This is a genomic window from Streptomyces sp. NPDC087428 (assembly GCF_044744085.1).
In the GTDB taxonomy this organism is placed as follows: Bacteria; Actinomycetota; Actinomycetes; order Streptomycetales; family Streptomycetaceae; genus Streptomyces.
This window is the reverse complement of the sequence record NZ_JBIUXR010000008.1, coordinates 349,015-404,473: the sequence shown is the minus strand read 5'-3', so window position 1 is coordinate 404,473 and position 55,459 is coordinate 349,015. Positions and strand designations below refer to the sequence as shown.

The following is a 55,459-nucleotide window of genomic DNA, read 5'->3' as shown; positions in this document are numbered from 1 at the left end:
CGCGTACACCAGGGGTACGAGCATCACGAAGCTCACGTCGAACAGGTGCGGCATCCCGATGAGCAGCGCCGCCGCGGTGATGGCGGTCGGGATCCACTTGACCGGCCGGGCTCCGATGAAGACGGTGGCGATGCGGTCGGCCCCGCCGGAACCGAGCAGGATGCCGCCGAGGACGGTGCCCAGACCGATGGTGGGACCGGTGCTCTTCAGGGCGTCCCCGAAGCCGTTCTGGAAGTTCTCGACGGTCTGGCCCGGACCGATCCCGGCGGCGAGACCCAGTCCCAGCGCGGAGATGCTCAGCGCCAGGAAGGGGTGGAGTTTCGCCTTGGTGATCAGCAGGATCAGGATCGCGACCGCTGCCGCGCCCAGCAGCAGGTGCTGTATGTCCGTGTCCACTACCGCGCTCCCCCGGTGACGGTGGCGCGGGAGGACCGGCCCAGGGTCCAGGCCCGCAGCAGGTCCTCGTCCGCGTCGGCGAGGTCGGCCAGCACGATCAGCTCACCGGCCGCGACGGGACGGGCGAGGGTGCGGTGGGCGGCGAGGTAGAGGGGGGCGACGTCCGCCGGGGTGTCCTCGTCGCGCAGCAGCACGGCCTGGACACCGGTCACGTCGTGGTGGTGCCCGCCCATCGTGAGGACGGTCCCCGCGGGCAGGTCCTGCTGCGCGCGGCCGGCCAGGGCGGCGTGGGCGCGGGGGTCCGTGCCGCCGGAGGGGCGGTGGTGGAGGACGGCCGACAGGAGGGAGAGCGGGGTCTCGACGCCCATCAGGTGGTAGGGCAGGTAGATGGCGGCGTAGCGGCCGTCGCGGCTGACGACGTGGCCCTTGCCGCGCAGGGTCTCCCAGGTGACCGGGTCCGTCGTGCGGACGACGACGAACACGCCGCCGGCGAAGGATGCCTCGCCCGGCAGTCGCAGCGCGCTGAACACGTCGACCGCACCCGGGCGGTGGAGGAGTCCGCCGTCCTCGCGCAGCGCGTAGACGTCGGCGAGTTCGGCGATGCGGGCGACCGGGTAGTGCAGGCGCTCGACGTCGGGCCGGAAGCCGGTGTTGGTGGCGACGACGGCCATCTCGCAGTAGTCGGCGGTGGCGCCGACGGGCAGTGCCGCCACGGCGGCCGCGCGGGCGGCGAGGGTGGCACGGGGGTCGTCGCCGAGGGTGAGCAGACCGGTCAGTTCCGGGGCCGGGGCCGTGGTGTCGAGCTGGGTCACCGTGCCCGCGGCGGGGTCGAGTACGAGGTCGTACTCGCTCGACTTGCCGATGGCCACGATGTCCAGGCCCAGCATCTGCGCCCAGGTCACCAGGGCGATCAGGTTGGCGGGCTGGTCCCCGTCCGCCGTGGTGTAGACGACGCCGTTCTCCTTCGCCAGGTCGGCGAGGTGCAGTCCCGCGACGGAGTCGACCTCCTTGCTCACCATGGCCACGTGCCGGCCGAGGGTGAGGGCCTCGCGCGCCATCGTGTATCCGTCGGCGGGGCTGCCGGTGGCCTCGACCAGGATGTCCCAGGGGGCTGCGGGCAGCAGGGCGCCGTCCGCGACGAGGGCGACGCGCCCCTCGCCGGCCGCGGCTGCCACCTCGTCCGCCGTGCCGCAGACACGCAGCTCCGAGGCATCGTGGCCGAGGTCCAGGAGCATCGTCCGGAGGCGGTCCACATCACGGTCGCAGAGCACGGCGGGCACCAGCCGGCCGAGCCGGCGGGTCTGGGCGAGCAGGGTCCGGGCGAAGCCGCCCCCGGCTCCGGACAGTGCGTAGCGCACGGTCCGGTCGCCTGTGTCGGCGAACAGGTGGTGCAGGTTCATGGGCCCTCCTGGATGGCGCGAGCAAGGTGGTGACGTGCTCCCGGCACGGGCGGACTCGTCAGGGAAGCGAGAGCCACGAGGAGCGTGTTAACAAGATGTATCAGCAGATCCCATTCACGTAAAGTCTGTTAACATTTTTTCACAAACGCCTGGTCGATGACGGATCCGGCCAGCAGGACAACGCACCGCACCCAACGCAAGGAGGCCTGATGCCGACCCTCGGGGCCATCGCCGACGACTTCACCGGAGCAACGGACCTCGCGACGATGCTCGTCGCCCGCGGGTACCGCACGGTGGTGACCGTCGGCCCCGACGCCGTCGCCGGCGACCACGCCGTGGCGGCGGCGGACGCCGTCGTGGTCGCGCTCAAATCGCGCACCGCACCGGTCTCCGAGGCGGTGGCGTCCTCACTCGCGGCACTCCGCGCCCTGCGCGCGGCCGGCTGCGAACGTTTCTACTTCAAATACTGCTCCACCTTCGACTCGACCCCGGAAGGCAACATCGGTCCGGTGACGGACGCGTTGCTGAACGCGGTCGACGAGCGACGCGCCGTGGTCGTACCCGCGTTCCCCGACACGGGCCGCACCGTCCGCGACGGACGTCTCCTCGTCCACGGCGAGCCCCTCGACGAGAGCCCGATGCGTCACCATCCGCTCACGCCGATGCGCGATTCCGACGTGGGCCGGCTGCTGGCCCCGCAGACCACGCACCCGGTACGGCACGTCGACCTGGAGACGGTGCGGTCCGGGGCCGCGGCGCTGAGGGCCGCGCTGGACGACCCCGCACTGTCGGACGCCCTCGTTGTCGTGGACGCCACCGAGAACGAGGACCTGCGCACCATCTCCGCGGCCACCCTGCACCACCGCCTGGTCACCGGCGCCGCCGGCCTCGCGCTCGGACTGACCGGCCCCCACCCCGGGGCGTCGCGCGCACGGGCCGCCTCGCGTCCCGGCGATCCCGCGGTCGTCCTCTCGGGCAGCGCCTCCGCGGCCACCCGCGCCCAGGTGGCCCACGGCCGCGCGCACCTCCCCCACCGCAAGCTCGACATCGCCGCCCTGCGGGCGGACCTCGACGCCTCGGTGGAGGAACTGGTCGGCTTCGCCCGCGACTGCTGGCAGGCCGACCCCCGGCGGCCACCCCTCATCTACGCCGTCGACGACCTGCGCGACCTGGACCGGGCCGCGCAGGGCGCCACGCCCGCGGCCTCCGTCCTCGTCGAGCGGGCGCTGGCCGCCTGCGCCGTACGGCTGGTCGGAGCCGGCGCACGGCGGCTCCTCGTCGCGGGCGGTGAGACCTCGGGGTCGGTGATCACCGCACTCGGCGTACGCACGCTCACCATCGGGTCCCCCATCGCCCCCGGTGTCACCTGGGCCACGGCCGCCCGGGGCACCGGACAGACAGACGGGGCGGTCGACGTGGCCCTCAAGTCCGGCAACTTCGGCGACACGGACATCTTCACCGAGGCGTGGAGCGTCCTCGCATGAGCGATCCCCGGTCCGAACTCGCCGCCGCGGGCGCCCATCTCGCCGCGCTCGGCCTCAGCCCCGGCTCCTCGGGCAACCTCAGCGTGCGGGAGGGCCCGTACGTCTACGTCACCCCCACCGGCACGGACCTGTCCCGGATCGACCCCGCCGGGCTCAGCGTGCTCGATCCGGCCGGGGCTCATCTCGACGGACCGAAGCCCTCCAAGGAATTCCCGCTGCACACGGCGCTCTACCGCCGCGATCCGGCCGCCCGCGCCGTGGTCCACCTGCACTCCCGGCACGCCACCGCGGTCTCCTGCCTGCCGGCCTGGAGCGAGCACAGCGCGATACCGCCGCTGACCCCGTACTTCGTCATGCGGGTGGGCCAGACGCCGCTCCTGCCCTACGCCGCGCCGGGCGACAGCGGGCAGGCGGAGCGGATGGAGGCCCTCCCGTTCCCCTTCCGGGCGGCTCTGCTGCAGAACCACGGGCCCGTCGTCGCCGGCCACTCCGTCTCCGCGGCCGTCGACGCCGCCGTGGAGCTGGAAGAGGTCTCCGCGCTGCTCCTGGCACTCGGCGACCGCACTCCGCGGCTCCTCACACCCGAGGAGATCGCCCCGCTGGCCGCGAAATACGCCTCGCCCTGGACGGGCGGCACACCGGCCTGACCCACGACGCCCCGCCTGGCTCGCCGACGCTGCGTCAGGTCCGGTCCCCGCCGTCGAACGGCCATGCCTCGATGTCGCGGTAGCGGACCGGTCCCGGGCCACCGCCGGTCGTGCCGCCGACCAGGTGCAGGCGTTCGGCCGGCCACGGGAGGCCGGTGAACCCGGCGAACACCGCGGCGATCTCCGCCACCGAGGACAGATCGCCCCGGCGGGCACGGGCCAGGGTCAGATGGGGTCGCAGGGGCCGGTCCTCCAGGGCCACGCCACAGCTCCTGACGACGGCACGCACGTCGGCGGCGAGTGCGTGCACCGCGTCGAGTTCTCCGTCGACGCGGCTCCACAGCACCCGGTCGTCGAAGTTCCCGCCCTCGCCCAGGGCCAGCCGCATCGGCCTGCGGGCCGCCGCGAGGGCGGCGAGCCGCGGAATCAGCGGAGGGACGGCCGCGGCGGGAAGCTCACCGAGGAACGCCAGGGTGATGTGCCAGTCCTCGATGCGGTTCCACCGCATGTCCGGGTGCGTGGCGTACGCGGGGCGCAGCTCCCGGGCGAGTTCCTCCTTCGCACGGTCGGGCGGGGCGAGCGCGATGAACAGGCGAAGGGTGGCGGGCCGGATCTGTTCGTTCACCCGGAATTCGTACACCATCCGGGCGGACGGGCGACGAGCGGGTGCCGGGGAACAGCGTCCGCCGATGGCGCGCCCCACATGACAAGCAAGTGAGCACTTGCCTATCATGTGGGGGTGGCCGACGACCTCTTCAAAGCCCTGGCCGACCCCACCCGTCGCACCATCCTCGACGAGCTCACGGAGAAGTCCGGACAGACCCTGTTCGAGATCTGTTCGCGGCTGAGCATGAGACACGGGCTCGGCATCTCGCGTCAGGGGGTCTCGCAGCACCTCGCCGTGCTGGAAGCCGCCGGGCTCGTGGAGACCAGGCGGGAGGGCCGTTACAAGTTCCACGACCTGCGCACGGCGCCGCTGCGGCAGATCACCGAGCGTTGGCTCGTGGCCGATACACCCGGACCGGAGAAGAGCACCTCATGAAGATCCATCTGACCAGCGTCTTCGTCGACGACCAGGACAAGGCCGAGCGCTTCTACACCGAGATCCTCGGCTTCGTGAAGAAGCACGACGTCCCGGTGGGCGAGACCGACCGGTGGCTGACCGTCGTCTCGCCCGAAGAGCCCGGCGGTACGGAACTCCTCCTGGAGCCCCTCGGCCACCCGGCCGCCAGGACCTACCGCGACGCGCTCGTCGAGGACGGGATCCCGCTCGCCCAGTTCACCGTGGACGACGTGAAGGCGGAGTACGAACGGCTGAGCGGTCTCGGCGTCCGCTTCGTCCAGGAGCCGCTGGAGACGGGCCCCGTCACCACCGCCGTCCTCGACGACACCTGCGGCAATCTGATCCAGCTCGCGACACGGCCGGAGTAGCGGCGGGGCCGGGCCGGCGGCCGGACCCGCGGCGTCGTCACCGCATGTCGGCGGTGATCGCCCAGCGCTCGTGGTCGCGCCAGCCCCCGTCGATGAAGAGGAAGTCCGGCGAGAAGCCCTCCAGCCGGAAGCCGGCCCGGCGCACCAGTGCGAGCGAGGCCTTGTTGCCCGGCTGGATGTTGGCTTCGAGGCGGTGCAGGCCGAGGGGCCCGAAGGCGTACCGCAGAACCAGGGCGAGCCCCTCTGCCATCAGCCCGCGCCCGGCCGCGTGGGCGAAGGCGCCGTATCCGAGGGCGCCGCAGCGGAAGCCGCCGATGACGATGTTGTTGATGTTGATGAAGCCGGCGACGGCACCGTCGGCCGCGCCCTCGCCGCCGTGCCGCTCGCACACCAGGAAGCCGGCTTTTGCCGGGTCCTCGATCAGTACGGTCGCGTACGCGGCGTACGTGTCCGGATCGGCGGGCGGAAAGAGCCAGGGCCGGTGCAGTTCGCGGCTCTCCCGGGACCGTGCGGTGAACTCGTCGGCATCCGCGAGGGTGAAGGGGCGGATCGCCGTGCGCGGCCCCTCGGCCAGGTAGGTGGTGTCGGGCATCGGCCCAGCGTAAGTGCTGTGTCCCGGACGGCGGGGCCGGTGCGGTCCGGCGCCCGAGGGGGCCGCCGGTGCTACTTGGGCCGCCTGCGGAAGACGTAGGCGCCGCAGGCCATACCGGCCACGAACATCACGATCAGCGCCACGTAGAGCGGCATGGTCACCAGCGGGATCAGGAGGCGGACCGTCACGTCGCCGGTGTTCTCCGCGATGAACACCACCGACAGGACCGCGATGACGAGGACCAGAATGCGGGCCGGGGTGAACGGCCCGGTGCCCCTCGTCCCGCCGCTCGACACATCTTTCGGGCTCATGAACCGGCCCCTTCCCTGCTCCTGGCGCGCCTCGCCCCCGGAGCACCAGGATGGCTCCGTCCGGGTGCCGGGGGGCGGTCCTGTACGCCCATCCGGGTGGCGGGGGTGCGGCAGGCGCTCGCCTCATCGGTTCGCCGTGCCGCCCCCGGCGCGGGCCCGGAGCCCGCCCGCACCGCTCAGACCAGCGCCGGCACCTCGACCGTGAGGGTGGCGGGCCCGCCGTCCGCGGGCGCGTCCAGCACGGCCGGCACCCCGAGCGGGATCGTCAGCCCGGTGGGGCCGTGGCCGAAACCGAGCTCCTCGACGACGGGGACACCGAGGCCGCCGAGCCGGTCGGCGAGCACCGCCCGCACCTTCGCGTACGGCCCGCAGCCCGCCCAGGAGCCGCAGGCCACCCCGGCGACGCCGTCGAGCGCCCCGGCCCGCAGCAACTGGGTGAGGATGCGGTCGATGCCGTACGGGTCCTCGGTGGTGTCCTCGATGACCAGCAGCCCGCCGCGGGCCGACCGGCGGGCGTGCGGGGTGCCCAGATCGGCGGCCAGCAGGCTCACGCAGCCGCCGTAGGTGATCCCCCGGGCCCGGCCCGGCACGAGGGCCGCCGCTCCGTCGAGCCCCAGCGTCCGTACCGTCCCGGGCTCGAACAGGGTGGCCCGCAGGGACTCCTGGGTGCGCGGGTCCTTGAGGAAGGTCTCGGTGCCGACCATGGGGCCGTGCAGGGTGGCGAGCCCGGCCCGCAGGGCGAACGCCTCGTGGAGCACGGTGATGTCGCTGTATCCGACGAACACCTTGGGCCCGGCGGCCCGCATCGCCGCCCAGTCGAGCAGGTCGACCATGCGGTGTGCCCCGTACCCGCCCCGGGCGCAGATCACCGCGTCGACCGACGGGTCGCACCAGGCGTCCTGGAGATCCCGGGCACGCGCCCCGTCCGTACCGCCGAGGTGGTCCAGCTCGGGGTGCACGTCCAGGACGTGCGGCATCGCCACGGGGTCGAGGCCCCAGCCCCGCAGGACGTCGAGGCCGGGCTCCAGGCGGTCGGCGGGCACCGGTCCGCTCGGGGAGACGACGGCGACCCTGGCACCCGCGCGCAGCCGGGCCGGGCGGGTCAGCGGTGCGAGGGGCGCCGAGGCCGCGTGGGTCACTTCCGCAGCTCCAGCCGGGGCACGTCGGGCCGCTCGATGCCGAAGGTCTGGGCGTAGAGGGAGAGTTCGGCCTCCAGCGCACTGATCATGGTGTCGGCGCGGCGGAAGCCGTGGCCCTCGCCCGGGTAGGTGAGGTAGGCGTGCGGGATGCCGCGCCCCGCCACGGCGGCGAGGAAGCGTTCGCACTGCACGGGCGGGCAGATCGGGTCGTCCTCCCCCTGGAGCAGCAGGAACGGCGTGGTGAGCCGGTCGGTGCGGGTGATCGGCGACCGTTCGCGGTAGCGGTCGGGGACCTCGGCGAGCGGGCCCACCAGCGACTCCAGGTACTGCGACTCGAAGTCGTGGGTCTCCCCGGTGCCCCAGCCGGTCAGGTCGAGGATGGGATAGATGATGGTCCCGCAGGCGTAGACGTCGGTGCCCGTCAGTGAGGCGGCGGTGGTCCACCCGCCGGCGCTGCCGCCGCGGACGGCGAGCCGGTGCGGGTCCGCGGTGCCCTCGGCGGCGAGTGCCCCGGCGACGGCCGCGCAGTCCTCCACGTCGACGACGCCCCACTGTTCGCGCAGGCGGTTGCGGTAGGCCCGTCCGTAACCGGTCGAGCCGCCGTAGTTGACCTCGGCCACGCCGATGCCGCGCGAGGTGAAGTAGGCGATCTCGAGGTCGAGGACGAGCGGGGCGTGGCTGGTGGGGCCGCCGTGCGCCCACACGACGTAGGGCGGCAGCTCGTCGGCCGGTCCGGTCCGGTCGGGGCTGTGCGGCGGGTAGATGTGCGCGTGGATCTCCCGGCCGCCCGGACCGGTGAAGGTGCGGTCGGCGGGCCGGGGGTAGTACGCGGGGTCGACGGCGTCCTCGTGGGGTGCCCCGATGATCCGGGTGTGCCCGGTCGAGGTGTCCAGCTCGACGATCTCGTACGCGCTGTGCGGGCTCGCGGCGATTCCGATGACCCGGCTGCCCTGCACGGCGAGCGTCCCCGACCAGTCGGTCCAGGGTCCGGCGATGTCGACGAGGCTGCCGGTCTCCGGGTCGAGGATGCCGAGCGTGGTGGACCCCTTGCCGTGCAGGGTGGCGATCAGCCCGTTCTCCAGCGGCCGGAACCAGCTGAGGCCGATCTTCCACAGCGGTCCGGCGAACTCCTCCGCCCTGGGGCAGAGTTCCACCGCGTTGCCGTCCGGACCCGCGCGGTACAGGTTCCACCACCCGCTGCGGTCACTGGCGAGGAGCAGCGTTCCGTCCGCGGCCCACTGGATCTGGGGTACCGATTCCTCCGGACCGCCCAGAAGGGTCCGGGGGGCGTGGAACGTACCGTCGTCGCCGAGGTCCGCGACGATCACCTCGGTGCCGTCCCACGGCATCCGCGGGTGGTCCCAGGCGATCCAGGCCGCCTGCCGACCGTCGGGCGAGAGCTCGGGCCCGGTGACGAACCGGTGCCGGGCGTCGGAGAGTTCGCGTACCGCCGACCTGTCGTCGGCCGCCGAGCCGTCGAGCGGCACGGCGGCGATCAGCCTGCGCAGTTCGCCCGGCCCCTCGCCGGTGAACTCCTCCAGGACGCACCAGACCTCGCCCGAGGCGCCCCGGTCCGGGTGCAGTCGCGGATCGACCCAGCGCAGTCCGCCGCCGACCGGCGAGACGGGGGTGAGCGGCCTGGGTTCGCCGGGCCCGTCCGGCTCGTAGGCGTACAGCCGCTGGTCGTCGAAGTGGACGAAGACGATCAGCGGGCCGCCCTCGGCGCGTTCCGTGCCGGTCCAGGGCCGTCCGCCGTACTCGATGACGCGGCTGCGGACGTTCCAGGGGGCGGGCAGCTCCGCGGTGGTCCCGTCGGCCAGGCGTCGCACGAGGGCGCGCCGGCCGGCCTGGGCCGGGCGCGGCTCCGTCCACCACAGTTCGTCGCCGACCGCTTCGACGTACTCCGGCCGGCCGTCCCGCGAGGCGGCCGTCGCGGCGTCGATCGGTGACGGCCAGCTTCCGTAGGCCCCTGTGGTTGCCATGTTCGATTCCCCCGAGTGGGTCAGGCGGTGCGGAGATAGTGGTCCAGGACCCGGACGCCGAAGTGCAGCGCCTCGACGGGGACACGTTCGTCCACGCCGTGGAAGAGGGCCTGGTAGTCGAAGCCGACGGGCAGCTTCAGCGGTGAGAAGCCGTAGCCGGTGATGCCGAGCCGGGAGAACTGCTTGGCGTCGGTACCGCCGGACATGGAGTACGGCACCACGTGGCCGTCCGGGTCGAACCGCTCGACGGCGGCCCGGAGCTTGGCGTACGTGGGTGAATCGACCGGGGCTTCCAGGGCGATCTCGCGGTGGTGGAACTCCCAGTCGACCGAGGGGCCGGTCAGCCGGTCCATGGTGGCGTGGAACTCGTCCTCGCCGCCGGGCACCATCCGGCCGTCGATGAACGCGGTGGCGTGGCCGGGGATCACGTTGACCTTGTAACCGGCGTCCAGCATCGTCGGGTTGGCGCTGTTGCGGACGGTCGGCTCGACGAGGGCCGCGGCCGGTCCGATCTTGCCGAGGAGTTCGTCCACGTCGAAGCCGGGGGCGTCGAGGTCGGGGTGGATGCCGTGCAGGGCGGCGATCTCGGTGAGCGCGGCGCGGACCGTCGGGGTGAGGCGTACCGGCCATTCGTGTGCGCCGATACGGGCGACGGCGGCGGCCAGTGCGCTGACCGCGTTGGCCTTGTTGACCTTGGAGCCGTGCCCCGCTTTGCCGTGTGAGGTGAGCTTGAGCCATCCGGTGCCGCGCTCGCCCGCCGCGATCGGGTAGAGCGGCATGTTCGGTCCGGCGTGGAAGGTGAAGGCGCCCGATTCGCTGATGCCCTCCGTACAGCCCTCGAAGAGTCCGGCGTGCTGATCGGCCAGGAAGCCCGAGCCGTCGTCGGCGCTGGCCTCCTCGTCGGCGGTGTACGCGATCACGATGTCGCGGCGGGGCCGGATGCCGGCCCTGGCCCAGGACCGGACGACGGCGAGGACCATCGCGTCCATGTTCTTCATGTCGATGGCGCCGCGGCCCCAGACGACCCCGTCGCGGATCTCGCCGGAGAAGGGGTGCACGGTCCAGTCGTCGGCCTCCGCGGGCACCACGTCCAGGTGACCGTGGACCAGGAGCGCTTCGGCGGACGGGTCGGTGCCCGCGATCCTGGCGACCACGTTGGTGCGGCCGGGGGTGCGCTCCAGGAGCACGGGGTCGAGTCCGGCACCGGCGAGCCGCTCCGCGACGTACTCGGCCGCCGGGCGTTCGCGGCAGTCGCCGCCGCCCCGGTTGGTGGTGTCGATCCGGATGAGTTCGGAGGTGAACGTCACCGATTCGTCGAGCGCGAGGTCATCGACGCCGTTCTTGGGGTTGGTCACCTCAGCCATACTGTTCCTCCACGGCGGAAGACACGATGGTCGTCACCGCCTTGAACGTGCGGATACCTTCGTACATCGTCTCGCTCGTGTAGGCGACACGCCTCTCGCCGGAGGCCGCCACGCCGGGGACGACCGTGGCCGCCGCGGCCAGGTGCTCGGCGTCGAACTCCAGCTCCACGGTGAACGGCCCGCCGTCGACCGCCGGGTACCGCCCGGCGAGAGCCGTCGCCTCCTTGGCCGCCGCACGGATGTCGGCGGCGGTACGGGCGGGGGTGCGGCAGACCGCGGCGTACCGCGAGACGTAGTCCTTGACCGCGACCGTACGGGCGTCGGGGGCGTACCCCCGCGCGTCCACACAGGTCAGGTCGTCCCCGGTGACGAGGACGACGGGGACGCCGTACTCGGCGGCGACGTGCGCGTTGAGCAGCCCCTCGCTGGCCCTGACCCCGTTCAGCCACACCCCGGTGATGGAGTTGGCCAGATAGGTGTGGGCCAGGACCCCTTCCGTACCGGCACCCGTGTGGTAGCCGACGAAGGCGACCGCGTCGACGTCCCCGTGCTGGATGCCCTCCACCATGCTGAGCGACTTGTGCTTGCCGGTGAGCATCTGGACCCGGTCGTCGAGCCGCTCCAGCAGCAGGTTGCGCATGGTCCAGTGGGCCTCGTTGACGAGCACCTCGTCGGCGCCCCCGTCGTAGAACCCGAGGGCAGCGGCGTTGACGTCGGAGGTGAACAGGGAACGGCACCGTTCCCACTGCGGGGAGCCTGGCAGGACATCGGCCGGCCACGTCACACCGGTGGCGCCTTCCATGTCGGCGCTGACGAGGATCTTCATGCGGCCACACGGTACGCGTCGCGGAACGGGCAGGCCAGGGCTGCCCGGACCTCCAGTGGTCCACTCCACTGAAGGAGGTCCGGCGGAAGGCCCAGGAGCGGGCCTCAGCGGCGCTTGGCGCCCTTCAGGAGCTTCTCGATCCGGCTGAGTTCCTTGTCGCTGAACTCCAGGTTACGGACCGCCTGGACGCTGTTCTCCAGCTGGGCGACGCTGCTCGCGCCGACGACGGCGGAGGTCACCCGGCCGCCGCGGAGCACCCAGGCCAGCGCCATCTGGGCCAGCGACTGACCTCGCTCGGAGGCCAGTTGGTCCAGCTCGCGGAGCGAGCCGACCAGCTCCGGGGTGACCGAGTCGGCCGACAGGAACGGGCTGCTGCCCGCCGCCCGTGACCCCTCCGGGATGCCGCGGAGGTAACGGTCGGAGAGGATGCCCTGCTCCAGCGGGGAGTACGCGATGGAGCCGGTGCCCAGCTCGTCGAGGGCGGTGAGCAGGCCGTCCTCGACCCAGCGGTCCAGCATCGAGTAGCGCGGCTGGTGGATGAGCAGCGGGGTGCCGAGGTCCTTCAGGATCCGGGCGGCCTCGCGGGTCTGCTCGGCCGAGTAGTTGGAGACACCCACGTAGAGCGCCTTGCCCTGCTGGACCGCCGAGTGGAGGGCTCCCAGCGTCTCTTCGAGCGGGGTCTCGGGGTCGGGCCGGTGGGAGTAGAAGATGTCGACGTAGTCGAGCCCGAGGCGGCCGAGGCTCCGGTCGAGCGAGGAGAGCAGGTTCTTGCGCGAACCCCACTCCCCGTAGGGGCCGTCCCACATCAGGTAGCCGGCCTTGGTGGAGACGATGATCTCGTCCCGGTGGCGGGCGAAGTCCGTCCTCAGCGCGCGGCCCATCGCGCTCTCCGCGGAGCCGGGCGGCGGGCCGTAGTTGTTCGCCAGGTCGAAGTGGGTGATGCCGAGGTCGAACGCCCTGCGGAGGATCTGCCCCTGGGTCTCCGGCGTCCGGTCCCCGCCGAAGTTGTGCCACAGGCCGAGCGAGAGGGCCGGCAGCTTCAGTCCGCTGCGCCCGGTGCGCCGGTAGGGCATGTCCTGGTAGCGGTCGGCGGACGGGATGTACATGCGGGGCTCCACGGGAGAGATCGTTCCGGTCCGCCGGGGACGGGCTGCTGTTCGGCTCCGCCCCGGCGAGATTGCAGGGTCCAGGCTCGCCCACATCGATCCAGCAGTCCAACAGGAGATTCCGCTTGGATTCAGCGTCTATATTTCTCAATCATGGAGTTGCGGCAGCTGGAACACTTCGTCGCGGTCGCAGAGGAGCAGCACTTCACCCGGGCCGCCGAGCGCCTCGCGGTGTCGCAGTCCGGCCTCTCCGCCTCCGTCCGGGCGCTGGAGCAGGAGCTGCGGACCCCGCTGTTCAGCCGGACCACCCGCAGTGTGCGGCTGACCGAGGCGGGGCGCGCCCTGCTGGTGGAGGCCGAGCGCACGCTGGCGGGCGCGCGGGCGGCGAAGGATGCCGTCGACGCCGTACGGGGGCTGCTGCGCGGCACCCTGTCGGTGGGCGTCGAGCAGTGCGTGGCCGGGGTGAGCCTGCCGCGGCTGCTCGCCGCCTTCCACCGTGCGCACCCGCACATGGAGATCCGGCTCCGCCAGGAGGGGACGACGAGCCTGGTGGACGGGGTGGCCGGCGGGCGGCTCGACATCGCGTTCGCCGCCACGGTGAGCTCCGTGGAGTGGCGCGGCGAGCTGGTCCCGCTGGCCCGTGAGCCCATGGTCCTGCTGTGCGCCCCCGGCCACCGGCTGGCCGCGACGGAGCGCGTCGGGTGGGACGAGCTGCCGGGTGAGCCGTTCATCGACTTCCATCCGGACTGGGGTCCGCGCCGGGCGGCCGACGAGGCGTTCGCGACGGCGCGGGTGCGCCGCACGGTGGCGCTGGAGGTCAACGACGTGCACAGCCTGCTGGAGCTGGTGCAGGAGGGGCTCGGCATCGCGGTGGTGCCGCACCACTTCTCCCGCAAGCCCGAGGCACGGGGCCTGGTGGCGGTCCGGCTCGACGGGGCGGTCCAGCCGTACTACGAGAGCGTCGTGGTGCTTCCGGACGCGCGGTCCATGAGCCCCGGAGCGCGGGCGCTCATGACGCTGGTGCGGGAGGAGACGGGGCGCTGAGGGTTTCCGGGACGCGGCGGCCCGGAGGCCGCCCGAGTGGCCGGGCCGGCCTGCACCGCGCCGGAGACAGGTCCGCGGACTCCTCGTCTCCGGACAACGGACCCGGCTCGTCCCGGATCGCCAGGCTCCCCTCCGGGAGGGCGTCCCGGGCCACCCGCGCCCTCTGCCCGGGCCCCGTTCGGCCGCGTCGACATCCACACCCACCGCGCACGACAACATCGGCCTTCAAGACCACACCCGGGTCCCGGAGGCCGACGTCGCGCGAGGCCCCGAATCCGACAGCGTCCCGGATACCCGGTGGGGGCCGACGCGGTCTCCTCTCGGGCCCCGGATCAGCCGCCGGCGAGCACGAACCACCTGGCCGGCAGGTCGATCCGGGTCCCGTCGGGCAGCTGCTCGGTCTGCGGCAGGGCCGTGTCACCGCTGTCCAGCGTGGTCAGCCCGGCCGCCCTCAGGAGTGCGGGCACCTCCTCCTCGGTGGCGTCGGCCGGCTTGAGCCCGTGGTCGTAGACCCGGCGCAGCTTCTTGGGCGGACCGTCCGGCCCCTGCGCCGCCTGCCGGAGCACGTCCTTGGAGGCCGGGGTCAGCTCGGCGACGAAGGCCCGGCCGCGCGCCCCCAGCAGCGTCGCCACGGCCGCGGCGACCGCGGGCCTGTCCCCGGCCTCGCTCTGGTGGATCACCGCTCGCATGTAGACATTGGCGTCCCCGATCCGCTCGTGCAGGGCGCGCACCGCGTCGCCGTCGGTCAGGTCGAGCTGGGCGAACTCGGCGACGCCCTCGGTGTCCGCGCGGCGGGCATGGCCGATCGCGGCGTGCGAGAGGTCCACGCCGATGGCGCGGGCGAACCGGGTGGCGAGGTAGCGGGTCTGGGTGCCGTTGCCGCAGCCGAGGTCGACGACGGGCAGCGCGGCGTCCGCGTACGGCAGGAGCAGCTCGCTGTGCGGTGCGGCGCTCAGTGAGGGGTCGGAGTCCCAGATCGCCTCGCCGGGCGCGTCCGAGGTGGCGGCCCAGAAGCCTTCCCACGCCTCGCTGTACCGCTGTGAAACATCCATGCGCACTCCCGAAGTCCCGTCGCACTGAAGCACCTTGCACCACAAGGGACTACCGCTCCCCGCCGGTCGGGGCAAGGGTGCGTACAGGACCGGGGGCCGGGGCCGCCGCGTTCACCAGCCGGTGCGCGGGAGACGGGGCAGCCGGGAGAGAGCGAGCTCGAACCAGACGGTCTTGCCGCGGGCCGTGGTGCTGCTGCCCCACTCCCGGGCGAGGCCGCTCACCAGGACGAGCCCGCGGCCGAACTCGTCGTCGGCGGTGGCTTCGAGGAGCGTGGCGGGGGCGGGCTCGTCGTCGCTGACCTCGCAGAGCAGGGCGCCGGTGCGGACCAGCCTGAGCCCGATGTGATGGGTGCGCCCGTGCTTCACGGCATTGGTGACGAGCTCGCTGACCATCAGCTCGGCCGCCTCCACCGCGTCCGGCAGCTCCCAGTCGAGCAGTTTGCCGCGGACCATCCGGCGGGCGCGGGCCACCTCGCGCGGATCCAGGGCGAGTTGCCACTCGGCGACGTCGCCGTCGGGGATGCCGTTGAGCCTGGCCATCAGCAGCGCGACGTCGTCGTTGCGGCCGCCCCTGGGGTTGAGCGCGCGGATGATCGTGTCGCAGGCGTCGTCCATCGACGCGGCGGGGTGCGCGGCGGAGGCGCAGAGCGCGGCGAGACCGGCACCGATGTCCTGGCCGCGCACCTCGACCAGGCCGTCGGTGCAGAGCACCAGACGGTCGCCCGGCCGGACCTGTACGGTCGCGGTCGCGAAGGCCACCCCGCCGACCCCGATCGGGGCGCCGGTCGGCAGGTCGAGCAGTTCGGCCCGGCCGTCCTCGGCCCGGACCAGCACCGGCGGGATGTGCCCGGCGTTGGCGATCTGGAGCTCGGAACGGATCGGGTCGTACACGGCGTAGAGACAGGTCGCCAGATACTGCTCGCCGAGGCGCTGGGCCAGGTCGTCCAGGTTGCGCAGCAGCTGCGCCGGCGGCATCTCCATGGTGGCCATCGTCAGTACCGCGGTACGCAACTGACCCATCATCGCCGCCGAGTTGAGTCCGTGCCCCATCACGTCACCGACGACCAGCGCGGTCCGGGAGCCGGGGAGTTTCACCGAGTCGAACCAGTCGCCGCCGACCCTGCCGAGCCGGGCGCCGGGCAGATAACGGGTGGCGATGTCGCAGCCGGCCATGCGCGGCTCGACCTGGGGCAGCATGCTGTCCTGGAGGGTCTCCGCGACGTTCTCCTGGTAGGTGTACATGCGGGCGTTGTCGAGGACGAGCCCGGCCCTGGCGGCGAGTTCGGCGCCGGTGGTGCGGTCCATGTCGTCGAAGGGCTCCCGGCCGGGGCGCCGCATCAGGACCATGAAGCCGAGCACCACGTCGCGGGCCTTGAGCGGCACGATGAGCAGGGAGCGGTGGGTGATCAGCGGACGCAGGTCGCGCTTCTCGAACTCGCCCGAGATCCGGTTGCTCAACTCCTCGCTGACGTAAGGGATGATGACCGGCTCGCCGGTGACCATGCACTGGAAGAACGGGGTGTGTTCCGGGAAGGCGATGGACTCGCCGACCGGCACGGTGTCGTCCCAGCGGCCCGGTTCGTCGTTGTGCTCGACCCAGACCCGGTGCCAGATCGTCGTGACGTCGGGCGGGCCGTCCGGGAAGCCCTCGCCGGCGAGGACCGCGGCGCGCAGATGGGTGCCCGCGAAGTCCGTGAAGCGGGGCACCGCGGCGCTGGTGACCTCGCGGATGGTGCGCTCCAGATCGAGGGAGGAACCGATGCGGCCGCTGACCTCGTTGAGGAATTCCAGCCGTTCACGGACCGCCGCGTATTCGAGGTCCAGCTCGGGGCGGGGCGCCGCACGGGGCGTGAGCCGGTCGTCGGCGCCGTGGTGCGAGTCCCGCGAGCCCCGGTGTCCGGCGCGCTGCGGCACTCCCCAGTCAGGGGTCACCGGGATCCGGTCGTGGCGGCTGAAGTCCAGTACGGGATAGCCGAGTTCGAGTACCTGGGAGACGATCCGGGTGGCCTCGTGGACGCTCATGCTGGGCAGGATCTCGGGCAGCCGCCCGGACAGCTCCCGGTAGCCGGGGAAGTCGGTGTGCAGGGCGAATCCGGGTGCGATCGTCTCGGCGTCCCGACCCTCGCCCGCCTCCGCTCCGCGTACCTGCGCGGAGTCCGCGGCGAGCACGAGCAGCCGCTCGGGGCCGGGGCCGACGAGCGGATAGGCCCACCACAGGACCTCGATCCGGCCGCGGTCCGGTTCGTCCACCCGGGCCCGGCCCGCGGCCGGGTAGCCGACGGTGCCGCTGAGGGAGCTGTCGAGCTCGGGGCCGTACTCGGCGTACATCCCGCCCCGGGACGGTTCGCCGTGGTCCCCTAACGCCCCGGCGACCGGGAGCAGTTCGCCGGCCGGGCAGCCGACCGCGTCGTCCCTGGCGACACCGAAGAGCCTTCTGGCCCCGGTCGACCAATGCGACACGAGTCCGTCCGCGTCGACGACGACCACGGCGAGCGGCACGCGGCCCGCCGCGGCGTCACGCGGTGGCGGTGGTGGTGTCCTCTGCGACGGCACACCGAGGTCCATGGGTGGAAGGCTCCTTCCCCACCGCAAGGTTCTGCGGTACGTGGCTCCACCGTACGGGGCCGCGACCGGCGCTCGCCGGGCATCGACCGAATCACCCACGAAGGTGGTGCGCCCCGCGCACTCGGGGGCGCATCACCTTCATCACCTGTCTCGGGCTCAGTCCTCGTGGCCCAGTTGGAGGTCCCTTTCCGTGCGCCCGCCGCCCGCGACCTGGAGGACCGTGGCCACCGGCGGGTAGCCGGCGGCGATCACGGTGTACTCGCCGGTGGACAGGTCGACGAACCGGAAGGCCCCGTCGGGCCCGGTGGTCAGGGTGTCGACCACATTGCCCGCCGCGTCCAGGAGCGTGACCCTGGCGTCCTCGACGAGCCGCCCGCCACTGGCGCGTACGACGCCGCGCAGCACGGCGCCGCCGGCCAGTTCGATGTCCTGCCGGGTCTCACGGGCCGCCTGCACACTGACCGGGAGCGCGGCGGGCCGGAACGCGGGGGCGCTGGCCGCGAGGGTGTACTCCCCCGCCACCAGTTCCGAGATCACATAGCCGCCCTCGCGGCCGCTGCGGGTGGAGGAGACCACCTCGCCGCGTACGTCGGTCAGGGTGACCGCCGCGTCGCGCACCGGAACGCCGTCCGCCGTCATCACGGTCCCCGCCAGCCGGCCCGCACCGCCGAGCACCACGTCGAGTTCCACGGGCCGCTCGCCCACGGTGACGCTGACGGCCTGCGGCTGGTGGCCCCCGGCCGCAGCGATGAGGACGTAGGAACCGGCGCCGGGGACGCTGAGCGCGTACCGCCCCTCGTCGCCGCTGGCGCCCCTGCCGACCTGCTGCCCCTGGACGTCGATGAGGGTGAGGGCGGCGTGCGGGACCTTCGTGCCGTCGGGGTGCTGGACACTGCCGCGGACGGGCACCCCCGAGAGCGGTGCGGCGGGCTGGGTGCCCGGGTCGGTGCGGGCGGAGGGGATCGTCGCGGGCTCGGCTGCGGTTTCTGGGCTGTGGTGGGACACCAGCGGTTTCTCCTTGAGGAAGAAGGCGAAGAACAGGCCGAGCACGAGGACCGGCACAAGGTAGAGGAAGATCCGGGGCATCGCGTCGGCGTATGCCTGGATATAGCTGTCACGCAGCACCGGGTCCATGGCGTGGACCAGTTGCGGCGTGATCGACTCGGGGTCGGGCAGACCGGCTCCGGACGGCAGCCGCACCGCGAGCGCGTCGGCGAGCCGCCCGGCGAAGAGCGTGCCGAACACGGCCGCGCCGACGCTGCCGCCGATCTGCCGGAAGTAGTTGTTGGCGCTGGTGGCGGTGCCGAGGTCGGCGGGCCGTACGGAGTTCTGCACGGCGAGCACCAGCACCGGCATGATCAGCCCGATCCCGAGACCGAGCACCGCCTGCGCGATGCTGTACTCCAGCCGCGGGGTGTCCGTTTCGAGCCGGGACAGCAGCCACATGCCCACCGCCGCGAGAGCACTGCCGGCGATCGGGTAGACGCGGTATTTGCCGGTACGGGAGATCAGCTGGCCCGAGACGACGGACGCGGCGACGATGCCGCCCATCATCGGGAGCATCAGCAGCCCGGACTCGGTCGCGGTGGCCCCGTCGACCATCTGGAGGAAGGTCGGCAGATAGCTGGCGGCGCCGAACAGGGCGACCCCGACGACCGCGCCGACGAGGGCGCTGACGTTGAAGATCGAGTCACGGAACAGCCGCAGCGGAATGATCGGTTCGGGTGCGCGGTGCTCGACGACGACGAAGAGCAGAGTCGTTCCGGCGGCTCCCGCGGCCAGTCCCAGGATGGTGCCCGAGCCCCAGGCGTACTCCGTACCGCCCCAGCTGGTCAGCAGCACCAGACAGGTGGAGGCGACGGCCAGCAGCAGGGCGCCGAGGATGTCGAGCCGCGGCCGGACGGCGGGCTTCGGGAGCTTCAGTACGACGGTGATGACCGCGAAGGTGACCAGGCCGAACGGGATGTTGATGTAGAAGCACCAGCGCCAGGAGGCGTGGTCGGTGAAGAAGCCGCCGAGCAACGGGCCCGCCACGGAGGCGAGTCCGAAGGCCGCGCCGATGAGTCCCATGAACCGGCCGCGCTCCCGGGGCGGCACGACGTCCGCGATGATCGCCTGGACGCCGATCATCAGCCCGCCGCCGCCGACGCCCTGGAGGGCGCGGAAGGCGATCAGTTCGTCCATGGTGCGCGACCAGCCGGCCAGCGCGGAGCCGATGACGAAGACGACGATCGCGAACTGGAAGACGCCCTTGCGGCCGAAGAGGTCGCCGAGCTTGCCGTAGACCGGGAGCCCGATGGTGGAGGCGAGGAGATAGGCGGTGACCGCCCAGGACATCTTCTCCAGGCCGTGCAGCTCACCGACGATCTTCGGGAGCGCGGTGGCGACGATCATCTGGTCGAGCGCCGCGAGCAGGAGCGTGAGCATCAGCCCGATGAAGATCAGGCGGATGCGGCGGGGATCCGTCTCGTATGCCGGGGGCAGGAGCGGAGCGGCCGATTCCGTCGCGGCCGGTGGCGGGCGCGGTTCGGACGTCTGCACCGTTCCGGTGTCGCCCGTACCGTCGGGCTCGTCCTTGACCAGAGTGATCCCACCCACCACGTGCCGCTCCCCTCGTCGCATTCTGCGCCGCCCATTTGTCGCATTGCGATATAAGGGAGGGCAAACGCGGCGAGGGGCGCTGACGGCGCACCCGGAAGGCTTAGCCGCCGGTGGGGGCCACTACGGCGCACAACCGGCCGGATGGAAAGACCACCCGAACCGGTGAGGCCGGAAAGCGGGACCGGGGGCTACTTCTCCACCTCGGTGGCGAGATTCTGCAGGAGCTCGTCATAGATGCGGCCAAGCCCCTTGGGCGCGAAGGTCTTCTCGAAGAATCCGCCGATGCCGCCGGCGCCGTTCCACACGGTCGAGACGACCGCCTTGGACTTCCCCTCGCCGGCCGGGGTGACGGTCCAGGTCGTGACCATCGAGGAGTTGCGGTCCTTCTCCACGAGCCGGCCCTCGGTGGGCTCGCTGACCTCCAGCAGGCAGTCGCGCACCCGCTTGCTGGTGGCCTGGAGCTTCCAGTGGACGAGGGTGCCCTCGCCGTCACCGCCCTCACGCACCTCGTACTCGCTGAAGTGGCCGGGCAGCACCTTGCCGCGGACGTCCTTGTAGTCGGCCAGCGCGTCGAACACCGCTTCCGGGTCCGCCGCGATGATCCGCTCTGTCGTGGCCTCGACCTGCGCCATGGCTGTTCCTCCAGCACTCGGTTGTTCGGGGTGTGCTGAGCCAACCACCTCCGGCACCCGGCTCAAAATCCGCTCGGGGACGAAGGGGAGGAAACGATCAAGGGAACAAGTGTTCTATTCTCGGGTCAGTGCTACCTAGGAGGCGTCCATGCGCTGGGACAATCTGGCCGATAACCCCGCCAAGACCGCCACGAGCGGAGAGGCCGCGCTCTTCGCCGCGGACGCGGTGACGACGCGTACCTTCGACACCCCTGAGTTCCGGGGCATCACCTTCCACGAAGTCCGCGCCCGCTCGATCGTGAACCGGGTGCCGGGCGCGTCCCGGATGCCGTTCGAGTGGACGGTGAACCCCTACCGCGGCTGTTCGCACGCCTGCGTCTACTGCTTCGCCCGCAAGACGCACAGCTATCTGGACCTCGACACCGGGCTCGGCTTCGACTCGCAGATCGTCGTCAAGATCAACGCCCCGGAGCTGGTGCGCCGCGAACTCGCCGCCGGCCGCTGGCACGGCGCGCACATCGCGATGGGGACCAACGTCGACTGCTACCAGCGCGCCGAGGGCCGCTACCGGCTGATGCCCGGCATCCTCGCGGCCCTGCGCGACCACGCGAACCCCTTCTCCATCCTGACGAAGGGCACGCTGATCCTGCGCGACCTGGAGGTCCTGCGGCAGGCGGCCGAGGTCACCGAGGTGGGCGTCTCGGTCTCCGTGGGCTTCGTCGACCCCGAGCTGTGGCGCACCGTGGAGCCCGGCACCCCCTCCCCCGAGCGCCGCCTGGACGTCGTGCGCACCCTCAGCGAGCACGGCATCGGCTGCGGGGTGCTGATGGCGCCCGTCATCCCGTTCCTCGGCGACCGGCCGGACCAGCTGCGGGCGACGGTCCGCGCGATCGCCGCCGCCGGCGCGACCTCGGTGACCCCGCTCGTCCTCCATCTGCGCCCCGGCGCCCGGGAGTGGTTCATGGAGTGGCTCGGCCGCCACCACCCCGAGCTGGTGGGGCGGTACGAGCGCCTGTACGCGGACGGGGCGTACGCGCCCACGTGGTACCAGCGCCGCATCACCCGCCAGGTGCACGAGCTGGCGGCCGAGTACGGCATCGGGCCCGCGCACCGCGGGACCCCCCGCGCACTCCCCGGGCGCGACGAGCCGCAGCCCCCGCTCGACGGCGCGGAGCCCACCCAGCTGACCCTGCTCTGACCGGACCCCGGCGGATCCGGGACACCGGACGCCCGGCAGGGGCAAACGGGTCATCTCTCACCGGAACAGGTCCTCCGGCTCCGAATGCGGGGAGCATCCGGCGGGGGCTGCCGTCACGCGCAGCCGTGTTCCCCCACCACGGGAGGCCATATGACGAAACGTCCAGGGATTCTGTTCGCCGTCGGGGCGACGGTCGCGGGTCTGGTGACCGCCGCCCCGTCCCCGGCGACCGCCGACACCGGTGCGCAGCGCGCCGTATCGCTCAAGTGGGCCGACTGCGCCACCAAGTCGTCCCCGACGCTCCAGTGCTCCTCGGTGAGTGCCCCGCTCGACCATGACGACCCGTCGGGCCGGAAGGTCACGCTCGCCCTGACCCGGGTCCCGCACACCTCGAAGACCTTCCAGGGCCCGCTGCTGGTCAATCCGGGCGGCCCCGGCGGCAGCGGACTGTCGATGGCCGGTTTCGTCGCCGCCTCGCTGCCGAAGGCGGTGGCCGCCCAGTACGACGTGATCGGTTTCGACCCGCGCGGCGTCGGCAAGAGCCGGCCGGCCCTGGACTGCGTGCCGAAGTACTCGGATCCGGTACGGCCCGACTCGGTGCCCCGCACCCTGCGGGACGAGCAGGTCAACCGGGACCGCGCCCGGTCCTTCGCGGCCGCCTGCGGCAAGAAGTACCCGGACCTGCTGCCTTACATGGACACGGTCAGCGCGGCCAAGGACCTCGACGTGATCCGCCGGGCGACCGGCGCGGCCAGGCTCAACTACCTCGGGTACTCCTACGGCACCTACCTGGGCTCGGTGTACGCGAAGCTGTTCCCGGACCGCGTCCGGCGCCTCGTCCTCGACTCGAACGTCGACCCGACCGGCATCTGGTACGACGACAACCTCAGCCAGGACTACGCGTTCGACAACCGCCACAAGGCGTTCATGGCCTGGGTGGCGAAGTATCGGAGCACCTACCGGCTGGGCAGTGACCCGGCGAAGGTCGAGGCGGCCTGGTACCGGATGCGGGACGCGGTCAGGAAGCATCCCGCGGGCAAGAAGGTCGGCGCGAGCGAGCTGGACGACACGTTCCTGCCGGGCGGCTACTACAACGGCTACTGGCCCGCGCTGGCCGAGGCGTTCGCCGGTTACGTGAACCACAAGGACGAGAAGACGCTGGTCAAGGCGTACGAGCGATTCGGCGCGGTCGACGCGCAGGGCGACAACGGATACTCGGTCTACACCGCAGTGCAGTGCCGGGACGCCCAGTGGCCGCGCGACTGGAACGTCTGGCGCAACGACGCCTGGAGGGTGCACACCAAGGCGCCCTTCATGGCCTGGAGCAACACCTGGTACAACGCGCCGTGCGCCGACTGGCCGGTGGAGCCGCTGAATCCGGTCCGGGTCTCCAACCACGACCTGCCGCCCGCGCTGCTCTTCCAGGCCACCGACGACGCGGCCACACCGTACGAGGGCGCAGTCACCCTGCACCGCAAGCTCCGCGGGTCCAGCCTGGTCGTCGAGCAGGGCGGCGGCAACCACGGCGTCACACTGGGCGGCAACGACTGCCTGGACGCGTATCTGGCGGACTATCTCGCCAAGGGCACCGTGCCACGCGGCAAGGGCGGCGACGTGGACGCGGTCTGCGCGAAGACGCCCGACCCGAAGCCCGCGACCGGCAAGGCCGCGAAGACGGCGCCCCGTACGGGCGCCGAGGGCCGGGGCAGCGCGCTGCACGGAGTGCTCGGCTTCCGGGGCTGACGGGGCCGGGATTCACGTTCCCTGCGGGGGCGTGCGCGAGGATGGGCGGGTGACCACACGCCCCGCTTCCGCGCACGCCCCCGAACTGCTGGTCCGGGACATGACCGTCGAGGACTGCGGGGCCGTGGCGACGGTCCGGGTGCGCGGCTGGCAGAGCGCCTACGCGGGGCTGATGCCGCAGGCGCATCTGGACGCGATGAGCATCGCCGAGGACGCGGAGCGGCGCCGCGGGTTCCTGGCCGAGGGCAACGAGGTCGTCAACGTGGTGGCGGAGCGGGCGGACCTCGGCGTCATCGGCTGGGCGGCGTACGGGCCGTACCGCGAGAACGGCAGACGGCTCGCACGCGGTGAGCTGTACGCGCTCTACGTGCTGCCGGAGCGGACGGGGACGGGGGTGGGCCGGGCCCTGATGGCCGAGGTGCTGGCGCGCGCCGCCGCGGCCGGCCACCCCGAGCTCGCGCTCTGGGTGCTCAGGGAGAACGCGCCGGCCCGCCGCTTCTACGCCCGCGCGGGCTTCCGCCCGGACGGCGCGGAGGAGCCCTTCGAGGTGGACGGTGTGCCGGTGCCCGAGGTGCGTTACGTGCGCTCGCTCGGCGCGTCCGAGGGGCGCTGACCACACACCGCCGCGCCCCTCAGCACGTCGGCAGCCTGCTGAGCGCCTCGCCGGCCGCGCCGCCCAGCCGGGGGTGCGGCAGGGCCGCCTCCAGCACCGGGCGGGCCTGTGCGTCGCCGAGCCGCCCCAGCCCCTCGACGCAGGCCAGCGCCACCCGCCAGTGCGGTTCGTCCGGCCCGAGCAGCCTGCGCAGGGTACTCACCAGGGCCGGTACGGACTCCGGGGCGCGCAGTTCGCTGAGCAGCCGGACCGGGTACAGCGCGTAGGCGGTGCGCAGGGAGTTGGTGGCGAGTGCGGCGGCGGCGCGCGGGGTGCGCGGGTCGCCGAGGCGGGCCAGGGCGTGGGCGGCGCCGGCGCAGCGCTCCGGGTCGCGGTGGTTGAGCAGCAGCACCAGGGTCTCGAAGGCCCGCCGGTCGCCGCCGCAGCCCAGCCGGAACGCCGCGATCTCGCGGGCCCACAACGGGCGTTCGCGCTCGATGAGGACCTGCGCCAGCTCCTCGTCGTCCTCGGTGACGAGCAGTCGGCGGTAGGCCGCCGACTCCCCCGCCTCTTCGGCCAGCCGGTGGGTCAGCGACCGCAGCTCCTCGTCCATGACCGTCAGCGTATCGGTGCACACGCAGCGTGCCGAAGAGGGCGTCGAATGTGAGCGGGCGCACAACGACCCGGGGCTGGCGCGCTCGTTACTCGCCGGTTAACCTCATGTGAGCGGGACACTCCCCCGCCGGCTCCGGTGGCCTGGTGACGCAGCCACCCGGAGTGGATGTCGGTTCGGCAGCTGTGCGAGGCGTGACTCCGGGACAGAGTCCGCCGCCCCTTCCCGGTCCCGGCGTGCCCCGTGCGCCCGGACGTGAGCACCACGACAGACAACTCCCGCGCGCCGCGCACCCTCGGCCCCTCTCATCGGCCGCGTGCCGCGCGTCCCTCAGTCGTCACTCATCCCTGGAGTCCCGTGATGGACACCCCGCTCAGCACCATCGCCGTCGTCGGCCTCGGCACGATGGGCACCGGCATCGCCGAGGTCCTCGCCCGCTCCGGCCGCGAGGTCATCGGAATCGACATCAATGACGCGGCCGCCCGCCAGGCCGTCGCCGCCCTGGAGGCCTCCACCGCCCGCGCCGTGCGGCGTGAGCGGATCACCGAGGAGGAGCGGCGCGACGTCCTCGCCCGGTTCCGTACCTTCTCCGACCTCCAGGCCGCCGCGGACGCGGAACTGGTCATCGAGGTGGTGCCAGAGACGTACGAGATCAAGCAGCAGGTGTTCCGGGATCTCGACGCGGTCGTCTCCCCCACCGCGATCCTCGCGACGGGCACCAACGCCCTGTCGGTGACCCGGCTCGCCGCCGAGTCCCGGCACCCGGAGCGCGTGCTCGGCCTGCACTTCTTCAATCCGGCGCCCGCGATGAAGCTGGTCGAGGTGGTCTCGTCCGTGCTCACCGCGCCGCCCGCCGTCGCGGCGGTCACCGACCTCGCCCGCCGGCTGGGCAAGGAGCCGGTCGCGGTCGGGGACCGCCCGGGGTTCGTGGCCGACGGGCTGCTGTTCGGCTACCTCAACCAGGCCGCGGCGATGTACGAGGCGCGCTACGCCTCCCGCGAGGACATCGACGCGGCGATGCGGCTGGGCTGCGGTCTGCCGATGGGCCCGCTCGCCCTGCTGGACCTGATCGGCGTCGACACCGCCCGTACCGTCCTGGAGGCGATGTACTCCGCCTCGCACGACCGGCTGCACGCCCCCGCGCCGATCCTCGGCCAGCTCAGCGAGGCCGGGCTGACCGGCCGCAAGACGGGCCGCGGTTTCTACACCTACGCGGGTCCGGGCAGCCCGGACGTGGTCCCGGACGCGCTGACCCCCGCGCGGGACAGCGCGGCGGGCGCGGGGCGCACCGTGCGCTCCGTGGGGGTCGCGGGCTCCGGGACGATGGCTTCGGGGATCGCCGAGGTCTTCGCGAAGGCCGGGTACGACGTGGTGCTCGCCGCGCGCGGCCAGGAGAAGGCGGAGGCCGCCAGGGGCCGGATCGCGAAGTCGCTGGAGCGTTCGGTCGCCAAGGGGCGGCTGACGGCCGGGGCCCGGGACGAGACCCTGGCCCGGATCACGGCGGCCGGTTCGCTGGACTCCTTCGCCGAGGTCGACCTCGCCGTCGAGGCCGTGGCCGAGGACCTGCTGGTCAAGCAGCAGCTGTTCGCCGCCCTGGACAAGGTGTGCAGGCCGGGCGCGGTGCTCGCCACCACCACGTCCTCGCTGCCGGTGGTGTCGATCGCCCGTGCCACCGCCCGGCCGGAGGACGTCGTCGGGATGCACTTCTTCAACCCGGCGCCCGCGATGAAGCTGGTCGAGGTGGTCCGCACGGTCCTCACCGCCGACGACGTGCACGCCACGGTCCGCGAGGTCTGCGCGAAGGTGCGCAAGCACCCGGTGGACTGCGGGGACCGGGCCGGGTTCATCGTGAACGCGCTGCTGTTCCCGTACCTCAACAACGCGATCAAGATGGTCGAGGAGCACTACGCGACCCTCGACGACATCGACGCCGCGATGAAGCTGGGCGGCGGCTACCCGATGGGGCCCTTCGAGCTCCTGGACGTCGTCGGCCTCGATGTCTCGCTCGCCATCGAGAAGGTGCTGCACAACGAGTTCCGCGACCCGGGCCTCGCCCCGGCGCCGCTGCTGGAGCACCTGGTGGCGGCCGGTTGCCTCGGCCGCAAGACGGGGCGCGGCTTCCGCGAGTATGCCCGCCGCTGAGAGGGCCCGGCCCGGCGGTCCCGGAGCCGGCTGGGGCGGGCTGCTCGGTCCTCCGGGCAGCCCGCCCCCACAGGCGCGCTCCCCTGCGCCGATGCAGTACGTTCACACCATGTCCCAGCCCGCCAGGTCCCCCCGTGTGTCCGCCGCGCCCGACGCCCCGGAAAGTGCCGCGGGCACGCGTGCCGCCGCCCAACGGCTCAAAATGCGCCGTGAACTGGCCGCCGCGGCGATGGAGCTCTTCGCCACGAAGGGGTACGAGGCGACGACGGTCGACGAGATCGCGGGCGCCGCGGGCGTCGCCCGGCGGACGTTCTTCCGGCACTTCCGCTCCAAGGAAGAGGCGATCTTCCCGGACCACGACGACACTCTCGTACGCGCCGAGGCGGTCCTGAACGCCGCTCCGGCGCACGAGCACCCGCTCGACACGGTCTGCCGGGGCATCAAGGAAGTCATGAAGATGTACGCGGCGAAGCCCGCGGTCTCCGTGGCCCGCTACAAGCTGACCCGCGAGGTGCCCACCCTGCGGGAGGCCGAGATCGCCTCTGTGGCCCGCTACGAGCGGCTCTTCACGCGCTATCTGCTGGGCCACTTCGACGAGCGCGACCACCATGTCGGCAATGACGACCCGCTGCTGGCGGAGGTCGCGGCGTCCGCCGTGGTCACCGCGCACAACCATGTGCTGCGCCGGTGGCTGCGGGTGGGCGGCCAGGGCGATGTGGAGGCGCAGCTGGACCACGCGTTCGCCATCGTCCGCGACACCTTCGGCACCGGGATCGGGGCGGGCCGGACCGCCGGGAGCGAGCCGGCGAAGGCGCAGGCCGCCTCGGTGAGCGCCGAGGGCGAGGTCCTGGTCGCCGTGGCGCGCACGGACGCGCCGCTGGACGAAGTGATGCGCACGATCCAGCAGGCGCTCAAGGAGCGCTGAGCGGGGGCGCACGGCTCCCGGCGGCCTCAGAGCCACGGCGGCGGTGCGGTCCCTTCGTTCCAGGCCACGAGCGCCTCGCCGTCCACACAGAGGATCGCGCACTGCTCCGCGTACTCCAGGGCCGGAGTGGTGTAGGCGCTGGTGGTGACGCAGACGGCGATCTCGGCCTCGTGCACGGCGTAGCAGGTTCCGCCGAATCGCTGGAGGTCCTGTGAGCCGACCTTGTTGTCCGGCCCGTAGTACTTGCACTGGACGACCAGTCGCCGTCCGTCGGGGGCGGTCGCGATCACGTCGGCCCCCAGGTCGCCCGCTCCGCCGACAACCTGCACGTCGGAGCAGCCGTCCCGCTCGCAGAGCGCGGCGATCGCGTCCTCGAACCCGTCGGCGTCCAGGGCCTCGTGGCCCTGCGCCTCCTCCTCGGGCTCGGCCGGCTCCCACTCCTGTTCCAGCACCGGTTCCGGCAGCAGTTCCGGCAGAGGTTCCGGCCCCGGCAGGACGGCCGTGCGCCCCGTGCCGTCGTCATGGAGGGCCCGGAACTCCGGGCCCGGGGAGCTTCCGGGCTCCTCGGGCGGCTCGAAGAGCTCCTGCACGGCCTCGGAGAGCGGGCCGGGGCCGCCGCGCGGGCGGCGACGCGTCCGGCGGAGGTACAGGAGGAGGGCGCCCGCAGAGGCGAGCGCGGCGGCCGGCACGACGGCGGCCGGATGCCTGAGCGCCCCCTCCCAGGCGATGCGCACCATCAGTCCTCCACCGCAGATCAGCAGGGCCACGGCCCCGAATCCGCCGGCGGTCGTGCGCACGCTGAAAGCCTTCGGGGAGCCGCCGGAGCCCCGCCCTCGCACCGGTACCGTCATGCGCGCCGCCCCGATATGCGTCTTCCAAGATCATTCATGTCTGCCGTCTGCCCCGCTCGGACCGATCCAACGGCGGCAAATCCGGTTGCCGGTGTACCGGCCCGGTGCTGTGGTGTGCGGATGAGCGATCAGACAACCGCACACCGCGAAGAACTGCTGGCCGTCTTCGACCGGGAGATGCGCGAGCACGCCCGCTCCGACGGCCCCGGCGTCCGCGTCGAGCGCACCGGCGACGTCGTACGCCAGGCCGGCGCGGCCCATGACTGGAACGGGGTCGTCTGGTCGTCCCCGGACCTGGACGCCGCACGGGCCGACGCGGCGATCGCCGCCCAGGTGGCCCACTGCGTGGAGCGCGGGTACGACGAGTTCGAGTGGAAGCTGTACGCGCACGACCGCCCCGCCGATCTGGGGGCCCGGCTGCTGGCGGCCGGTTTCGAGGCGGAGGAGCCGGAGACCCTGCTGGTCGCGCCGGTCGCGGACCTGCCCACGGAGGTCGTGCTCCCCGACGGCGTCCGGCTGCGCACCGTACGTGACGAGGCCGATGTGGAGCTGATGGCCCGCGCCCACGAGCAGGCGTTCGGCTCGGACCGGACCCGGCTGCGGCAGCAGGTGCTGGCCCGGCTGACGGAGGACCCGGACCACTTCGTGGGGGTGCTGGCCATGGCGGGCGAGGAGCCGGTGAGTTCGGCCCGGATGGAGCTGTACCCCGGCACCGGCTTCGCCGGGCTGTGGGGCGGCGGCACGGTGGAGGCGTGGCGCGGCCGGGGCGTCTACCGGGCACTGATCGCCTTCCGGGCCCGGATCGCCGCGGAGCGCGGCTTCCGGTACCTCCAGGTCGACGCGACCGAGGACAGCCGCCCGATCCTCCAGCGCCTCGGGTTCACGGCCCTGACCACGACGACCCCGTACATCCACCGCCCCGCCTCCTGAGCTCCCGCCACGGGGCACAACACACCAGAACGCCCTTCGTGTTGCTCATGCGTGGCACCCGGACGACAATTGAGGGAAATTGCTGGCACCCAGTGCCTTGCCAGCTGTCACGGAGTGCCATACGTTGAAGTCGTCCGGGCGGCCGGCGTGCTGAGACCTCACGTACGCCGGCTGTCCCCGCAAGCCAGGTGCCTGCGTGCCCGGACGCCTGCGTCACAGGCGAACCCTTCTGCTCCACAGAGCAAACAGCCGAAGCACCACCAGCCGAACCGACGGCACACCTCCACGCACCACCGCTCCCCCTGCTTCGCAGGACCCTCAAGCGTTCCCTCAAACGCAGCTCCATCGGAGGCACACCGTGAAGGAAATCCTGGACGCGATCCAATCGCAGGACAGCACGGCCGCGGACTTCGCGGCGCTGACCGTCCCCGAGTCGTACCGCGCGGTGACCGTGCACAAGGACGAGGCCGAGATGTTCTCCGGCGTCGACAGTCGCGACAAGGACCCCCGCAAGTCCCTCCACATCGAGGACGTGCCGGTGCCCGAGCTGGGGCCGGGCGAGGCGCTGGTGGCGGTCATGGCCAGCTCGGTCAACTACAACTCCGTGTGGACGTCGATCTTCGAGCCCGTCTCGACCTTCGGCTTCCTGGAGCGGTACGGAAAGCTCAGCGAGCTCAGCAAGCGCCACGACCTGCCGTACCACGTCATCGGTTCCGACCTGGCGGGCGTCGTCCTGCGCACAGGGCCCGGCGTCAACGCCTGGAAGCCCGGTGACGAGGTCGTCGCGCACTGCCTGTCGGTCGAACTGGAGTCCTCTGACGGCCACAACGACACGATGCTCGACCCCGAGCAGCGCATCTGGGGCTTCGAGACCAACTTCGGCGGGCTGGCCGAGGTCGCCCTCGTGAAGTCGAACCAGCTGATGCCGAAGCCGGACCACCTCAGCTGGGAGGAGGCCGCGGCCCCCGGGCTGGTCAACTCCACCGCGTACCGCCAGCTCGTCTCGCGCAACGGCGCGGGCATGAAGCAGGGTGACAACGTGCTGATCTGGGGCGCGAGCGGCGGACTGGGCTCCTACGCGACGCAGTTCGCGCTGGCCGGCGGCGCCAACCCGATCTGCGTCGTCTCCAGCGACCAGAAGGCCGAGCTCTGCCGGAAGATGGGCGCCGAGGCGATCATCGACCGCAACGCCGAGGGCTACAAGTTCTGGAAGGACGAGCACAACCAGGACCCGCGCGAGTGGAAGCGGTTCGGCAAGCGCATCCGCGAACTGACCGGCGGCGAGGACGTCGACATCGTCTTCGAGCACCCGGGCCGCGAGACCTTCGGCGCGAGTGTGTACGTGACCCGCAAGGGTGGCACCATCGTCACCTGCGCCTCGACCTCCGGCTACACCCACGAGTACGACAACCGCTACCTGTGGATGTCGCTGAAGAAGATCGTGGGCTCGCACTTCGCCAACTACCGCGAGGCGTGGGAGGCCAACCGCCTGGTCGCCAAGGGGAAGATCCACCCGACGCTGTCGAAGGTCTACTCCCTGGAGGACACCGGCCAGGCCGCGTACGACGTGCACCGCAACCTCCACCAGGGCAAGGTCGGCATCCTGGCGCTGGCACCGCGCGAGGGTATGGGCGTGCGCGACGAGGAGCTGCGCGAACAGCACATCGACGCCATCAACCGCTTCCGGAACGTCTGACATGGCGGGCCGCCGCAAGGACCGCCCCTGGCTCATGCGGACGTACGCGGGCCACTCGACCGCCGAGGCGTCCAACGAGCTCTACCGGCGCAACCTCGCCAAGGGCCAGACGGGTCTGTCGGTCGCCTTCGACCTGCCGACCCAGACGGGTTACGACCCCGACCACATCCTCGCCCGCGGCGAGGTCGGCCGGGTCGGCGTGCCCGTCTCGCACCTCGGCGACATGCGCCGGCTGTTCCAGGACATCCCGCTGGAGCAGATGAACACCTCGATGACGATCAACGCCACCGCGATGTGGCTGCTGGCGCTCTACCAGGTGGTCGCGGAGGAGCAGGGCGCGGACGCCGACAAGCTCCAGGGCACCACCCAGAACGACATCGTCAAGGAGTACCTCTCGCGCGGCACGCACGTCTTCCCGCCCGGCCCCTCCCTGCGGCTGACCACCGACATGATCACGTACACGGTCAACCGCATCCCCAGGTGGAACCCGATCAACATCTGCAGCTACCACCTCCAGGAGGCGGGGGCCACCCCGGTCCAGGAGATCGCGTACGCCATGTCGACGGCCGTCGCGGTGCTCGACGCGGTGCGCGACTCCGGGCAGGTGCCGGAGGAGAAGTTCGGCGCCGTGGTCGCCCGGATCTCCTTCTTCGTGAACGCGGGCGTCCGGTTCATCGAGGAGATGTGCAAGATGCGCGCCTTCGGCCGCATCTGGGACCGGATCACCCGGGAGCGCTACGGCATCACCGATGCCAAGCAGCGCCGCTTCCGCTACGGCGTCCAGGTCAACTCGCTCGGCCTGACCGAGGCCCAGCCGGAGAACAACGTCCAGCGCATCGTGCTGGAGATGCTGGCCGTCACCCTCTCCAAGGACGCCCGCGCCCGCGCGGTGCAACTGCCCGCCTGGAACGAGGCGCTGGGGCTGCCGCGCCCCTGGGACCAGCAGTGGTCGCTCCGTATCCAGCAGGTGCTCGCGCACGAGAGCGATCTGCTGGAGTACGAGGACATCTTCGCCGGGTCCCATGTCATCGAGGCCAAGGTGGACGAGCTGGTCACCGACTCGCTCGCGGAGATCGACCGGATCCAGCAGATGGGCGGCGCCATGGCGGCCGTCGAGTCCGGCTACCTCAAGTCCGAGCTGGTCTCCTCGCACGCCGCCCGGCGGGCCAGGATCGAGGGCGGCGACGAGAAGATCGTCGGCGTCAACATCTACGAGACGACCGAGCCCAATCCGCTCACCGCCGACCTCGACGCCGCGATCATGACGGTCGACCCCTCGATCGAGGCCGAGGTCGTCGCCGCGCTCCACGAGTGGCGCGACAACCGCGACGAGGCCCGCGCCACCGAGGCGCTGGCCGCCCTGAAGAAGGCCGCCGCGGGCACCGAGAACATGATGGAGGCCACCGTCGAGTGCGCCCGCGCGGGTGTCACCACGGGCGAGTGGTCCTGGGCGCTGCGCGACGTCTTCGGCGAGTTCCGGGCACCGACCGGGGTGTCGTCCGCCCCGGTCGCGGTGACGGCTCAGGAGGGCACCCCACTGGCCCTGGTACGCGAGAAGGCCGCCCTGACCGCCGCGGACCTGGGCGTGGGCCGGCTGCGGCTGCTCGTCGGCAAGCCCGGCCTGGACGGGCACTCCAACGGCGCCGAGCAGATCGCGGTACGCGCGCGGGACGCCGGTTTCGAGGTCGTCTACCAGGGCATCCGCCTCACGCCCGAACAGATCGTCTCTGCCGCCGTCGCCGAGGACGTGCACTGCGTCGGCCTGTCGATCCTCTCCGGCTCACACGCCGAGCTGGTGCCGGACGTGCTGAACCGGCTCCGCCGGACCGGCGCGGGCGACATCCCGGTGATCGTCGGCGGGATCATCCCCCCCGCCGACGCCGAGGCTCTGATCAGGGCCGGCGTCGCCGCCGTCTTCACCCCGAAGGACTTCGGCATCACGGAGATCATCGGCCGTATCGTCGACGAGATCCGGAAAGCGAACAAGCTCGACCCTCTGGAGGTCCCCGCATGACTGCCGTCAACCGCCCGTCCGTCTCCCGCCTGCGCCCCCGCCGCTCCTGCCTCGCGGTGCCGGGAAGCAACCCCCGCTTCCTGGAGAAGGCCCAGGGCCTCCCGGCCGACCAGGTCTTCCTGGACCTTGAGGACGCCTGCGCGCCGCTGGCGAAGGAGGGCGCCCGGCACACCATCGTCGACGCGCTGAACAACGGTGACTGGACGGGCAAGACCCGGGTCGTGCGGGTCAACGACTGGACGACGCAGTGGACGTACCGCGACGTCATCACGGTCGTCGAGGGCGCGGGCCCCAACCTCGACTGCATCATGCTGCCCAAGGTCCAGGACGCCCAGCAGGTCGTCGCCCTGGACCTGCTGCTCACCCAGATCGAGAAGACGATGGGCTTCGAGGTCGGGAGGATCGGCATCGAGGCGCAGATCGAGAACGCCAAGGGCCTGGTGAACATCGACGACATCGCCGGCGCCTCGCCCCGTCTGGAGACCCTGATCTTCGGCCCGGCCGACTTCATGGCGTCGATCAACATGAAGACCCTGGTCGTCGGCCAGCAGCCGCCCGGGTACGGCGCGGACGCGTACCACTACATCCTGATGCGCATTCTGATGGCGGCCCGCACGCACGACCTCCAGGCGATCGACGGCCCGTTCCTGCAGATCCGCGACGTGGACGCGTACCGCGAGGTCGCGGGCCGGGCAGCGGCCCTCGGCTTCGACGGCAAGTGGGTGCTGCACCCCGGCCAGGTCGACGCGGCGAACGAGGTGTTCTCGCCCTCGCAGGAGGACTACGACCACGCCGAGCTGATCCTCGACGCCTACGACTGGTGCACCTCGGAGGAGGGCGGCAAGAAGGGCTCGGCGATGCTCGGCGACGAGATGATCGACGAGGCCAGCCGCAAGATGGCCCTGGTCATCGCGGGCAAGGGCCGCGCGGCGGGCATGGAGCGCACCTCCACGTTCGAAGCTCCGGAGGCCTGACATGCGGTTCGGACGCACCTACGAGGAATTCGAGATCGGTGCTGTTTACAAGCACTGGCCCGGAAAGACCGTCACCGAATACGACGACCACCTCTTCTGCCTGTTGACCATGAATCATCACCCGCTGCACATGGACAGCAACTACGCGGAGAAGACGACCGATTTCGGTAAGAACGTTGTCGTCGGCAACTACATCTACTCGCTGCTGCTCGGCATGTCGGTTCCTGACGTCTCCGGAAAGGCGATCGCGAACCTGGAGGTCGAGTCGCTGAAGCATGTCGCGCCGACCTTCCACGGCGACACGCTCTACGGCGAGACGACGGTCCTGGACAAGACTCCTTCGAGGTCCAGGAGCGACCGCGGAATCGTTTATGTGGAGACCAGGGGGTACAAGCAGGACGGCACGGTGGTCTGTGTGTTCCGCCGCAAGGTGATGGTTCCCACAGAGACCTACATCAAGGAACGGGGCGGAGAACAGCCCGGCCGCCCGGAGCCGAAGCAGACTTCGCAGAAGAACGTGGAGAAGTAGCCATGGCCCGACTCGCCCAGACCGCCGGCCTCAACGACGTCCAGCAGGAAATCCTCTCCACGGTCCGGAATTTCGTCGACAAGGAGATCATTCCGGTCGCGACCCAGCTGGAGCACCGCGACGAGTACCCGACCGAAATCGTCGAGGGCCTCAAGGAACTCGGACTCTTCGGGCTGATGATTCCCGAGGAATACGGCGGGCTGGGCGAGTCCCTGCTGACCTACGCCCTGTGCGTCGAGGAGATCGCCCGCGGCTGGATGAGCGTGTCCGGGATCATCAACACGCACTTCATCGTGGCGTACATGCTCAAGCAGCACGGCACGCAGGAGCAGAAGGACACCTTCCTCCCCCGGATGGCACTGGGCGAGGTGCGCGGCGCGTTCTCGATGTCCGAGCCGGCCCTGGGCTCCGATGTCGCGGCCATCACCTCCAAGGGCGTCAGGGAGGGCGACGAGTACGTCCTGAACGGCCAGAAGATGTGGCTGACGAACGGCGGCACGTCCCATCTCGTCGCCGTCCTGTGCCGGAGTGACGAAGGCCACCCCGAGGGCACACCGCCGCACAAGTCGATGACGACGTTCCTGGTGGAGAAGGAGCCCGGATTCGGCGAGGTCCGGCCCGGCCTCACCATCCCCGGGAAGATCGACAAAATGGGTTACAAGGGCGTCGACACGACCGAACTCATCATGGACGGCCTACACATTCCGGCCAATCGTGTACTGGGCGGCACCACCGGCCGAGGGTTTTACCAAATGATGGACGGAGTGGAGGTGGGCCGGGTAAATGTCGCTGCCCGTGGCTGCGGCGTCGCACAGCGTGCATTCGAGCTGGGCGTTTCCTACGCACAGCAGCGCCATACCTTCGGAAAGCCGATCGCCCAGCACCAGGCGATCCAGTTCAAGCTGGCCGAAATGGCCACCAAGGTAGAGGCCGCTCATGCGATGATGGTAAATGCAGCGCGCAAAAAGGACTCCGGGGAACGAAACGACCTGGAGGCAGGGATGGCGAAGTACCTCGCCTCCGAGTACTGCAAGGAAGTCGTCGAGGACGCCTTCCGGATCCACGGCGGTTACGGCTTCTCCAAGGAGTACGAGATCGAGCGCCTCTACCGGGAGGCCCCGATGCTGCTGATCGGTGAAGGTACCGCCGAGATCCAGAAAATGATCATCGGGCGCCGACTCCTCGAGGAGTACCGGTTCCAGGGTTGATTGCCCCATTCGCGGTGATTTTACCGCGAAGAAGATCACACCCTGTCATCCTCACCTGGTGCCTTCCAGACGTCCGACTCGGCTGCTGGCTTGCCCAGTTGCGGTCCGCAACCGATAACATCGCCGGAAAAGCCGCCGTCCCCCGTTGCCAGCGCGGCATCATCCGCTACGAAGGTCATCCATGCCCGACAGCCATACCTCTGCACCACGCGGCGGGGTCCGCCTTGCACGCGGAGCTTCGCCGTGGCTCCTCCCGACCGTCGCCACCGCCGCACTCAGCCTGTCCCGGGCCCGCAGGTCCGGGCGCTGGGCGGCCGTGGCCGTGCCCACCACCGCGCTCGCGGCGGGCATGCTGTGGTTCTTCCGCGACCCCGAGCGCGAGATCACCCAGGGGCGCGTCATCTCACCGGCCGACGGCGTGGTGCAGAGCATCATGCCGTGGAAGGACGGGCGCACCCGCGTCGCGATCTTCATGAGCCCGCTGAACGTCCACGTCAACCGCGCGCCACTGGCCGGCACGGTGACATCGGTCGAGCACATCCCCGGTGGCTTCGTTCCGGCGTTCAACAAGGAGAGCGAGAACAACGAGCGCGTTGTCTGGCACTTCGACACCGAACTCGGCGACATCGAGATGGTGCAGATCGCGGGTGCCGTTGCCCGCCGCATCGTCCCGTACGTCCCACAGGGCACGAAGGTGGACCAGGGCGAGCGGATCGGCCTGATCCGGTTCGGCTCCCGAGTCGACATCTACCTTCCGGAAGGTATCGATGTCGCGGTCGAGGTCGGCCAGGCCACCACCGCGGGGGTGACTCGAATTGACCGTGATTGATCCCGAGACACAGGCGGGCTGGGTGCCCGAGGCGGATGCCGAGGACGACACCGAGGACATGCCGCTCTCCATGCGGCTGTCGATAGCGGACACCCTCACTCTCGGTAACGCCACGTGCGGTTTCATGGCGGTGTACTTCACCACCACGGGCATCCTCATCCCGCACCTCACGGGCAGCGACGAGAGCGGCATGGCCCGGCACTCCGCGGCCACCGCCGTCATCCTGATGCTGATGGCCGCGATCTTCGACCTGTTCGACGGACTCGTGGCCCGCAAGCTGCGCTCCTCGCCGATGGGTGCCGAGCTGGACAACCTCTCGGACCTCGTCAGCTTCGGGCTCGCCCCGGCGTACTTCGTCCTCGTCTACGGCATGGTCGCGGACGACGCACACCAGCGGGTCTCGGCCCTCGCCGCGATCGTCGTGCTGCTGGCGGTGGTGCTCAGGCTTGCGAGATTCTCCTGTGTGACCTTGAAGGACGGCATGTTCCAGGGCATGCCGAGCCCCTTCGGAGCGCTCACGGTCATCTCGATCGTGCTCCTGGAGCTGCCCTTCGTGCCGACGCTGCTCGCGATCGTCGGAGTGGCGTGGCTGATGGTCAGCCGGGTCGAGTACCCCAAACCGCGAGGTGTCCTCGCGGTGGCGATGCTCGGCTGGATCGTGGCCGCGATGGGGCTGCTGGCCGCATGGGCGTTCGACGCCCCCGGCGGTCAGCTCCTGCTCCAGACCGGCTGTGCGCTCCAGGTGGTCCTGGGAGCGGTCATCCCGCTCTTCGCGACCGCCCGCCGGGTGAACACCTTCCGCGACAACCGGCGCGAGGCACGGGCGGCGCAGCTGCCGTAACGGCTCACGCACGTGATGGCGAGAGGGCCCGGATGCTCCCCAGCATCCGGGCCCTCTCGCATGCTCCGGACACCTACCGAACGGGCACCCGGTGCATCTGCCGCCTGGGCTGTACCTGGATGACCGAGTGGATCCAGGCGAGTTGCCGGGCGATCTCGCCCGCCCCTGCGGTCTTCTCCCGGTCGGAGCCGTCGAAGACGCCGAGGAGGACTTCGGCGCCGTGCGGGGCGATGCTCATCACCGGGCCCCCGGAGTCGCCGCCGGCGGGAATCCCGGACACCTTCGCCATGCAGAAGTCCGAGCCGCCCGGCACGGTGTAGCCCTCGCACCGGCGGGCGTCCGGCGGCAGGACCCGCAGGACCGACTGCTTGAGCACCGGGGACTGACAGCGGTTCTCGTCCCCGGTGCAGGTCGCGCCCCACCCGTACTGCCGGACGGTCCGGCCGGGGCGGACCCGGGCTGTGGCAAGCCGGGCCGTGCGGACCTTCATCGGCGGGACCTTGACGAGCATCATGTCGGCCTTCGCGCTTCCCACCCGGCCGCGGGGCACCGGGTGAACCGTGGCGCCCTTGCGCATGTCGAGGCTGCCGACCCGGAACGAGATCCGCTTGTCGGCGATCGGATTCCCCTGCTCGAAGAAGCAGTGCGAGGCGGTGATGATCCACCGGCGGCTGATCGCCGTCCCGGTGCACGCCGGAGTTCCGTCGATGAGCATGCGCACGGCCCACGGGGCGTACGTACTCCTCGATCCCCCGATAACGGCCGAGGCAGGGGCGGACGACATCACCGAACCCGTCACCACCAGTAAGACGGTCAACAGCAATACACGAACGCGACGCACCATTCGGAACAGCTCCTCCGGTCAGGGAACGGGCCGTACTGGTGGTCAGATACCCCACCGGTCCGGAAGGTTCCGAAGGGCTCGAATGACCCCAAAGGGCAGGGGCTATTGAGCGGACATGCCTTGAGCGCGGGCGCTGTTTACCCAAGAGCACCTGTCCAGGGCCCTCGCAGATGTTCTCCGTTCAATCACCGGGCGTCGTCTCCACTGTTGTCCGCTTCTGGCGTTCCGGGCACTCGGCCGGCAATTTCCCGTGGTGCGGAAGCGCCTCACTCATCCATGCCACGGGCACGTCCCTCATACGGAAACTTCTCCGCTTTCCCGCCGGGCCCGGCGGTACGGTGCCGGCACGGAGGCACCGCCCGTGACGTGGCGGGACCAGAAGAGGGGGATTCAGCGGATGTCGGACTGGCCACTGGCGATCGGCGTGCTCGGCACATTGACGATGCTGTTCTTCTTCTGCGCCGGTGACCGGTTCACCGGCGTCATGGGCGGACGCACTCCCTGGGGCATCTTCGGGTTCGTCGTGTCGCAGATGGTGGAGAAGGGGATCTGGATCTTCCCCGGCTCCACCCCCGCCTGGTACGGACCGTCGACCTACGTCTCGGCGATGGTGGCCGGCTTCGCGGGCTTCGCCCGCCTCCAGCTGACCACGCCGGAGCAGCGCGCCAACCCGGAGAACGACCCGTTCTCGGCGAACGAGCACGCGGCCACCGCCGAGGAGCGGCTGCGGAGCTACGCCGTGTCGGACGATCTGGCCGTCCTGGACCGGGCCGTGGACGACTTCCGCACCGCCACCCGCCGGAGCGTGGGACACGGCTCCCACCTCGTCCATGTCTGCTCCCTCATCCGGGCCGTACGGATGCGCTACGAGCGGCTCGGGCGGCTCCAGGATCTCGACGAGGCCATCGAGGCCGGTGAGCGGGCCGACCGGGCCCGGGGCGCAGGCCAGGCCCGCGGCCGTATGCTCTGCCAGCTCAGTACCGCGTTACGGCTGCGCTACGACCACCTCGGCGCGGCGGACGATCTGGCGCGGGCCGTCGCCGCCGGGCGCGAGGCCGTACGGCTCGTCCCGTCCCGCAGCCCCCACTTCCCCGGTACGTGCGGCCAGCTCGGCGCCGCACTGCACAGCGCGTTCCTGCGCACCGACGACATGGCCGTCCTGGAACAGGCCGTTGCCCAGGTGTCGGCCGCGGTGGAGTGGTCCGACGCACGCGGCTACCGGCGCGCGGCGGACCGGGCCACCCTCTGCTACCTCCTGGTGCAGCGGGGGAAGCGGACCGGGGACCTCGTGGACATCGACAGGGCCGTACAGCTGGGACGGGAGGCGCTGGAGCCGCTCGCGCCGGGAGAGGCGCTGTTCGCGACGTGCCTGAGCAATCTCGGGCTGGCGCTCCGTACCCGGCACGGGCTGCGGGCGGGCGCCGACCGGAAGCCGCCGACGGAGGATCTGGACGAGGCGATCAGCCTGAGTGAGCGCGCCCTGGGCACCGCGCCGGCCGATGCCCCGGAAAGGGCGGTCTACCAGGTCGTCGCGGCACTGGCACTTCGTGATCGCGGCCGGTACGACACGTCGCGCACGGCCGGCGGCGGTTCCGCCCGCCCCGGGAAGCTGGACCTGGCCCTCGACGCGGCGCGGGCCGCGGCGACCCACCCGAGGGCCGATGTGCCGACGCGGATGCGGGCCGGACTGCTCTGGAGCGATATCGCCGCCTCCGCCGCCCGGTACCAGGACGCGGTGACGGCGTTCGAGACCGTCATCGCGCTCCTGCCCCGGCTGGCCGGCCGCGAACTGCGCCGGGCGGACCAGGAGGACCGGCTCGGCCGGTACACCGGCATCGCGGCGGACGCCGCCGCCTGCGCCCTCTCCGAAGGCGCTCCCGAGCGGGCGGTGGCGATGCTGGAGCTGGGACGCGGTGTGCTGCTCTCGCGGGAGCTGGACCTGCGGGCCGACATCGGTGAACTGCGTGCCCGGGAGCCCTCGCTGGCGCGGGAGTTCGAGGAACTGCGGGTGGCTCTCGCCGAGGGACGCGCCGAACGGCCGGCGGCCGGTGCCGCAGACTCCCGTTCCCGGCGCCGCGAGGAGGGCGAGCGCTGGGACGTGCTGCTGCGCGAGATCCGCTCGCTCGACGGGCTCGCGGACTTCGCGGGGCCGCCCTCCCCGCGACGCCTGCTCGCCGGGGCCGCCGAGGGTGCCGTCGTCTACCTCAACGTCAGCCGGTACCGCTCAGACGCGGTCATCATCGCCCCCGACGGCATCCGTTCCGTCCCGCTGCGTGTCACCCCGGACGAGGCCGCGCACCAGCAGCGCACGCTGGACGCCGCCCTGGACGCCCGGGACGGCGAGGAGGCGGAGCGGGCCGCGGCGGTGCACGAGGTGCTCGGCTGGCTGTGGGACACCTTGGCCGAACCCGTACTGAACGCCCTCAAGGACCTGCACGGCGCACATCGCGGACCAGGGCTGCCACGGGTGTGGTGGGTGCCGACCGGATCGCTCGCGCTGCTGCCCGTCCACGCGGCGGGCCACCGCGGCGGTACGCGGTCCCTGCTCGACCGGGTGATCTCCTCCTACACGCCGACGGTGCGGTCCCTGGCCAGCGCCCGCGCCGCCCGTACCGCCCCCGCCCGGCCACGGGCGCCCCTCGCGGTCACCATGTCCAGCACACCGGGAGCGGGCCCGCTCTCCGGGGCGGAGGCGGAGGCGCGGATGGTGCAGGGCCTCTTCCCCGGGACCGTCCGCCTCACCGGTGCGGACGCGACCCGGGAGCGGGTCCTGAGCGCGCTCCCGCACCACGCCTGGGCGCACTTCGCCTGCCACACGGCAACCGATCCCGGCGTCCCCTCACGCAGCGGGCTGCTCCTGCACGATCATCGGCGGCATCTGCTGACCGTCGAGGACGTGTCGGCGCTGGACCTGGGCAGCCCCGAACTGGCCTATCTGTCCTCGTGCGACACCGCCCGCACCGCGCCCCGCCATGCCGACGAGGCCATCCACCTGGCCTCCGCCTTCCAACTGGCGGGCTATCGCCAGGTCATCGCGACACTGTGGCGGGTGGAGGACCAGGTCAGTTCCGTGTTCGCCGAGAAGGTCTATGCGGAGCTGGCCGAGGCGGTCCGGTCCGACGCGCCGGTCGACGCGGCGGCCGCGGTGCGTCGCGCCACCCTGGCGGTCCGTGAACTCTGCCCCAACAGGCCGCAGTTCTGGGCCAGTTATCTGCACGTCGGATGCTGAACGGTGACCGGGGCTCAGGCCCCGCCGGTCGTGCCGCCCGACGGCTCGGGCGGTTCGGAGAGCTCGGGCGGCCGCGTGGTCGCGTCGGTCTCTCGCGGCGGACAGGAGACCCCCGCCGGGTCGGCGGGGCCACGGGTCGGCTCCGGCATCCCGAGGACCGGCGCGTGTCCCCGGTACTCCCCGCCGCCCTTCATGCGCAACTTCTTCTCGAATTCGGTCAGTTCCGGCTCTTCGGCCCTGGACGCGGTCATCGTGGCTCCTCGGTGGTCCGGGCGGCCGGGACGGCCGCCGGGGGGATGTCGGGCGGCGCGGCGGCTGCGGGCGGGGAGAGGAGTTCCAGCACATCGGTGTCCGCCGCCCTGATGTGGATCCCGGCGCTGTCCCGGACGGGCCGCACGAAGCTGCCGTCCGGCTTCATCAGCCACGCCGACTCCAGGTAGATCTCGGGGGCCTGCGGATACGAGGTGGCGTAGGACCGGCTCCCGTACCAGCCGCCCACCCAGGCGCCGTCCCGCAGCCGCATCCGGACGAAGCAGGGCCCGGACCGGCGGAACAGGTGGTCCCAGGCGGTGGGCGTCGAGCGGTAGCGCGCGGGCCGCCGCCGCCGCTGCCACCAGGTGACACCACCGGCGGCCGCGGCCGGCACGACGATGAAGAGCAGCAGCCCCAGCAGCCCGGCCGACCGGGGCTGCTGCGCGACGGCCTCCCGGCCCGCCGGTCCCGCGTGCCGGGCGAAGCGCACCAGCTGGGGCCCTGCCGCGATCAGATACAGGGTGTCGAGCACGACGGATGCCGCCACGGCCCGCAACACCCGCTCCCCCAGGTCGCGTTCGCCGGGGACCGGGCCGCGCCAGCGCTCCCGCAGGAACTGGTAGGTGACTCCCGGCAGGACGAACAGCACCAGCAGGGCGACCTGGAGCAGAGTGGACGGGGACTGCCCCATCACATGCCCCGCAGACCCTCGGACGGATCGTGCGCGATCAGCCTGGCCCGCCGCGCCCGGACCGCCAGCACGGCAGCGGCCACCGCCGTCGAGATCGCCACCCAGGGCCTCGCGTGCACGATCCCCCAGGCAACGTCCGACTGCCGGGAGACAGCCACCGCGACCAGCACCCCGCCCACCATCCACAGGGTCCCCGACACCCGCCTCGGAACGGTCATCTCCGCGAGCAGCAGGAGGGCTCCGAGCAACGCGGTGACGGCGACCGCCATCGTGAACGGCTCACTCGCCACGAGCACCCGGTACTCACCGATGTTCAACAGGCATGCCACGGCCAGCCACTTGGCCCGGCCGAACCCGATGAGGGGCGAAAGGATCACGAGACCCAGCACCAGCGCGTAGACCACCGACTCCGGTACGTGCATGAACCGACTCCCCCGTCCCGCCGTGCGCCCATCAGCGTCCTGCGGGAAATGCTAGTCAGGTCCGGGGAACATCAAGGTCCCTCGTTCGGGTGATTGTGATGCCTCAAGGTTTCCGGCCGCCGGGCCTTGGGGGGGCACGCTCGGGCTGCCACGGAGGACGGCCACCCCCACCCTCTCCGCTTCAGTTGTTTTTTACGCACGAATGCAAATCTTTTGCACACCACCAGAGACCGCCGAGGCCTTGATGTTCCGCGCACACCACCTCGGCGCACGCGATCATGCACCCCGTATCACGCGTTCTTCACAGGTTTGAGTCATGAATTTGAGTATCCCAAGCAGAATTTTGCGCAGCAGCATGGACGTGCTTGCGGTCCTGCTCCTAGCCTGTGGGGCGTCCGAAGAGCCCCCACGAGCCGCAAGGACGACTGACAAGTGACTCCACCTCCCAGACGCACATTGCTCAGACGCTCCATATCCGCCTCTCTCTCGCTGGCACTCGCCGCGTTCGGCACCGCCGCCGCAGTGGTCCTGTCCAGCGCCCCGGCCGCCCAGGCGGCGGGGGTACCCGCCCCCTCCCCCGTGGCGGTGCCCGGTCGCGGTGCGACCGTTCCGTTCAAGGAGCAGGAAGCCGAGTACGCGGCCACCAACGGCACGCTGATCGGCCCGAACCGGCTGTACGGCACGCTGCCCTCCGAGGCCTCCGGCCGGCAGGCCGTGACGCTGGACGCCGTCGGCGAGTACGTGGAGTTCACGCTCACCGCACCGGCCAACGCGATGTCCTTCCGGTACTCGCTGCCGGACAACGCCGCCGGATCGGGCCGGGACGCCTCGATCAACGTGCTGGTGAACGGCGGATCGCCGAAGGCGGTGCCGGTCACCTCGAAGTACGGCTGGTACTACGGCGGTTACCCCTTCAATAACAACCCGGGCGACACCAACCCGCACCACTTCTACGACGAGGCCCGGACCATGTTCGGGTCGACCCTCGCCGCCGGCACGAAGGTCCGGCTACAGGTCTCCTCCACCTCCGCGTCACCGTCGTTCACCATCGACCTGGCGGACTTCGAGCAGGTGGCCGCGCCGATCTCCAAGCCCTCGGGCGCGCTTGACGTCGTCTCCGACTTCGGCGCCGACCCGACCGGGGCCGCGGACTCGACCGCCAAGATCCAGGCGGCCGTGGACGCGGGCAAGGCCCAGGGCAAGGAGGTCTACATCCCGCAGGGCACCTTCCAGGTCCGCGACCACATCGTCGTGGACAAGGTGACACTGCGTGGTGCCGGCCCCTGGTACTCCGTCCTGGCCGGACGCGATCCCTCCAACCGGAGCAAGGCCGTCGGCGTCTACGGCAAGTACGCCAGGGACGGCGGGAGCAGCAACGTCACGCTCAAGGACTTCGCCATCATCGGCGACATCCAGGAGCGGGTGGACGACGACCAGGTCAACGCCATCGGCGGTGCGCTGTCGAACTCCACCGTCGACAACATCTGGATGCAGCACACCAAGTGCGGTGCCTGGATGGACGGTCCGATGGACAACCTCACCATCAAGAACAGCCGCATCCTGGACCAGACCGCCGACGGCGTGAACTTCCACTACGGCGTCACCAACTCCACCGTCACCAACACCTTCGTCCGCAACTCCGGTGACGACGGTCTGGCGATGTGGGCGGAGAACGTCCCGAACGTGAAGAACAAGTTCACGTTCAACACCGTGGTCCTGCCGATCCTCGCCAACAACATCGTGACGTACGGCGGCAAGGACATCACGATCTCCGACAACGTCATGTCGGACACCATCAGCAACGGCGGCGGGCTGCACATCGCCAACCGCTACCCCGGGGTCAACTCCGGTCAGGGCACCGCGGTCGCGGGCACCACCACAGCGGCCCGCAACACCCTGATCCGCACCGGGAACAACGACTACAACTGGCAGTTCGGCGTCGGAGCCATCTGGTTCAGCGGGCTCAACGAGCCCATCAACGCCACCATCAACATCTCCGACACGGAGATACTCGACAGTTCCTACGCCGCGATCCACCTCATCGAGGGCGCGACGAACGGGCTGCACTTCAACAACATCAAGATCGACGGCGCCGGTACCTACGCGCTCCAGATCCAGTCGCCGGGCACGGCCACCTTCACCAACGTCGTGGCCACCCACATCGCGCAGTCCAACCCGATCCACAACTGCGTCGGCAGCGGCTTCCAGATCACCCGGGGCGCCGGCAACTCCGGCTGGTACTCCGACCCGCCCGCCTGCACCGGCAACTGGCCGGCCCCGGTGTGGACCAACGGCGGTGTGCCGCAGGGCGGCAGCGGTCCGACGGACCCGCCGACCGATCCGACCAATCCCCCCACCGACCCGCCGACGGACCCGCCGGCCGACACGGGCAACCTCGCCCAGGGCCGTCCGGTGGCCGAGTCGAGCCACGCGGACGTGTACGGCGCGTCCAACGCGGTGGACGGAAACGCGAACACCTACTGGGAGAGCGCCAACCACGCCTTCCCGCAGACGATCACCGTCGACCTCGGCGCGGCCAAGGCCGTCAAGCGAGTGGTCCTGAAGCTGCCGCCGGCAGCCGCCTGGTCCACCCGCACGCAGACCCTGAGCGTGTCGGGCAGCACCGACAACAACACGTTCAACTCACTCAAGGCATCGGCGGGTTACACCTTCGATCCGTCGAGCGGCAACAAGGCGACCGTCACTCTGCCCGGCACGTCCGCCCGCTATCTGCGGCTGACGTTCACCGGCAACACCGAGTGGCCGGCGGCGCAGCTCTCCGAACTGGAGGCGTACACCAGCTGACCGCGACGCGACCGGCCGCCGGACGGACACGCTGAGCGTGTCCGTCCGGCGGCCGGTCCCCGTCGCTTCCGCTACTTCAGCGGGTAGGACTTCGCTGCCGCCGCCGCCTCCGCCGGCCTGACCACCTTCAGGCCACCGGGGGCCTTGGCGTCCGGCTTCATGATCACGCTCTCCCGGGTGGAGGGCGCCGCCGGGTCGGAGAAGTCGTGCGACATCCCGAAGTCGCTCCCGAAGTCCTTGATGGTCAGCAGCGCCTTGTCGATGCCCGCACGGGTGAGGTCCTTCGCGGCGCAGGCCTTCTCGATGGCCTCGCCGTACAGCGTCGCCGCCGTGTATCCGGCGATGACGCCGTTGTCGAGGCCGTCCTTCGGGTACTCGGCGCCGTACTCCTTGGAGAGCTTGGCCGGGCCCGCGCCCGGGTCGCCGATCGGCAGGGTGGAGGCGGCGACGTAGTAGTCCTTGAGCAGGGCCGGGCCCGCCTGGGTCTTCAGCAGCTGGGGGGCGAAGGCGGAGTTGTTGCCGACGACGGGGACCTCGAAGCCGGTGGCGGCGGCGACGCCGACCAGGGAGGCCGCCTGGCGCGGGCCCGCGCTGACCACGACGGCCTTGACCCCCGCCTGCTTGAGCGCCGCGACCTGGGCGGTCATGTCGTTGTCGGTGGGCTTGATCTTCTGCTGGACGACGGTGAGCCCCGCCTCCTTCGCCGCGTACTGCGAACCGGCCAGGGCGTTCTCGCCGTAGTCGCCCTCGAAGTAGACGTGCCCGATGCTGTCGCCCTTGGCGATGCGCTTCCCCGCGAGCAGGTAGTCGATCGCGTTGATGGTCTCGACGTCGTAGGTGGCACCGATGACGCGGATGTACGTGCTGCCGAGCAGGTTCGCCGACCATGCCTGCGGCAGGACGAGGCCCTTGTCCTGCCCGTCGATGCGCTGCTCGACCGCCGCGACGAACGGCGAGCCGATGAACTGGACGAAGCCCAGCACCTTCGGCTCCAGCTCCGTGTAACCGGCGATGGCCTTCTGCGGGTCGTAGCCGTGGTCGCGGACGGTCAGCGCGATCTTCCGGTCGCAGATGCCGCCGGCCGCGTTGGTCTGCTTGACCCACAGCTGCTGGGCCTGGGTGACGCTCTTGCCGAGGGAGGCGTAGACCCCGGTCATGTCGGTGAGGGCGCCGAGGGAGATCACCGAGTCGGTGACGCCCTCGCCGGTCTTCACCCCGCCCTTGTCCTCGGCGCCGCCCCGTCGGAGGTGTTCGCCTTCTCGCTGCAGCCCACGAGGGTGAGGGCGAGGGCCGCGCACACGGCCCCGAGCACACGCAGTTTCATTTCTTCTCCCCTGAGTTCTTCGAACGGGTCGGGCCGCCGGGCAGGAGCCGTGTCAGGCCGCCGGGCAGGAACAGGACAGCCGCGACGACCGCGGCGCCGTACAGGTAGCGCGAGGCCTCGCCCGGTGCCAGTCCGCCCGTACCGGGGGCGGAGACCAGGGGCAGGGAATCGCTGTAGTGGGTGAGCACCTGCGGCAGCAGCGAGACGAAGGCGGCCCCCACGACCGCCCCCGCCACGGTGCCGAGCCCGCCGATGACGATCATGGCGAGGTATTCGAGGGACAGGACCATGCCGAAGTACTCGGGCACGGTCCGCCGGAAGACCAGCGCGAGCAGTACGCCCGCGAGTCCGGCGTACATCGAGGACAGGACGAAGACACCGGCCCGGTAGCGGGCCACCGGCACCCCCATCACGCCGGCCGCGATGCGGTGGTCGCGGATGGCGTTCAGTGCCCGTCCCGGCCTGCCGCGCAGCACACCGCGGGCGAAGAGCCCGCTGAGGAGCAGGGCGAGCAGCGCCGCGTACCAGAGCTTCTCCGCGGACTGGAAGGGCACCGCGGCCACCACGACCTCGGTGTCGTCGAAGTCGAGGCCGAACAGCGAGAGGGGCGGGACGGCACGGCCGTTGAAGCCGCCGGTGAGGGAGCCGGCGTTGAACAGGACGTGCTGGCCGATGAAGATCAGCGCCAGGGTGGCGATGCCGAGATAGGCGCCGCGCAGCCGGCCGGCGATGGGGCTGAACAGTCCGCCCGCGACTCCGGCCAGGAGGACGGCGAGGACGGCGGCGAGCCAGCTGGGCAGGCCGAGTCCGGTGAGTCGGTGCCCGTTGTCCGTGCTGCTCTCGCCGGCCAGGACGCAGTAGCCGTACGCGCCCACCGCGAGGAAGAAGGCGTGTCCCATGGAGAGCTGGCCGGTGGCACCGGTGAGCAGGTTGAGCCCGATGGCACCGATCGCGGCGGCCATCGCGAAGAGCCCGGCCTGCAGCCAGAAGCGGTCGAGGTAGAACGGGAACGCGAGCAGGAGCACCGGGCCGAGGGCCCAGAGCCAGGTACGGGGCCGGCGCAGCCGCGCGCCGAGGCCGGTGCCCGGTGCACGGGTCGCGGTCCCCGTCGGGCCCGGGGTGGTCGTGGTCTCAGACACGGGCGAGCTCCTTCGTACCGAAGAGTCCGGCGGGCCGCAGGAGCAGCACGATCACCATCACCAGGTAGGGGGCGAGGTCTCCGATGCCGCGGCCCAGGAAGGAGAGGTCGCTCTGGTAGCCGGTGGCGAGGGATTCGGTGACGCCGACGATCAGCCCGCCCGCCAGGGCCCCGGTCGTGGAGTCGAGTCCGCCGAGGATCGCGGCGGGGAAGGCCTTGAGGGCGGCCAGTGAGGTGGCCCGTTCCAGGCCGGGTGTGGGGAACACCGTGAGGAACAGGGCGGCGACGGCGGCGAGTGCTCCGGCGACCGCCCAGGCGGCGAGCGAGACCCGGCCGAGCTTGATCCCCATCAGGGCCGCGGTCTGCGGGTTCTCGGCGGCGGCCCGCATCGACACCCCCCAGGAGGTGAAGCGGAAGGCGAGCAGGAACACGGTGATGAGGAGGGCGGCGGCGACGAAGGCCGCGACCCGGGTCTGGGCGAGGGTGACATCGCCGACGGTGATGACCCGGTCGCCCCAGGGGTCTCCGAGCGAGAGCACCTCCGTGCCCATGCGGCGGGTGAGTTCGGTGGTGAGGAGGATGTCGACGCCGATGGTGACGATGGCCAGGACGCTGTGGTCGCTGCCCCGGTAGCGGCGCATCACCAGGAACTCGACGGCCGCGCCGACGACGGCCGCGCCCGCGACGCCGACGGCGAGCGCGGGCCAGAAGCCGATGTCGTCGTGGAGCACGGCGGTGACGTAGCCGCCCGCGAGCAGCAGCGAGGCGTGGGCGAAGTTGACGACCTCGGTGGCCTTGAAGATGACGACGAAGCCGAGCGCGATCAGCGCGTAGACCGAGCCGATGGAGAGTCCGCCGAGGAGGAGTTCGATGAAGGTGGTCATTCCGGTGCCCCCAAGTAGGCCTGGACGACGGCCGGATCGTTCTGGACCTCGGCGGGGGTGCCGTCCGCGATCCTGCGTCCGAAGTCGAGTACGGTCACGGCGTCCGCGAGCCGCATCACCACGCCCATGTCGTGTTCGACGAGGACGATCGAGATGCCGAGGCTGTCGCGGACCCCGGCCACGACCGCCGCGGTGCGCCGCCGTTCGTCGGCGGTCATTCCGGCGACGGGTTCGTCCAGGAGCAGGACCCGCGGCTCCATGCACAGGGCGCGGCCGAGCTCGACGAGCTTCTGCTGCCCGTACGGGAGCGACCCGGCGGGCCGCTCCAGCTCCTTCTCCAGTCCGATGAAATCGGCGATCTCGCGGACCCGTTCGAGGTGGCGCCGGGCCTCGCGGGCGGCGGCCGGGAGGCGCAGTCCGCTCGCGAGGAACCCGGCGCGGGTGAGCCGGTGCCGGCCGAGCAGCAGGCTGTCCGCGACGGTGGCGTGCGGGGGCAGCGCGAGGTTCTGGAAGGTCCGGGCGACGCCGAGGGCGGCGATCCGGTGCGGGGCGAGTCCGGTGAGTTCCGCCGTTCCGAGGCGGACGCTTCCGGCGGCGGCCCGGTACACCCCGGAGAGCACGTTGAAGCAGGTGGACTTCCCCGCCCCGTTGGGGCCGATGACGGCGTGGACGCTGCCGGGCTCCACGGTGAAGGAGACGCCGTCCAGGGCGGTGAGTCCGGCGAAGCGGACGGTGATGTCGCGGACGGCGAGTGCGGCGGGGGCGGTCGTGGGCGGGGCGGCCTGCCCGGCGGTCCTCATGCGGACCACCTGCTCAGGGTGCGTGCGGAACCGGCCACCCGGTCCGCGTCCGCGGCGGCCGTCTCGTCGACGACGCCCAGATAGCGCCGGCGCACCTCGTCGGACGCGGCGAGCGCCTCGGCCGGCCCCTCCAGGGTGACCTCACCGACCTCCAGCACGTACGCCGTCGAGGCGAGCCGCAGCGCGATCGCCGCGTTCTGCTCGACGAGCAGGACGGAGGTGCCCGCCGCGTTGATCTCCCGTACCGTCTCGGCGATCCGCGCCGCCATCAACGGGGCGAGGCCGAGTGACGGTTCGTCGAGCAGCAGCAGCCTGGGCCGGGCCATCAGGGCGCGCCCCATGGCCAGCATCTGCTGCTCGCCGCCGGAGAGCAGCCCGGCGCGCTGGTGGGCGCGCCGGCCCAGGACCGGGAACAGTTCGTGTACGCGGGTCAGGGCGGCGGCCGACGCCTTGCGGCCGCCGCGGGCCCCGAGGGCGCCCGCCCGCAGGTTGTCGGCCACCGTCATCCGGGCGAACACCTGTCGTCCCTCGGGGACCTGGACCACTCCGGCGGCCACCACCTGGGCGGGGCGCAGCCCGTCCAGCCGGTGCCCGTCGAAGCGGACGGTGCCCGTGCCCGTACCGCGGTGGAAGCCGAGGGTCCGCGAGACGGCCCGCAGCAGCGTGGTCTTGCCGGCCCCGTTGCCGCCGAGTACGGCGGTGATCGCGCCCGCCGGCACATCGAGGGAGACGTCGCGCAGGGAGCGTACGGGGCCGTAGCCCACGGACAGTCCGCGGATCTCCAGCGTTGCCATGCGTCCTCCTCCTTCCGCCTTGTCGTCGAACCGGTCCGGCGCGGTTCGCCGGGCCGGCCGGCGCGGTGGCCCCGGCCGCTGTCTCCGGCCGTGGCGCCACGTGCGCCGTGGGGCCACAGACCAGCAGCGGGCGGACCCGCCCGTCCACGGAACCCGGCGCAGACGCTGCGGATGACCAGTGCGGGAGACCGGTGGTTGTGCACGCGCACAGAGCCGGGCCGCCCGCTGTCGCCTCCTGTCCGGGCCGCTGGCATCCTCACGTCGGCGGCCCGGCGACCCGGCGGGGAAGCGGTCCGCGGCGGGGTGCGGAGGACGGAGCGGACATGGGGCAGCTCGGGGAGGAGCGGGGGTGGGCGCTGCTCGACGCGCTGCTGGACGGCGAGACCGGGCCGGGCCTCACGTCACTGGCCGCCGCGGCGCTGGGGCTGCCGGAGGCGGGCCGGTACGCGGTGGCCGTGCTGCCGCCTCGGGGGCGTCCCGGCCCCGCGCACCGGACGGCGGGCGCGCACGGGCTCCGGTTTCTCTGGCGGGCCCGGCCGGACCGGGAGATCGCGGTGGTCGCGCTCGGCGGGGCGGATCCGGCCGCGGTCGCCGCGCTTCTGGCGGACCGGTGTCCGGGCCCCGGCGGCGTCAGCCCGGCCGTGGCGGGCCTGACGGGGCTGGGCACGGCGCGCCGGCTGGCCGACGCGGCGCTGCTGACGTGCGGCCCCGGCGGGCAGGACGTCGTCTGCCTGGCCGGCCGGGTCCCCGCGGCCCTGGTGGCCGGCCGGACCGCGGTGTCGGCCTATCTGGCCGCGGAGGTCTTCGGGCCCCTGCTGGCCCGTGGCCCGGCGGACCGGGACCTGCTGGTGTCGACGCTGGACGCGTGGCTGGAGTGCGGAGGGTCGGCGGCGCGGGCGGCGGACCGGCTGGGCTGCCACCGCAACACCGTGCTGAACCGGCTGCGGCGGCTGGAGGGGCTCACATCACGGTCGTTGTCGCGGCCGCGGGAGCTGGTGGAGGTGGTGCTCGCGCTGGATGCGGTGCGGTTGCTGCCGGGGGCGGCGGGGCCGTGATCCGTGGCCGCGCGCCCCGGGCCCCAGCCGCCGGCGAGGCTGACAGGTGTGTCGAGCCCCTCCGGCGGCTGAGGCGCGGGAGGTCAGCGCAGGAAGTCCCTCGCGATGGACTCCGCCGCCCGCTCCAGCAGCGGCCCCGCCTCGGCCATGCACACCGCCGGGTCCGGCTCCAGCTCGGTCAGCGCGTACGCACGGCGGATCCCGGCCCGGCCGAGCGCCTCCGGCGCCAGTGCGAGGCGGCCGCAGACCGCGACGACCTCGATGCCCGCCGCACGGGCCGCCGCGGCGACGCCCGCCGGGGCCTTGCCGTGCAGGGTCTGCTCGTCGAGCGAGCCCTCACCGGTGATCACCAGCGTGGCGCGGGCCAGCGCGGGAGCGAAGCCGAGCACGTCGAGCATCACGTCGATCCCCGGCCGGAACCGCGCACCGAGCGCGACCAGCGCCCCGTACCCGATACCGCCCGCCGCTCCGGCCCCGGGCAGTTCCGCGTGGTGCGGCCCCAGCACAGAGGCGTAGTGGGCGAGCGCCGCGTCGAGGACCGCGATGTCCTCCTCGGTCGCGCCCTTCTGACGCCCGTACACCTCCGGCGCGCCCTTCGGCCCGGTCAGCGGGTTGTCGACATCGCTCGCGAGGATCAGGTCGATCCCGGCGAGCCGCGGGTCGAGCCCGGACAGATCGGCCGTGGCGAGGTCGGCGAGCGCGCCGCCGCCGGGGCCCACGGGCTTGCCGTCCGCGTCCAGGAACCGTGCGCCGAGCGCGGCCAGCATGCCCGCTCCGCCGTCCGTCGTCGCACTGCCGCCGACCCCGAACACCAGGGTCCGGGCGCCCGCTCCGAGCGCGGCGAGCAGCAGTTCACCCGAGCCGTACGTGGTCGCGGTGAGCGGCGCGAACACGCCCTCCGGCAGGTGCTGGAGGCCCGAGGCCTCGGCCATCTCCACCACCGCTGTGGTGCCGCGCAGGGCGTACGCCGCCGTCACCGGCTCCCCCAGCGGCCCGGTCACCCGCGCCTCGCGGCGCTCGAACCCGGCGGCCACCGCCGCCGCCACCGTGCCGTCGCCGCCGTCCGCCACGGGCAGGGTCTCGACCCGCACCTCGGGGGCGATGCGCCGCAGCCCGGCCGTGACCCGCTCCGCGACCTGTACGGCCGTCAGCGAGCCCTTGAACTTGTCCGCCGCGACGAGCACGCGTGCGGTCTCCATCACTGCTCCGTCCGTCACCTTGATTCCCTTTGCTTTCGAACAGGCAGTCGCGCCGCCCCGACCCTATCCGGACCACCCGCTCCCTGCCCATGCCTGTCCGTGCCCTGGACCCGCGGCTCCCGGCAGGCTCTAGGCTGCTCGCGTGACCACCGATGACTACGCCACGTATATCGACGGACTCCCCAAGGTGCTCGCGGGCGCGGCCTGCATCTTCCGCGACGCGGAGGGACGGCTGCTGCTCGTCGAGCCGAACTACCGGGACGACTGGGCCCTGCCCGGCGGCACGATCGAGTCGGCCGAGGGCGAGACACCCCGGCAGGCGGCCCGGCGCGAGTCGGCCGAGGAGATCGGTCTCGACCTGGAGCCGGGCCGGCTGCTCGCGGTCGACTGGGCGCGCGGCCCCGCGCGGCCACCGATCGTCGCCTACATCTACGACGGCGGCGTGCTCGACGAGCAGCAGCTGAGCGCGGTGCGCGTCCAGGAGGAAGAGCTGCTGTCGTGGAAGCTGGTCGGCCGGGCGGAGCTCGCCGGCCATCTGCCCGTCGGACTCGGGCGGCGGGTGAAGGCGGCGCTGGACGTCCTGGACTCGGGCGCGGGCACGGCGGAGCTGGAGGACGGGCTGCCGGTCACCTGACCGATCCGGACGAGAGGCCCCTCACGGCCTGTATGGGCTGTATGGGCTGTATGGGGTTGTCCCGCGGCGTCACAACCCCGTACCGGCCCTAATCCTCCGCCAGCTCCTGCCGCACCCGGCGGGAGGGACGGAACTCGTAGAGGTCCAGGATTGCCGGCGGGTCCACGAGCCCCGGGCCGCCCGCCGCCACCCAGCCGGCGATGTCGGCGACCGCCTCTGTGTCGTTCACCAGGCCGAGCCAGACCGGCCGGCCACCGGCGCGGCGGCCGTCGGCGGACGGCTGGACGACCACGACGTCGGCCTGGTCGCAGGCGTCCAGGCAGTCCACGACCCGGACCGTCGCGATCCCGTCGAGCGAGCCGCGCACCGCGGCGAGCAGCCCCGCGTGGTCCACGCCCTCGATCTTCGGGGTGCCGCAGCAGCAGCCGCGGCAGACGCTGACGGTGGGCCGGGGCGGGGTGGCGGCCCTGCGGTCGCGGCGGCTCATGCGGGCAGACTCCGGATCGGGACGTGGATGATCACCGTGGGACTGTACCGGGGCCCGCTGTCGGCTCGAACAGGTGAACTCCCCCGCTGCCGGGTGCGGTAATGTTGATGGCTGCGAAGGGGAGTAGCCCTGCAAACCGGTCGTCGACACACTGGAACCCCCGGGTTCCCGGTGGCCGGGTTCGTGGATCGTCACGGGCGGGCGAGACCTTCGGTCAGGTATGACACATCCGCGTCCCGCGGGTGCCACCGTCATGCCGGGCCGAGTGGTCCTCCGAAAAAGCCCGAGTGGCACTTCGCGGAAGGCCCCGGGGCCCGGCTCCTACAGAAAGCCACCCGGAATGCATCTCGACCCCCTGGCGATCCTCACCGCTTTCGGGCTGATCTTCCTCGCGGAGCTCCCCGACAAGACGATGTTCGCGTCGCTGGCCATGGGCACGCGCATGCGCCCGCTCTACGTCTGGTTCGGTACGTCGTCCGCGTTCATCGTCCATGTCGCCATCGCGGTCGGAGCGGGCGGTCTCCTCGGACTGCTGCCCGACTGGATCGTCAAGCTCGTCTCGGCGTCCCTCTTCGCGTTCGGGGCGTTCATGCTGCTGCGCGCCGGCGGGGGCGACGACGACGGCGAGGACGCCCCGAAGACCGTGACCGGCTTCTGGCCGGTGTACTCGACCGCGTTCATGGCGGTGTTCATCAGCGAATGGGGCGACCTCACCCAGATCACCACGGCCAACCTGGCCGCGAGCAACGGCGCCTGGTCCACCGCGATCGGGTCCGCGGCGGCCCTGATGTCCGTATCGGCGCTGGCGCTGCTCGCCGGGCGCTTCATCGCCAAGCGCGTCCCGCTCAAGACGGTCCAGCGGATCGGCGGCCTGTGCATGCTGGGCCTGGCGATCTGGACGGTCATCGAGATCTTCACCGGCTGACGCGAGGAGCCCCGGCACGGGGCGCAGGTGCGGGCCCGTCCACCAAACTGTGGGCGGGCCCGCCGTCGCGTGCTCTAGAAGAGCGCCTGGGCCGTGTCCTGCGTACCGTTCTCGAAGGCCAGCAGCCGCTGCTTGCGGTCGAGTCCGCCGCCGTATCCGGTGAGACTCCCCGACGCCCCGATCACCCGGTGGCAGGGCACGATGATGCCGACCGGATTCTTGCCGTTGGCCAGCCCGACGGCACGCGAGGCCCCGGGCTTGCCGAGGATCTCGGCCAGTTCACCGTACGAACGCGTCTCACCGTACGGAATCCGCCGGA

General features: G+C 71.8%; 50 protein-coding genes and 1 pseudogene (2 of these 51 running past the window's edge). 23 read left to right on the top strand and 28 right to left on the bottom strand.

The window, feature by feature from the left end:
- Both ACIO3R_RS19665 and ACIO3R_RS19660 read right to left on the bottom strand, forming a co-directional pair.
- Positions 1-396, bottom strand: the 5' end (the start) of a protein-coding gene (locus tag ACIO3R_RS19665) for a gluconate:H+ symporter (protein ID WP_385029111.1). 963 nt of this gene lie to the left of the window's left edge; the window shows 396 of its 1,359 coding nt (coding positions 1-396); its start codon is at positions 394-396; its stop codon lies off the left edge, out of view.
- A complete protein-coding gene (locus ACIO3R_RS19660; RefSeq protein WP_402107112.1) occupies positions 396-1,796 on the bottom strand; it encodes a homoserine dehydrogenase in 1,401 nt (466 codons plus the stop codon). The genes ACIO3R_RS19665 and ACIO3R_RS19660 overlap by 1 nt, the downstream gene beginning before the upstream one ends.
- A gap of 209 nt (positions 1,797-2,005) precedes the next feature.
- Here ACIO3R_RS19660 and otnK point away from each other — a divergent pair, with 209 nt between their 5' ends.
- Positions 2,006-3,280, top strand: a complete 1,275-nt coding sequence (gene otnK / locus ACIO3R_RS19655; RefSeq protein ID WP_402107110.1) for a 3-oxo-tetronate kinase — start codon at positions 2,006-2,008, stop codon at positions 3,278-3,280.
- Positions 3,277-3,927 carry a class II aldolase/adducin family protein gene (locus ACIO3R_RS19650; RefSeq protein ID WP_385029105.1) on the top strand — a complete coding sequence of 217 codons (651 nt, stop codon included), beginning with the start codon at positions 3,277-3,279 and terminating at the stop codon, positions 3,925-3,927. Before otnK ends, ACIO3R_RS19650 begins: the two co-directional genes overlap by 4 nt.
- Positions 3,928-3,961: 34 nt before the next feature.
- On the opposite strand, the gene thpR is transcribed toward ACIO3R_RS19650, so the two are convergent.
- A complete protein-coding gene (gene thpR / locus ACIO3R_RS19645) occupies positions 3,962-4,570 on the bottom strand; it encodes an RNA 2',3'-cyclic phosphodiesterase (RefSeq protein ID WP_402107102.1) in 609 nt (202 codons plus the stop codon).
- A gap of 96 nt (positions 4,571-4,666) precedes the next feature.
- Here thpR and ACIO3R_RS19640 point away from each other — a divergent pair, with 96 nt between their 5' ends.
- Together ACIO3R_RS19640 and ACIO3R_RS19635 are read left to right on the top strand one after the other, a co-directional pair.
- On the top strand, positions 4,667-4,969 hold the full coding sequence (locus tag ACIO3R_RS19640) for an ArsR/SmtB family transcription factor (protein WP_385029099.1): 303 nt from the start codon (positions 4,667-4,669) through the stop codon (positions 4,967-4,969).
- Complete coding sequence (locus tag ACIO3R_RS19635) at positions 4,966-5,358, top strand: VOC family protein (RefSeq protein WP_385029096.1); 393 nt, start codon at positions 4,966-4,968, stop codon at positions 5,356-5,358. The genes ACIO3R_RS19640 and ACIO3R_RS19635 overlap by 4 nt, the downstream gene beginning before the upstream one ends.
- A gap of 37 nt (positions 5,359-5,395) precedes the next feature.
- On the opposite strand, the gene ACIO3R_RS19630 is transcribed toward ACIO3R_RS19635, so the two are convergent.
- The 7 genes from ACIO3R_RS19630 to ACIO3R_RS19600 all read right to left on the bottom strand — a co-directional run bounded on the left by ACIO3R_RS19630 (position 5,396) and on the right by ACIO3R_RS19600 (position 12,678).
- On the bottom strand, positions 5,396-5,950 hold the full coding sequence (locus tag ACIO3R_RS19630; RefSeq protein ID WP_402107097.1) for a GNAT family N-acetyltransferase: 555 nt from the start codon (positions 5,948-5,950) through the stop codon (positions 5,396-5,398).
- 71 nt (positions 5,951-6,021) lie between these two features.
- Positions 6,022-6,261, bottom strand: a complete 240-nt coding sequence (locus ACIO3R_RS19625; protein WP_363020725.1) for a LapA family protein — start codon at positions 6,259-6,261, stop codon at positions 6,022-6,024.
- Between the two features lie 176 nt (positions 6,262-6,437).
- Entirely contained in the window at positions 6,438-7,400 is a 963-nt protein-coding gene (locus tag ACIO3R_RS19620; RefSeq protein ID WP_385029090.1) for an LD-carboxypeptidase, read from the bottom strand.
- Entirely contained in the window at positions 7,397-9,382 is a 1,986-nt protein-coding gene (locus ACIO3R_RS19615; RefSeq protein WP_402107093.1) for a prolyl oligopeptidase family serine peptidase, read from the bottom strand. The genes ACIO3R_RS19620 and ACIO3R_RS19615 overlap by 4 nt, the downstream gene beginning before the upstream one ends.
- 20 nt (positions 9,383-9,402) lie before the next feature.
- Positions 9,403-10,746, bottom strand: coding sequence for a M20/M25/M40 family metallo-hydrolase (locus ACIO3R_RS19610; RefSeq protein ID WP_385029084.1), 1,344 nt, complete (start codon positions 10,744-10,746; stop codon positions 9,403-9,405).
- Positions 10,739-11,572 carry a M55 family metallopeptidase gene (locus ACIO3R_RS19605; protein ID WP_385029081.1) on the bottom strand — a complete coding sequence of 278 codons (834 nt, stop codon included), beginning with the start codon at positions 11,570-11,572 and terminating at the stop codon, positions 10,739-10,741. The genes ACIO3R_RS19610 and ACIO3R_RS19605 overlap by 8 nt, the downstream gene beginning before the upstream one ends.
- Before the next feature lie 104 nt (positions 11,573-11,676).
- On the bottom strand, positions 11,677-12,678 hold the full coding sequence (locus tag ACIO3R_RS19600) for an aldo/keto reductase (RefSeq protein WP_402107173.1): 1,002 nt from the start codon (positions 12,676-12,678) through the stop codon (positions 11,677-11,679).
- 153 nt (positions 12,679-12,831) lie between these two features.
- Here ACIO3R_RS19600 and ACIO3R_RS19595 point away from each other — a divergent pair, with 153 nt between their 5' ends.
- Positions 12,832-13,722, top strand: a complete 891-nt coding sequence (locus tag ACIO3R_RS19595; RefSeq protein ID WP_402107089.1) for a LysR family transcriptional regulator — start codon at positions 12,832-12,834, stop codon at positions 13,720-13,722.
- 332 nt (positions 13,723-14,054) lie between these two features.
- Here ACIO3R_RS19595 and ACIO3R_RS19590 read toward each other — a convergent pair whose 3' ends face one another.
- The 4 genes from ACIO3R_RS19590 to ACIO3R_RS19575 all read right to left on the bottom strand — a co-directional run bounded on the left by ACIO3R_RS19590 (position 14,055) and on the right by ACIO3R_RS19575 (position 20,572).
- Positions 14,055-14,774, bottom strand: a complete 720-nt coding sequence (locus tag ACIO3R_RS19590; RefSeq protein WP_402107088.1) for a class I SAM-dependent methyltransferase — start codon at positions 14,772-14,774, stop codon at positions 14,055-14,057.
- Between the two features lie 111 nt (positions 14,775-14,885).
- Positions 14,886-17,339: a SpoIIE family protein phosphatase gene (locus ACIO3R_RS19585; RefSeq protein ID WP_402107085.1), complete on the bottom strand. Its 2,454-nt coding sequence runs from the start codon at positions 17,337-17,339 to the stop codon at positions 14,886-14,888.
- A 156-nt stretch (positions 17,340-17,495) separates the two neighbouring features.
- Entirely contained in the window at positions 17,496-19,940 is a 2,445-nt protein-coding gene (locus ACIO3R_RS19580; protein WP_402107080.1) for an MFS transporter, read from the bottom strand.
- Between the two features lie 188 nt (positions 19,941-20,128).
- Positions 20,129-20,572 (bottom strand): SRPBCC family protein, encoded by a 444-nt coding sequence (locus ACIO3R_RS19575; RefSeq protein WP_363020735.1) that lies wholly within the window; start codon positions 20,570-20,572, stop codon positions 20,129-20,131.
- A gap of 148 nt (positions 20,573-20,720) precedes the next feature.
- Here ACIO3R_RS19575 and ACIO3R_RS19570 point away from each other — a divergent pair, with 148 nt between their 5' ends.
- From ACIO3R_RS19570 to ACIO3R_RS19560, 3 genes are all read left to right on the top strand, one after another.
- Positions 20,721-21,770 carry an Rv2578c family radical SAM protein gene (locus tag ACIO3R_RS19570; RefSeq protein WP_385029063.1) on the top strand — a complete coding sequence of 350 codons (1,050 nt, stop codon included), beginning with the start codon at positions 20,721-20,723 and terminating at the stop codon, positions 21,768-21,770.
- Between the two features lie 150 nt (positions 21,771-21,920).
- Positions 21,921-23,513, top strand: coding sequence for an alpha/beta hydrolase (locus ACIO3R_RS19565; protein ID WP_402107075.1), 1,593 nt, complete (start codon positions 21,921-21,923; stop codon positions 23,511-23,513).
- Between the two features lie 100 nt (positions 23,514-23,613).
- A complete protein-coding gene (locus tag ACIO3R_RS19560) occupies positions 23,614-24,126 on the top strand; it encodes a GNAT family N-acetyltransferase (RefSeq protein WP_402107170.1) in 513 nt (170 codons plus the stop codon).
- Positions 24,127-24,145: 19 nt separating this feature from the next.
- Here the strand turns inward: ACIO3R_RS19560 and ACIO3R_RS19555 are convergent, their stop codons facing one another.
- Entirely contained in the window at positions 24,146-24,718 is a 573-nt protein-coding gene (locus ACIO3R_RS19555; protein ID WP_385029054.1) for an adenylosuccinate lyase, read from the bottom strand.
- Positions 24,719-25,078: 360 nt separating this feature from the next.
- Between ACIO3R_RS19555 and ACIO3R_RS19550 the strand changes: the two genes are divergently transcribed.
- Positions 25,079-26,860 (top strand): 3-hydroxyacyl-CoA dehydrogenase family protein, encoded by a 1,782-nt coding sequence (locus tag ACIO3R_RS19550; RefSeq protein ID WP_402107072.1) that lies wholly within the window; start codon positions 25,079-25,081, stop codon positions 26,858-26,860.
- Positions 26,861-26,969: 109 nt separating this feature from the next.
- A complete protein-coding gene (locus ACIO3R_RS19545) occupies positions 26,970-27,785 on the top strand; it encodes a TetR family transcriptional regulator (RefSeq protein ID WP_385029048.1) in 816 nt (271 codons plus the stop codon).
- A gap of 26 nt (positions 27,786-27,811) precedes the next feature.
- Here ACIO3R_RS19545 and ACIO3R_RS19540 read toward each other — a convergent pair whose 3' ends face one another.
- Positions 27,812-28,582 carry a restriction endonuclease gene (locus tag ACIO3R_RS19540; RefSeq protein ID WP_402107069.1) on the bottom strand — a complete coding sequence of 257 codons (771 nt, stop codon included), beginning with the start codon at positions 28,580-28,582 and terminating at the stop codon, positions 27,812-27,814.
- Between the two features lie 174 nt (positions 28,583-28,756).
- Here ACIO3R_RS19540 and ACIO3R_RS19535 point away from each other — a divergent pair, with 174 nt between their 5' ends.
- The 8 genes from ACIO3R_RS19535 to pssA all read left to right on the top strand — a co-directional run bounded on the left by ACIO3R_RS19535 (position 28,757) and on the right by pssA (position 37,657).
- Positions 28,757-29,566, top strand: a complete 810-nt coding sequence (locus ACIO3R_RS19535; RefSeq protein WP_402107066.1) for a GNAT family N-acetyltransferase — start codon at positions 28,757-28,759, stop codon at positions 29,564-29,566.
- 358 nt (positions 29,567-29,924) lie between these two features.
- A complete protein-coding gene (gene ccrA, locus ACIO3R_RS19530) occupies positions 29,925-31,262 on the top strand; it encodes a crotonyl-CoA carboxylase/reductase (RefSeq protein WP_402107062.1) in 1,338 nt (445 codons plus the stop codon).
- A gap of 1 nt (position 31,263) precedes the next feature.
- The gene (locus ACIO3R_RS19525; RefSeq protein WP_402107060.1) at positions 31,264-33,276 is read left to right on the top strand and encodes a protein meaA; all 2,013 of its coding nucleotides are present in this window, start codon (positions 31,264-31,266) and stop codon (positions 33,274-33,276) included.
- Positions 33,273-34,250: an HpcH/HpaI aldolase/citrate lyase family protein gene (locus tag ACIO3R_RS19520; protein WP_385029033.1), complete on the top strand. Its 978-nt coding sequence runs from the start codon at positions 33,273-33,275 to the stop codon at positions 34,248-34,250. Before ACIO3R_RS19525 ends, ACIO3R_RS19520 begins: the two co-directional genes overlap by 4 nt.
- A gap of 1 nt (position 34,251) precedes the next feature.
- Positions 34,252-34,779: a MaoC family dehydratase gene (locus tag ACIO3R_RS19515; protein WP_363020746.1), complete on the top strand. Its 528-nt coding sequence runs from the start codon at positions 34,252-34,254 to the stop codon at positions 34,777-34,779.
- Positions 34,780-34,781: 2 nt separating this feature from the next.
- Complete coding sequence (locus ACIO3R_RS19510) at positions 34,782-35,987, top strand: acyl-CoA dehydrogenase family protein (protein WP_385029029.1); 1,206 nt, start codon at positions 34,782-34,784, stop codon at positions 35,985-35,987.
- A 181-nt stretch (positions 35,988-36,168) separates the two neighbouring features.
- A complete protein-coding gene (locus ACIO3R_RS19505) occupies positions 36,169-36,816 on the top strand; it encodes a phosphatidylserine decarboxylase (RefSeq protein WP_024489890.1) in 648 nt (215 codons plus the stop codon).
- On the top strand, positions 36,803-37,657 hold the full coding sequence (pssA, locus tag ACIO3R_RS19500; protein ID WP_385029026.1) for a CDP-diacylglycerol--serine O-phosphatidyltransferase: 855 nt from the start codon (positions 36,803-36,805) through the stop codon (positions 37,655-37,657). The genes ACIO3R_RS19505 and pssA overlap by 14 nt, the downstream gene beginning before the upstream one ends.
- 73 nt (positions 37,658-37,730) lie before the next feature.
- Here pssA and ACIO3R_RS19495 read toward each other — a convergent pair whose 3' ends face one another.
- Positions 37,731-38,501, bottom strand: a complete 771-nt coding sequence (locus ACIO3R_RS19495) for a S1 family peptidase (RefSeq protein WP_385029023.1) — start codon at positions 38,499-38,501, stop codon at positions 37,731-37,733.
- 397 nt (positions 38,502-38,898) lie between these two features.
- Between ACIO3R_RS19495 and ACIO3R_RS19490 the strand changes: the two genes are divergently transcribed.
- Positions 38,899-41,730 carry a CHAT domain-containing protein gene (locus tag ACIO3R_RS19490; RefSeq protein ID WP_402107054.1) on the top strand — a complete coding sequence of 944 codons (2,832 nt, stop codon included), beginning with the start codon at positions 38,899-38,901 and terminating at the stop codon, positions 41,728-41,730.
- A 14-nt stretch (positions 41,731-41,744) separates the two neighbouring features.
- Here ACIO3R_RS19490 and ACIO3R_RS19485 read toward each other — a convergent pair whose 3' ends face one another.
- The 3 genes from ACIO3R_RS19485 to ACIO3R_RS19475 are packed head-to-tail and all read right to left on the bottom strand — an operon-like array spanning position 41,745 to position 43,095.
- Entirely contained in the window at positions 41,745-41,981 is a 237-nt protein-coding gene (locus ACIO3R_RS19485) for a hypothetical protein (RefSeq protein WP_385029018.1), read from the bottom strand.
- Entirely contained in the window at positions 41,978-42,673 is a 696-nt protein-coding gene (locus ACIO3R_RS19480) for a DUF6338 family protein (RefSeq protein WP_385029015.1), read from the bottom strand. Before ACIO3R_RS19480 ends, ACIO3R_RS19485 begins: the two co-directional genes overlap by 4 nt.
- The gene (locus ACIO3R_RS19475) at positions 42,673-43,095 is read right to left on the bottom strand and encodes a hypothetical protein (RefSeq protein ID WP_385029012.1); all 423 of its coding nucleotides are present in this window, start codon (positions 43,093-43,095) and stop codon (positions 42,673-42,675) included. Before ACIO3R_RS19475 ends, ACIO3R_RS19480 begins: the two co-directional genes overlap by 1 nt.
- A 432-nt stretch (positions 43,096-43,527) precedes the next feature.
- Here ACIO3R_RS19475 and ACIO3R_RS19470 point away from each other — a divergent pair, with 432 nt between their 5' ends.
- Complete coding sequence (locus ACIO3R_RS19470) at positions 43,528-45,900, top strand: discoidin domain-containing protein (protein ID WP_402107049.1); 2,373 nt, start codon at positions 43,528-43,530, stop codon at positions 45,898-45,900.
- Between the two features lie 71 nt (positions 45,901-45,971).
- Here the strand turns inward: ACIO3R_RS19470 and ACIO3R_RS19465 are convergent.
- The 5 genes and pseudogenes from ACIO3R_RS19465 to ACIO3R_RS19445 all read right to left on the bottom strand — a co-directional run bounded on the left by ACIO3R_RS19465 (position 45,972) and on the right by ACIO3R_RS19445 (position 50,840).
- Positions 45,972-47,224: pseudogene (locus tag ACIO3R_RS19465) on the bottom strand (ABC transporter substrate-binding protein).
- A complete protein-coding gene (locus ACIO3R_RS19460) occupies positions 47,221-48,363 on the bottom strand; it encodes a branched-chain amino acid ABC transporter permease (protein ID WP_402107045.1) in 1,143 nt (380 codons plus the stop codon). Before ACIO3R_RS19460 ends, ACIO3R_RS19465 begins: the two are co-directional and overlap by 4 nt.
- Positions 48,356-49,246 (bottom strand): branched-chain amino acid ABC transporter permease, encoded by an 891-nt coding sequence (locus ACIO3R_RS19455; RefSeq protein ID WP_385039509.1) that lies wholly within the window; start codon positions 49,244-49,246, stop codon positions 48,356-48,358. Before ACIO3R_RS19455 ends, ACIO3R_RS19460 begins: the two co-directional genes overlap by 8 nt.
- Complete coding sequence (locus ACIO3R_RS19450) at positions 49,243-50,046, bottom strand: ABC transporter ATP-binding protein (RefSeq protein WP_385348441.1); 804 nt, start codon at positions 50,044-50,046, stop codon at positions 49,243-49,245. The genes ACIO3R_RS19455 and ACIO3R_RS19450 overlap by 4 nt, the downstream gene beginning before the upstream one ends.
- Positions 50,043-50,840 (bottom strand): ABC transporter ATP-binding protein, encoded by a 798-nt coding sequence (locus ACIO3R_RS19445; protein WP_402107037.1) that lies wholly within the window; start codon positions 50,838-50,840, stop codon positions 50,043-50,045. Before ACIO3R_RS19445 ends, ACIO3R_RS19450 begins: the two co-directional genes overlap by 4 nt.
- Positions 50,841-51,163: 323 nt before the next feature.
- Here ACIO3R_RS19445 and ACIO3R_RS19440 point away from each other — a divergent pair, with 323 nt between their 5' ends.
- Positions 51,164-51,895 carry a PucR family transcriptional regulator gene (locus ACIO3R_RS19440; protein ID WP_402107035.1) on the top strand — a complete coding sequence of 244 codons (732 nt, stop codon included), beginning with the start codon at positions 51,164-51,166 and terminating at the stop codon, positions 51,893-51,895.
- An 83-nt stretch (positions 51,896-51,978) separates the two neighbouring features.
- Here the strand turns inward: ACIO3R_RS19440 and ACIO3R_RS19435 are convergent, their stop codons facing one another.
- Positions 51,979-53,094, bottom strand: coding sequence for a glycerate kinase (locus ACIO3R_RS19435; RefSeq protein ID WP_402107032.1), 1,116 nt, complete (start codon positions 53,092-53,094; stop codon positions 51,979-51,981).
- A 142-nt stretch (positions 53,095-53,236) separates the two neighbouring features.
- On the opposite strand from ACIO3R_RS19435, the gene ACIO3R_RS19430 reads away from it, so the two are divergent.
- Positions 53,237-53,728, top strand: a complete 492-nt coding sequence (locus tag ACIO3R_RS19430) for an NUDIX domain-containing protein (RefSeq protein WP_402107030.1) — start codon at positions 53,237-53,239, stop codon at positions 53,726-53,728.
- A gap of 88 nt (positions 53,729-53,816) precedes the next feature.
- Here ACIO3R_RS19430 and ACIO3R_RS19425 read toward each other — a convergent pair whose 3' ends face one another.
- Positions 53,817-54,215, bottom strand: a complete 399-nt coding sequence (locus tag ACIO3R_RS19425; RefSeq protein WP_402107027.1) for a (2Fe-2S) ferredoxin domain-containing protein — start codon at positions 54,213-54,215, stop codon at positions 53,817-53,819.
- Positions 54,216-54,555: 340 nt separating this feature from the next.
- On the opposite strand from ACIO3R_RS19425, the gene ACIO3R_RS19420 reads away from it, so the two are divergent.
- Complete coding sequence (locus ACIO3R_RS19420) at positions 54,556-55,140, top strand: TMEM165/GDT1 family protein (protein WP_385039492.1); 585 nt, start codon at positions 54,556-54,558, stop codon at positions 55,138-55,140.
- A gap of 74 nt (positions 55,141-55,214) precedes the next feature.
- Here the strand turns inward: ACIO3R_RS19420 and ACIO3R_RS19415 are convergent, their stop codons facing one another.
- A protein-coding gene (locus ACIO3R_RS19415) for a methylated-DNA--[protein]-cysteine S-methyltransferase (RefSeq protein ID WP_385039490.1) crosses the window boundary here: on the bottom strand, positions 55,215-55,459 show its 3' portion. Its footprint extends 286 nt past the window's final position; 245 of the gene's 531 nt are visible here — the last part of the coding sequence; its start codon lies off the right edge, out of view — the gene reads right to left on this strand; it ends in the stop codon at positions 55,215-55,217.

What these genes read in the sequence shown, in the direction of transcription:
- ACIO3R_RS19550 (WP_402107072.1), top strand. Translation starts at nt 25,079, where the DNA reads ATGGACACCCCGCTCAGCACCATCGCCGTCGTCGGCCTCGGCACGATG.
- ACIO3R_RS19490 (WP_402107054.1), top strand. Translation starts at nt 38,899, where the DNA reads ATGTCGGACTGGCCACTGGCGATCGGCGTGCTCGGCACATTGACGATG.
- ACIO3R_RS19560 (WP_402107170.1), top strand. Translation starts at nt 23,614, where the DNA reads ATGACCGTCGAGGACTGCGGGGCCGTGGCGACGGTCCGGGTGCGCGGC.
- ACIO3R_RS19480 (WP_385029015.1), bottom strand. Translation starts at nt 42,673, where the DNA reads ATGGGGCAGTCCCCGTCCACTCTGCTCCAGGTCGCCCTGCTGGTGCTG.
- ACIO3R_RS19650 (WP_385029105.1), top strand. Translation starts at nt 3,277, where the DNA reads ATGAGCGATCCCCGGTCCGAACTCGCCGCCGCGGGCGCCCATCTCGCC.
- ACIO3R_RS19585 (WP_402107085.1), bottom strand. Translation starts at nt 17,339, where the DNA reads ATGGACCTCGGTGTGCCGTCGCAGAGGACACCACCACCGCCACCGCGT.
- ACIO3R_RS19510 (WP_385029029.1), top strand. Translation starts at nt 34,782, where the DNA reads ATGGCCCGACTCGCCCAGACCGCCGGCCTCAACGACGTCCAGCAGGAA.
- thpR (WP_402107102.1), bottom strand. Translation starts at nt 4,570, where the DNA reads ATGGTGTACGAATTCCGGGTGAACGAACAGATCCGGCCCGCCACCCTT.
- ACIO3R_RS19600 (WP_402107173.1), bottom strand. Translation starts at nt 12,678, where the DNA reads ATGTACATCCCGTCCGCCGACCGCTACCAGGACATGCCCTACCGGCGC.
- ACIO3R_RS19445 (WP_402107037.1), bottom strand. Translation starts at nt 50,840, where the DNA reads ATGGCAACGCTGGAGATCCGCGGACTGTCCGTGGGCTACGGCCCCGTA.
- ACIO3R_RS19495 (WP_385029023.1), bottom strand. Translation starts at nt 38,501, where the DNA reads ATGGTGCGTCGCGTTCGTGTATTGCTGTTGACCGTCTTACTGGTGGTG.
- ACIO3R_RS19475 (WP_385029012.1), bottom strand. Translation starts at nt 43,095, where the DNA reads ATGCACGTACCGGAGTCGGTGGTCTACGCGCTGGTGCTGGGTCTCGTG.
- ACIO3R_RS19605 (WP_385029081.1), bottom strand. Translation starts at nt 11,572, where the DNA reads ATGAAGATCCTCGTCAGCGCCGACATGGAAGGCGCCACCGGTGTGACG.
- ACIO3R_RS19535 (WP_402107066.1), top strand. Translation starts at nt 28,757, where the DNA reads ATGAGCGATCAGACAACCGCACACCGCGAAGAACTGCTGGCCGTCTTC.
- ACIO3R_RS19625 (WP_363020725.1), bottom strand. Translation starts at nt 6,261, where the DNA reads ATGAGCCCGAAAGATGTGTCGAGCGGCGGGACGAGGGGCACCGGGCCG.
- ACIO3R_RS19565 (WP_402107075.1), top strand. Translation starts at nt 21,921, where the DNA reads ATGACGAAACGTCCAGGGATTCTGTTCGCCGTCGGGGCGACGGTCGCG.
- ACIO3R_RS19420 (WP_385039492.1), top strand. Translation starts at nt 54,556, where the DNA reads ATGCATCTCGACCCCCTGGCGATCCTCACCGCTTTCGGGCTGATCTTC.
- ACIO3R_RS19450 (WP_385348441.1), bottom strand. Translation starts at nt 50,046, where the DNA reads ATGAGGACCGCCGGGCAGGCCGCCCCGCCCACGACCGCCCCCGCCGCA.
- ACIO3R_RS19520 (WP_385029033.1), top strand. Translation starts at nt 33,273, where the DNA reads ATGACTGCCGTCAACCGCCCGTCCGTCTCCCGCCTGCGCCCCCGCCGC.
- ACIO3R_RS19435 (WP_402107032.1), bottom strand. Translation starts at nt 53,094, where the DNA reads ATGGAGACCGCACGCGTGCTCGTCGCGGCGGACAAGTTCAAGGGCTCG.
- ACIO3R_RS19630 (WP_402107097.1), bottom strand. Translation starts at nt 5,950, where the DNA reads ATGCCCGACACCACCTACCTGGCCGAGGGGCCGCGCACGGCGATCCGC.
- ACIO3R_RS19660 (WP_402107112.1), bottom strand. Translation starts at nt 1,796, where the DNA reads ATGAACCTGCACCACCTGTTCGCCGACACAGGCGACCGGACCGTGCGC.
- ACIO3R_RS19545 (WP_385029048.1), top strand. Translation starts at nt 26,970, where the DNA reads ATGTCCCAGCCCGCCAGGTCCCCCCGTGTGTCCGCCGCGCCCGACGCC.
- ACIO3R_RS19505 (WP_024489890.1), top strand. Translation starts at nt 36,169, where the DNA reads ATGCCCGACAGCCATACCTCTGCACCACGCGGCGGGGTCCGCCTTGCA.
- ACIO3R_RS19440 (WP_402107035.1), top strand. Translation starts at nt 51,164, where the DNA reads ATGGGGCAGCTCGGGGAGGAGCGGGGGTGGGCGCTGCTCGACGCGCTG.
- otnK (WP_402107110.1), top strand. Translation starts at nt 2,006, where the DNA reads ATGCCGACCCTCGGGGCCATCGCCGACGACTTCACCGGAGCAACGGAC.
- ACIO3R_RS19555 (WP_385029054.1), bottom strand. Translation starts at nt 24,718, where the DNA reads ATGGACGAGGAGCTGCGGTCGCTGACCCACCGGCTGGCCGAAGAGGCG.
- ACIO3R_RS19575 (WP_363020735.1), bottom strand. Translation starts at nt 20,572, where the DNA reads ATGGCGCAGGTCGAGGCCACGACAGAGCGGATCATCGCGGCGGACCCG.
- ACIO3R_RS19425 (WP_402107027.1), bottom strand. Translation starts at nt 54,215, where the DNA reads ATGAGCCGCCGCGACCGCAGGGCCGCCACCCCGCCCCGGCCCACCGTC.
- ACIO3R_RS19525 (WP_402107060.1), top strand. Translation starts at nt 31,264, where the DNA reads ATGGCGGGCCGCCGCAAGGACCGCCCCTGGCTCATGCGGACGTACGCG.
- ACIO3R_RS19590 (WP_402107088.1), bottom strand. Translation starts at nt 14,774, where the DNA reads ATGGATGTTTCACAGCGGTACAGCGAGGCGTGGGAAGGCTTCTGGGCC.
- ACIO3R_RS19635 (WP_385029096.1), top strand. Translation starts at nt 4,966, where the DNA reads ATGAAGATCCATCTGACCAGCGTCTTCGTCGACGACCAGGACAAGGCC.
- ACIO3R_RS19595 (WP_402107089.1), top strand. Translation starts at nt 12,832, where the DNA reads ATGGAGTTGCGGCAGCTGGAACACTTCGTCGCGGTCGCAGAGGAGCAG.
- ACIO3R_RS19610 (WP_385029084.1), bottom strand. Translation starts at nt 10,746, where the DNA reads ATGGCTGAGGTGACCAACCCCAAGAACGGCGTCGATGACCTCGCGCTC.
- ACIO3R_RS19455 (WP_385039509.1), bottom strand. Translation starts at nt 49,246, where the DNA reads ATGACCACCTTCATCGAACTCCTCCTCGGCGGACTCTCCATCGGCTCG.
- ACIO3R_RS19485 (WP_385029018.1), bottom strand. Translation starts at nt 41,981, where the DNA reads ATGACCGCGTCCAGGGCCGAAGAGCCGGAACTGACCGAATTCGAGAAG.
- ACIO3R_RS19570 (WP_385029063.1), top strand. Translation starts at nt 20,721, where the DNA reads ATGCGCTGGGACAATCTGGCCGATAACCCCGCCAAGACCGCCACGAGC.
- ACIO3R_RS19615 (WP_402107093.1), bottom strand. Translation starts at nt 9,382, where the DNA reads ATGGCAACCACAGGGGCCTACGGAAGCTGGCCGTCACCGATCGACGCC.
- ACIO3R_RS19515 (WP_363020746.1), top strand. Translation starts at nt 34,252, where the DNA reads ATGCGGTTCGGACGCACCTACGAGGAATTCGAGATCGGTGCTGTTTAC.